The organism is Bifidobacterium mizhiense (assembly GCF_020884755.1).
Classification (GTDB): domain Bacteria; phylum Actinomycetota; class Actinomycetes; order Actinomycetales; family Bifidobacteriaceae; genus Bombiscardovia; species Bombiscardovia mizhiensis.
In genome coordinates, this window is record NZ_BPWE01000002.1 from 173,015 (window position 1) to 230,685 (window position 57,671).

Annotated in this window: 42 protein-coding genes and 2 tRNA genes (1 of these 44 cut by a window edge); 16 read left to right on the plus strand and 28 right to left on the minus strand. The window is 58.7% G+C overall.

Annotated features, from left to right (window positions below):
• From LPC22_RS04220 to LPC22_RS04280, 13 genes are all read right to left on the minus strand, one after another.
• On the minus strand, window positions 1-589 hold the 5' portion of the coding sequence (locus LPC22_RS04220; RefSeq protein ID WP_229132588.1) for an aldo/keto reductase. It extends 260 nt beyond the left edge of the window; the window shows 589 of its 849 coding nt (coding positions 1-589); its start codon is at window positions 587-589; its stop codon lies off the left edge, out of view.
• Between the two features lie 129 nt (window positions 590-718).
• Complete coding sequence (locus LPC22_RS04225; protein ID WP_198189604.1) at window positions 719-1,798, minus strand: class C sortase; 1,080 nt, start codon at window positions 1,796-1,798, stop codon at window positions 719-721.
• A 581-nt stretch (window positions 1,799-2,379) separates the two neighbouring features.
• Window positions 2,380-3,207, minus strand: coding sequence for a hypothetical protein (locus LPC22_RS04230; protein WP_198189605.1), 828 nt, complete (start codon window positions 3,205-3,207; stop codon window positions 2,380-2,382).
• 193 nt (window positions 3,208-3,400) lie between these two features.
• The gene (locus LPC22_RS04235; protein ID WP_144085350.1) at window positions 3,401-5,392 is read right to left on the minus strand and encodes an LPXTG cell wall anchor domain-containing protein; all 1,992 of its coding nucleotides are present in this window, start codon (window positions 5,390-5,392) and stop codon (window positions 3,401-3,403) included.
• Window positions 5,393-5,635: 243 nt separating this feature from the next.
• On the minus strand, window positions 5,636-7,150 hold the full coding sequence (araA, locus tag LPC22_RS04240) for an L-arabinose isomerase (RefSeq protein WP_198189606.1): 1,515 nt from the start codon (window positions 7,148-7,150) through the stop codon (window positions 5,636-5,638).
• A gap of 31 nt (window positions 7,151-7,181) precedes the next feature.
• The gene (locus tag LPC22_RS04245) at window positions 7,182-7,874 is read right to left on the minus strand and encodes an L-ribulose-5-phosphate 4-epimerase (protein ID WP_198189607.1); all 693 of its coding nucleotides are present in this window, start codon (window positions 7,872-7,874) and stop codon (window positions 7,182-7,184) included.
• A gap of 64 nt (window positions 7,875-7,938) precedes the next feature.
• Complete coding sequence (locus LPC22_RS04250) at window positions 7,939-9,552, minus strand: xylulokinase (RefSeq protein ID WP_198189608.1); 1,614 nt, start codon at window positions 9,550-9,552, stop codon at window positions 7,939-7,941.
• 102 nt (window positions 9,553-9,654) lie between these two features.
• On the minus strand, window positions 9,655-10,776 hold the full coding sequence (locus tag LPC22_RS04255; RefSeq protein WP_229132590.1) for a LacI family DNA-binding transcriptional regulator: 1,122 nt from the start codon (window positions 10,774-10,776) through the stop codon (window positions 9,655-9,657).
• 49 nt (window positions 10,777-10,825) lie between these two features.
• Entirely contained in the window at window positions 10,826-11,533 is a 708-nt protein-coding gene (gene rnhB / locus LPC22_RS04260; RefSeq protein ID WP_229132592.1) for a ribonuclease HII, read from the minus strand.
• Between the two features lie 7 nt (window positions 11,534-11,540).
• Complete coding sequence (gene lepB, locus LPC22_RS04265; RefSeq protein ID WP_144085344.1) at window positions 11,541-12,305, minus strand: signal peptidase I; 765 nt, start codon at window positions 12,303-12,305, stop codon at window positions 11,541-11,543.
• 145 nt (window positions 12,306-12,450) lie between these two features.
• Window positions 12,451-12,822 (minus strand): 50S ribosomal protein L19, encoded by a 372-nt coding sequence (gene rplS, locus LPC22_RS04270; protein WP_024627419.1) that lies wholly within the window; start codon window positions 12,820-12,822, stop codon window positions 12,451-12,453.
• Window positions 12,823-13,043: 221 nt separating this feature from the next.
• Window positions 13,044-14,741, minus strand: coding sequence for a glucose-6-phosphate isomerase (pgi, locus tag LPC22_RS04275; protein ID WP_024627418.1), 1,698 nt, complete (start codon window positions 14,739-14,741; stop codon window positions 13,044-13,046).
• A gap of 129 nt (window positions 14,742-14,870) precedes the next feature.
• Window positions 14,871-15,995, minus strand: a complete 1,125-nt coding sequence (locus tag LPC22_RS04280) for a mannose-1-phosphate guanylyltransferase (RefSeq protein WP_229132594.1) — start codon at window positions 15,993-15,995, stop codon at window positions 14,871-14,873.
• A gap of 122 nt (window positions 15,996-16,117) precedes the next feature.
• Between LPC22_RS04280 and LPC22_RS04285 the strand changes: the two genes are divergently transcribed.
• Both LPC22_RS04285 and LPC22_RS04290 read left to right on the plus strand, forming a co-directional pair.
• Window positions 16,118-16,190: transfer RNA gene (locus LPC22_RS04285), tRNA-Thr, on the plus strand.
• Between the two features lie 40 nt (window positions 16,191-16,230).
• Window positions 16,231-16,311: transfer RNA gene (locus tag LPC22_RS04290), tRNA-Leu, on the plus strand.
• A gap of 53 nt (window positions 16,312-16,364) precedes the next feature.
• On the opposite strand, the gene LPC22_RS04295 is transcribed toward LPC22_RS04290, so the two are convergent.
• On the minus strand, window positions 16,365-18,341 hold the full coding sequence (locus tag LPC22_RS04295; protein ID WP_229132596.1) for a hypothetical protein: 1,977 nt from the start codon (window positions 18,339-18,341) through the stop codon (window positions 16,365-16,367).
• Between the two features lie 654 nt (window positions 18,342-18,995).
• Between LPC22_RS04295 and LPC22_RS04300 the strand changes: the two genes are divergently transcribed.
• Window positions 18,996-19,289, plus strand: coding sequence for a hypothetical protein (locus LPC22_RS04300; RefSeq protein WP_229132598.1), 294 nt, complete (start codon window positions 18,996-18,998; stop codon window positions 19,287-19,289).
• A gap of 436 nt (window positions 19,290-19,725) precedes the next feature.
• Here LPC22_RS04300 and LPC22_RS04305 read toward each other — a convergent pair whose 3' ends face one another.
• The 8 genes from LPC22_RS04305 to LPC22_RS04340 all read right to left on the minus strand — a co-directional run bounded on the left by LPC22_RS04305 (window position 19,726) and on the right by LPC22_RS04340 (window position 38,171).
• Window positions 19,726-22,545 carry a hypothetical protein gene (locus LPC22_RS04305; protein ID WP_229132600.1) on the minus strand — a complete coding sequence of 940 codons (2,820 nt, stop codon included), beginning with the start codon at window positions 22,543-22,545 and terminating at the stop codon, window positions 19,726-19,728.
• Window positions 22,546-22,944: 399 nt separating this feature from the next.
• Entirely contained in the window at window positions 22,945-25,806 is a 2,862-nt protein-coding gene (locus LPC22_RS04310; RefSeq protein ID WP_229132602.1) for a hypothetical protein, read from the minus strand.
• Window positions 25,807-26,225: 419 nt separating this feature from the next.
• Complete coding sequence (locus tag LPC22_RS04315; protein WP_229132604.1) at window positions 26,226-29,087, minus strand: hypothetical protein; 2,862 nt, start codon at window positions 29,085-29,087, stop codon at window positions 26,226-26,228.
• Window positions 29,088-29,503: 416 nt separating this feature from the next.
• Window positions 29,504-32,368, minus strand: coding sequence for a hypothetical protein (locus LPC22_RS04320; protein WP_229132606.1), 2,865 nt, complete (start codon window positions 32,366-32,368; stop codon window positions 29,504-29,506).
• Between the two features lie 480 nt (window positions 32,369-32,848).
• The gene (locus LPC22_RS08480; protein ID WP_373312892.1) at window positions 32,849-35,803 is read right to left on the minus strand and encodes a hypothetical protein; all 2,955 of its coding nucleotides are present in this window, start codon (window positions 35,801-35,803) and stop codon (window positions 32,849-32,851) included.
• A gap of 176 nt (window positions 35,804-35,979) precedes the next feature.
• Window positions 35,980-36,666, minus strand: coding sequence for an RdgB/HAM1 family non-canonical purine NTP pyrophosphatase (gene rdgB, locus LPC22_RS04330; protein ID WP_229132609.1), 687 nt, complete (start codon window positions 36,664-36,666; stop codon window positions 35,980-35,982).
• A gap of 35 nt (window positions 36,667-36,701) precedes the next feature.
• Window positions 36,702-37,466 (minus strand): ribonuclease PH, encoded by a 765-nt coding sequence (gene rph / locus LPC22_RS04335; RefSeq protein ID WP_198176833.1) that lies wholly within the window; start codon window positions 37,464-37,466, stop codon window positions 36,702-36,704.
• 66 nt (window positions 37,467-37,532) lie between these two features.
• Complete coding sequence (locus tag LPC22_RS04340) at window positions 37,533-38,171, minus strand: Pr6Pr family membrane protein (RefSeq protein WP_229132611.1); 639 nt, start codon at window positions 38,169-38,171, stop codon at window positions 37,533-37,535.
• A 106-nt stretch (window positions 38,172-38,277) separates the two neighbouring features.
• Between LPC22_RS04340 and LPC22_RS04345 the strand changes: the two genes are divergently transcribed.
• Together LPC22_RS04345 and LPC22_RS04350 are read left to right on the plus strand one after the other, a co-directional pair.
• Entirely contained in the window at window positions 38,278-39,624 is a 1,347-nt protein-coding gene (locus LPC22_RS04345) for a nicotinate phosphoribosyltransferase (protein ID WP_229132613.1), read from the plus strand.
• Complete coding sequence (locus tag LPC22_RS04350; protein ID WP_229132624.1) at window positions 39,624-40,643, plus strand: aldo/keto reductase; 1,020 nt, start codon at window positions 39,624-39,626, stop codon at window positions 40,641-40,643. Before LPC22_RS04345 ends, LPC22_RS04350 begins: the two co-directional genes overlap by 1 nt.
• Before the next feature lie 25 nt (window positions 40,644-40,668).
• Here LPC22_RS04350 and LPC22_RS04355 read toward each other — a convergent pair whose 3' ends face one another.
• Window positions 40,669-40,980 (minus strand): DUF3039 domain-containing protein, encoded by a 312-nt coding sequence (locus tag LPC22_RS04355; protein ID WP_024627652.1) that lies wholly within the window; start codon window positions 40,978-40,980, stop codon window positions 40,669-40,671.
• A gap of 62 nt (window positions 40,981-41,042) precedes the next feature.
• Between LPC22_RS04355 and coaD the strand changes: the two genes are divergently transcribed.
• The 9 genes from coaD to LPC22_RS04400 all read left to right on the plus strand — a co-directional run bounded on the left by coaD (window position 41,043) and on the right by LPC22_RS04400 (window position 49,466).
• Window positions 41,043-41,552 carry a pantetheine-phosphate adenylyltransferase gene (gene coaD, locus LPC22_RS04360; RefSeq protein ID WP_045923959.1) on the plus strand — a complete coding sequence of 170 codons (510 nt, stop codon included), beginning with the start codon at window positions 41,043-41,045 and terminating at the stop codon, window positions 41,550-41,552.
• Entirely contained in the window at window positions 41,549-42,241 is a 693-nt protein-coding gene (locus LPC22_RS04365) for an SPFH domain-containing protein (RefSeq protein ID WP_024627650.1), read from the plus strand. The genes coaD and LPC22_RS04365 overlap by 4 nt, the downstream gene beginning before the upstream one ends.
• Complete coding sequence (locus tag LPC22_RS04370) at window positions 42,238-42,858, plus strand: YceD family protein (RefSeq protein ID WP_229132625.1); 621 nt, start codon at window positions 42,238-42,240, stop codon at window positions 42,856-42,858. Before LPC22_RS04365 ends, LPC22_RS04370 begins: the two co-directional genes overlap by 4 nt.
• Window positions 42,859-42,922: 64 nt before the next feature.
• Window positions 42,923-43,117, plus strand: coding sequence for a 50S ribosomal protein L32 (gene rpmF, locus LPC22_RS04375; protein WP_015021378.1), 195 nt, complete (start codon window positions 42,923-42,925; stop codon window positions 43,115-43,117).
• A gap of 142 nt (window positions 43,118-43,259) precedes the next feature.
• Complete coding sequence (gene rnc, locus LPC22_RS04380; protein ID WP_229132645.1) at window positions 43,260-44,021, plus strand: ribonuclease III; 762 nt, start codon at window positions 43,260-43,262, stop codon at window positions 44,019-44,021.
• A gap of 217 nt (window positions 44,022-44,238) precedes the next feature.
• On the plus strand, window positions 44,239-46,179 hold the full coding sequence (locus tag LPC22_RS04385; protein ID WP_229132653.1) for an acetolactate synthase large subunit: 1,941 nt from the start codon (window positions 44,239-44,241) through the stop codon (window positions 46,177-46,179).
• Window positions 46,180-46,193: 14 nt separating this feature from the next.
• A complete protein-coding gene (gene ilvN, locus LPC22_RS04390; RefSeq protein ID WP_015021375.1) occupies window positions 46,194-46,748 on the plus strand; it encodes an acetolactate synthase small subunit in 555 nt (184 codons plus the stop codon).
• Window positions 46,749-46,778: 30 nt separating this feature from the next.
• Window positions 46,779-47,438, plus strand: a complete 660-nt coding sequence (locus LPC22_RS04395; RefSeq protein ID WP_229132655.1) for a sugar O-acetyltransferase — start codon at window positions 46,779-46,781, stop codon at window positions 47,436-47,438.
• A 63-nt stretch (window positions 47,439-47,501) separates the two neighbouring features.
• Window positions 47,502-49,466, plus strand: a complete 1,965-nt coding sequence (locus LPC22_RS04400) for an ABC-F family ATP-binding cassette domain-containing protein (protein ID WP_229132657.1) — start codon at window positions 47,502-47,504, stop codon at window positions 49,464-49,466.
• 2 nt (window positions 49,467-49,468) lie between these two features.
• On the opposite strand, the gene LPC22_RS04405 is transcribed toward LPC22_RS04400, so the two are convergent.
• The gene (locus tag LPC22_RS04405; RefSeq protein ID WP_024627644.1) at window positions 49,469-50,194 is read right to left on the minus strand and encodes a type 1 glutamine amidotransferase; all 726 of its coding nucleotides are present in this window, start codon (window positions 50,192-50,194) and stop codon (window positions 49,469-49,471) included.
• Window positions 50,195-50,285: 91 nt separating this feature from the next.
• Between LPC22_RS04405 and cysS the strand changes: the two genes are divergently transcribed.
• Together cysS and LPC22_RS04415 are read left to right on the plus strand one after the other, a co-directional pair.
• On the plus strand, window positions 50,286-51,863 hold the full coding sequence (gene cysS / locus LPC22_RS04410) for a cysteine--tRNA ligase (protein WP_229132658.1): 1,578 nt from the start codon (window positions 50,286-50,288) through the stop codon (window positions 51,861-51,863).
• A 4-nt stretch (window positions 51,864-51,867) separates the two neighbouring features.
• Window positions 51,868-52,878, plus strand: coding sequence for a LacI family DNA-binding transcriptional regulator (locus LPC22_RS04415; RefSeq protein WP_229132660.1), 1,011 nt, complete (start codon window positions 51,868-51,870; stop codon window positions 52,876-52,878).
• 23 nt (window positions 52,879-52,901) lie between these two features.
• Here LPC22_RS04415 and LPC22_RS04420 read toward each other — a convergent pair whose 3' ends face one another.
• From LPC22_RS04420 to LPC22_RS04435, 4 genes are all read right to left on the minus strand, one after another.
• A complete protein-coding gene (locus LPC22_RS04420; RefSeq protein ID WP_373312893.1) occupies window positions 52,902-54,026 on the minus strand; it encodes a glycoside hydrolase family 172 protein in 1,125 nt (374 codons plus the stop codon).
• Between the two features lie 99 nt (window positions 54,027-54,125).
• Window positions 54,126-55,007, minus strand: coding sequence for a carbohydrate ABC transporter permease (locus LPC22_RS04425; protein WP_024627640.1), 882 nt, complete (start codon window positions 55,005-55,007; stop codon window positions 54,126-54,128).
• 20 nt (window positions 55,008-55,027) lie between these two features.
• On the minus strand, window positions 55,028-55,963 hold the full coding sequence (locus tag LPC22_RS04430) for a carbohydrate ABC transporter permease (RefSeq protein ID WP_024627639.1): 936 nt from the start codon (window positions 55,961-55,963) through the stop codon (window positions 55,028-55,030).
• Between the two features lie 31 nt (window positions 55,964-55,994).
• The gene (locus LPC22_RS04435; RefSeq protein WP_229132663.1) at window positions 55,995-57,305 is read right to left on the minus strand and encodes an ABC transporter substrate-binding protein; all 1,311 of its coding nucleotides are present in this window, start codon (window positions 57,303-57,305) and stop codon (window positions 55,995-55,997) included.
• Between the last annotated feature and the right edge of the window lie 366 nt (window positions 57,306-57,671).

Genomic DNA, 57,671 nt, shown 5'->3' on the forward strand with positions numbered 1-57,671 from the left:
GCGCCAATGGCGAGTATGCCTGGACGGCTATGCCATGCTCCTTGCAGAAGGCCGTTACCGTGCGCTGCTGCCAGCTGGGGTGCAGCTCGATCTGATCCACGGCAGGGTACTCCCCCATCTCCCGGTACAGCCGTTCCAGATGCTCGGGTAGGAAGTTGCAGACTCCTAGGGTCCGCACCCGCCCCTGGTCGCGCAACCGATGGAAAGCCCGCCAAACCTGGTCGGCCCGCCAATCAAACGGCGTGGGCCAATGGATCATATACATGTCGACATAGTCGGTGCCCAGCAGAGCCAGCTGGCGGTCGAAAGCCCGCAGAGCGCTGTCATAACCTTGTTCGGAATCACGCAGCTTAGTAGTCAGCCACAGGTTGTCACGCTCAGGTCCGCTCTGGCAACCGAAGGCTTTGAGGCCACGGCCCACGCCTCCTTCATTGCGGTAGCCCGCTGCCGTATCGATGTGGCGATAACCCAGTTCCAAGGCAGATTGCACTACTCCAGCGGTTTGATCATCGTCGATCCTGAGCACGCCCAGACCCACCTGCGGAATGCGATTGCCGTCAGACAATAGAATGTCAGGAACTGCTGTCATGGTCCACACCTTCCCAGGATGTAGCCCAGCCGTCTGCCGGGCCATGCTCGCTCCATTCTAGAGCCAGGCAAAAGCCCGGTTGAAACAGAACAGTCCTATGTGGTCAAACCTGCCCGCTCATGCACCGGCTTAGATTTTGCTGATGCTGAAGAAGTACAGCACGTGGGTATCGAACCAATGGTAGCCAAGGTCGAATACGGGCAGCAGGCTGATCTTCATCATCATGCCGACCGTGCCCCAGGCGAAGAAGAGGCCGAGCACAGCCAACAGCCACATGAAGGCGCTGCAGATTCGTCGGGTTTTGATCAACCGGCGACGGCGTGTGGCTTCTGAACGGGTCTCCTGCTCATGGCTGACCATGATCGTGGCCAGCGGCTCCCCCATGGTCCCCGGTCCCGTCGCTCGAGATTCCAGATGCTCCATTTGCTCCAGCTCGTGACGGCAGTTGCGCCGGCGACGTGAAAGCAGGTACCAACCCACCAGGCAGGCCAGGAACAGGGCCAGAAGTACCCAGACCATGTAAATGGGCGCCCCCTCAGGCTGGGTAGGAGGCACGTCGTCGCCGATATAGTGACCACGCACTATCAGTCGGTGGGAGTTGACGCCATAGGGATAGCAGGTCAGCAGGGTCACATAGTTGGAATTCTGGACTGGCTGCAGTGCACTGACATCGGTAGGCAAGATGATCTTAATCTGGTCCACCTTGTAGCTCATATGCCGTTTGAGGACACGTATCTGGAAGACATCACCCTTGCGCAGCTGGGTCAGGTTGTCGAACAGCATGTAGCCGACTTCGCCGGTGTGCCCCGTAATGACGGAGTGGATGGTTCTGTTGTCGGTAGGCACGTGGGTCGTGGCGATGTGCCCCGTGCCATCCTTGAGCACAACATCGCTGGTGCCGTGCCGCACGGGCAGCTTGACATTGATCTTGGGGATCTCCACATAGGCCATCATGCCTTTGCCGTCTACATTGAGGATTTTGTAGTAGCGACCCAGTGGTTCCTTGACTTCCTTGTACTTGAAGGGGTCCCTCAGCGTAGGCTTGCCTAATTCCTCGTCGTACTTCTTGGCATCACGCCACATGGCTCTGCGCTGTGCAGGTGAAAGTGCATCCACGATCTGGTCGTAGTTGTCGACTGCGGTGGAATCCTTGGAATAGTTTACATATGCCGCCAATAGCGGGTAGAGGAAGATTGCCAGACCAATCATGAAGGCCAAGGTCTCCAGGAGGCCGAACCCCCGCCCTGACTTGCGAGCCTTACCACCGTTCTTGGCCTGTTTGGAGGCTGCCGCAGCTGCCTGACCAGCGTTGCCTTGTTGACTTGTTTCCTGGGAATGATGTCCTGAAACTACAATTATGGGAGCCGACGTTGTAGCTTGGCCTGAAACAGACACTGGAGCTGCTATTGTATCTAAATCATCCGATGCTGAAGCTCCTCTATCCTCAGGTGTTGCCGAAGGCGGATAGGAGGGTGGTATATCGGAACTTGGAGCATAGGCAGGCGGCATATCTGCTTGCCCAGCAGGTATGTCTGACGAGGTTGATTCTGTCGGAATGGACTCGTATGCAACATCACCGTTGCCGGCGGTATGAACTGGGCTCATAGTAGCGGAGTCAGTGTTCTGGTCCATCTATAGCCTTCCTCGCACAGCACTTCAAATAGTCCCGTTACTACCTTTTGACATACAAAGACCGGCGGCACCTATATGATACCGCCGGTCCTTAGGCATCCTCACAAATGCCTACGATGCCATTTGCTAGCATCACACCGACATGGGCAGGAGAATACCTAGTGTTCATCCCTGTTCCAGGAATGTGCGACTACCGCCAAGTAGAGGCCCATCATGGCCAAGATCATAAGCAGAATGCCAGGCGCTACCATGGATACGCCGGTAGCGGCAAGCTTGCCTGGTCCTGGTCGCACTACTGGCACGACCTGAGGCACGTCCACAAGCTTGGGGCTTATTGTCACATCATAAAGCGGATGGACTTCACCCTGTTCGCGGTAAAGCGGCAACTGCACGACCACTGGGTCGGCTTTTACCTTTGCATTCTTGGGTGTGGCCACCAGAGTGACCAGCCAATACGAGGCATGGAAATAGTCACCGTCGAAAACAGCAGGACTTCCGCCTGTCAGACTGGGTACATCTGAATCGAGTTGAGCTCCTGTAAGCCAAACACCTTGAGATTTTGCTTCTGATGAGTTGGTTATGGTGCCTCCCTGATCAGAGACACCGTAGTATTCAGCGGGTTGCGCCTTGTCCTTGAAAGCATCTGGGTTGGCTGCCACCTCATTGCTGATGGCCGCTTGTGCCTTATCAGCGCCAGGATTATGGTCTAATGCCTCCACCCGGCTCTTCAGAGTACTGGCATCCAGCCTCAGGGCACGAAACACATACCCTGCTCCAGCCGATACAGGAGCACTCGGCAGGATGTCATTCTGACCTCCTTGACCTGAATGCCCTCTCTTGAGTTGCACCGTCAGGGTCGGGTTGACCGTCTCCGCCTCTGCCGCCGGCGTCATATCGAAAGCGGTAAGGCCTAAACAGGCCAAGGCCGCAATCAGACAGGGCAGAACCCGGTGGGTGAGGCATTTCGGCAAGGCAATTCCCTTCATAAACCTTCCCTTCCGGCCGCCTTTCGACGACGTAATTGCGTCAGATCCGCTGGTCCAAATGAATCAAAACCAACGTCCCAACATACTCGGACTGAAGAAGATCTCAACGGTCCGTATGAAAATGGCGGACGATTCACGGAGGAACCGTCCGCCATCGGGTCACCTCACATGATTCTTGATGTGACCGTGATCATCAGGCCCGGGCGGCGTTATTGCGCCGACTACGGGCGTAAAGGGCACCACCCATGATCAGGGCACCGACAACCAACAGCAGCAGGATGCCACGACCACCAGTCAGAGGCAGGGCCAATGGTGAATCACCATCAGTAGTCGCATAATGCATCAGATAAGTTTCGACTGGCACATTATTAAACTTTATCGCCGAACCGCCAGCATCGGTAATCTGTTGAGGAGTCCTTCCGAACTTGGCAAAATGCAACTCACTGTACGTGGGCTGAACCGTAGCATGGGGACCATACTGCTGTGCAATTTCCTGCTCAGTCTTACCCGCATCCCCAAATGTCACCTTCTGGAAGGGGACACCAGGACTACGCCAGCCATTGGGGGTCTTGGTTTCTACCAGCCACCAATTACCTTGCAGTACTTTCTTACTCCCATCAGCAGCTTTCGCTGTATCACCAAATATGGGCAAACCAGCGAATGCTACCACACCATTGTTGTTAGCCGTAGCCTTATAGAGTTCGACGTTTGTCGGCTTAGTCGCGTCATCGGCAGTATAGAAGTTGCCATCAGAACCGAGATACTTGTCGGGTTCCGTTTGATCCTTAACCAGACGGAACTCGGACCCTGGCAGAGCCGCATACTTTGATGCTTCATTCTTCACATTACCGAAGGCAACGACTCCGTTGATCACATTCGTATGTTCAGGAATAGGATCTAGACGGTTACCGCTTGTATCAAAGTTTTCGCTGAAATCTGAAGCTGCATCGTTGGCAACACCATCCGTGCCAGTAGAATCACCATCTCCAGTGACCTTGGCATTATAGGTGATGACAATCGAGAAGGATGGAGCATCGAAGCCCTTTACCTTGTCAAGACTAGTGAAGAACTTAAAAACATAGTAAGAGACATTGCTAGTAGGTGCATCGTTAGTAAACATCTTCTTACCAGAAACCAAGCTTTCAGGATTTTCTGTTGGAGTTGACTCCGTATAATCCGTATCCTTGACCAGTGGTACGTCTTTAGGAGAACCGGTATCGGAACGGAGCACAACAGTGAAATCACCGTCCAGTCGCAATGAGCTAGACATACGGTCGGCAATGATAACATCGTTTCCTTCGCCCTTTAACTCTGTCACGTCAAGTTTACCATCGTTAGATTTCGCGTCGCCCTTGTAGAGCTTCTGTGAAAGCTTGTAATTGATGGTATCGCCGGCAACGGCAGTCCGCTGAGTCTTTACGTCGCCATTTGAACCCGTAATAGACTGCACAGTCTTGGAGAACTGAGTGGAGTTTAAGTTCTTCGGATACAGATGCAGATTATAAATGTATCCTTGAACCTTGTTTGCAGTATTCGTGTCGTCCGTGAGCGAAGTGGCTGCATAAGGCAGGCCAAAGAAAGATGGCGCCGCATCTTGGTACTTCAACGCATCAAGCTTGTTCGGATTGTCCGGGTTGAAAGCCCATGACTTAGCGCGATTTTCCTGCAGAATGTACCAATGGTTGGCACCTCCTGGGAAGGCGGCTTCTGCCGTGCCTTTAGCCGGCATACCGCCGTCCTCAGCAGCCGGATACCACTTATTGATTACACCTTGGCCGTCGGTCACACCGACATAGTTTTTCTGAACAGTGTACGTAGTATTATTCATTGGATCAATGTCAGCCAAATTATCTGTGGCAGACTTGACCTCCATGACATTAAACGTAACGTCCTTTGCAGGAACCATGTCAGCGTTCGCATTTATTTTTGCAGCATCCACAGAGGAACCCGTGGGGTTATACCCCGGGATAAGCGACAGGTACTTGGTAACTGTCAGCTTAGGACTCACTGTTGATTGCAGCGGACCCGGCCTGAAGTCATCTTCGGCATTATATCCATAGTCAGTAGCGGCCGAAGCCTGGGTGGCTGGCAAAACGACCATGCCCGCCAGGAGCGTCGCTCCGGCAACCGCCAAGCCTAAAAGCTTAGGGAGCCTTATCCCTTCATTATCTCGTTGCATGTGCATGCACGCATTCCCTTCTTTGTTAATAGGCACAGGATGGCCAGGCACATCTTCGCCTCCCCAACCGATCACTTCCCCGACTCAGGGGGGTGGGCAATATGTCAACTTTGGGACATGCCACTGTTCCCATTGCCTAATCATCACTGTACCGACAAAGTAGGGACAACGCAAACCGACAAGCCGAATGTCAAAGGCCCCGCCACATGTGCAGTGGCAGGGCCTTGCAACCTTTTCTGAAACAGGCGATCAGTGCCGGTTGTCCAGCCGATGGTAGAGCTCGGCGGCTCGCAGATCGGCCTCAAAACGGCGCGGTTCGGTGTTCTCGTCGATGACAGCGAGCTCCACGCCGGCCATCCGGGCGAAGTCCTCCCAGGCTTCGCGACCCACGGTGGTGGTCATGCAGGTATGGTGGGCCGCGCCGGCGCGCAGCCAGCACTCAGCCGAGACCTTGAGCGAGGGCCGGGGCTTCCAGAGGGCACGTGCCACAGGCAGCTGGGCCAGGGACCCGCCGGGCTCGACCACATCCACCACGTTCATGACCAGGCGGAAGCGTTCGCGTACATCCGCCAGGGAGACCACCACAGCATCGGTGCAGGGGGTGGCCGTGAAGACCAGACGCACCGGATCCTCCCTGTCGCCGATGGACAGGGGGTGGATCTCCAGGCGGGGCCGCCCCTCGGTCAGCAGCGTGGGCGAGACCTCCAGCATGTGGGCGCCCATGATCTCCTCATGGCCAGGCACGAAGTTGTAGGAGTAGTCCTCCATGAGCGAGCAGCCGCCCTTGAGCCCGTAGCCCATGACGTTGCCGATCCGGATCAGAACGGAGGTCTTCCAGTCACCCTCTGCCGAGAATCCGTACCCATCAGCCATCAGCCGCTGGGCTCCCACGCCGGGTAGCTGACGCAGGCCACCCAGATCCTGGAAGTTGTCAACAGCGGCAGTGGCGCCCACCTCTTCCATCATGGCCCGCATGCCGAGTTCCTCACGAGCGGCCACCACCAGGGAGTCGTACCGGGAGTCCAGAAGTTCGGGAGCCACCTCATAGCTGCGCTTGTAGTCCTCGATCAGATCCTTGACCTGAACGTCGGTGACGGCATTCACATGCTCGACCAGCTCGTTGACCGGCCAGGTGTTGACAGAGACGCCGAAGACCCGCTCAGCCTCGGTCTTGTCGCCCTCGGTGACGGCAACGTCGCGCATGTTGTCGCCCCAGCGGCAGACCTTCATGTTGTTGGCGGCATCCCAGCCGGCGCAGGCGCGTGCCCAGACGCCGATCTTGTCGGCAACCTCGGGGTCGGTGTAATGGCCGACCACGATCTTGCGCGGAATTCCCAGCCTGGTCAGGATGTAGCCGAACTCACGGTCGCCGTGAGCCGACTGGTTCAGGTTCATGAAGTCCATGTCGATGGTGTCCCAGGGGATCTCCACATGGTGCTGAGTGTTCAGCTGCAGGAGCGGCTTGCGCAGCTTCTCCAGACCCCTGATCCACATCTTGGCCGGGCTGAAGGTGTGCATCCAGGCCACCACGCCGATGCAGGCCGGGTTCGACGAGGCATCGACCATGAAGTTCAGGATGGAATCCGAATCCTTCAGCGTGGGCTTCAAGACCAGCTTGACCGGGATCCGACCCGAGTCATTGAGGGACTTGGCGATGTCCGCCGCTTGGACGCCCACCTGGCGCAGGGTCTCCTCGCCGTAGAGGTCCTGCGAACCAACGGCGAACCAAAGCTCCTTGCCCTCGAAGGGATTTTTCATGCTCATACTTCTTGCTCCTTTGCTTATGCTTTCCAGCTCAGTGCTGGCCGTAGACGTGCTGGTACCGGTCGTTGAGCTTGGCTATGTCGGCCGGATCAATGGGTTTGGGCGTGCCGATCTGTTCAGCTGCCCAGACCGTGTGGGCCACCTCCTCGGTCATGGCCGCCGCCTTGACCGCTGCCTCGGCATCGGCTCCCACAGTGAAGGGCCCATGGTTGCGCATGAGCACAGCTGGGCAGCCCGGGTGATCCTTGAGGGTGTCAACCACGCCCTTGCCGATGGCCTCGGAGCCAATCAGCTCGAAGGGGCCCACCGGCACGGGGCCGCCGAACTCGTCGCCCATCATGGTCAGCACGCAGGGAATGTCCCTGCCGGTGGCCGCCCAGGCGGTGGCATAGGTGGAATGGGTGTGAACCACGCCGTAGACCTCGGGCATGTGCCGGTAGATATAGGCGTGGGATAGCGTGTCCGAAGAGGGAGCCTCGGTACCGTCAACCACATTGCCATCCAGATCGGTGACCACCATGGAGCCAGGGGTCAGATGCTCATAACGCACCCCCGAGGGCTTGATGACCATCAGATCGGCAGAGTGCAGGCGCTGCGAGACGTTGCCTGCCGTCCAGACCACCAGATTCCACCTGGTCAGCTGCGCATGCAAGGTGGCCACCTGCTCACGCACCAGTTTCACCTCGTCGCGCACCTCGGGCGAATAATCAGCCAAGGACACCATCTGCAACTCCTTTTCCCGGCCTGATCCTGCTGATCCGGCCGCTTGACGTTTTCAGCTCCGGGCCTCATCCCTGTAGGGGGATGGTCTTCACGGCCGCCTGCTCGATGGGCAGGCCCTTGGTGAAGCGGTCGAAGAAGGTTCTGAAGCCCTTCACATCAGCCGGATCCGGCTGCTCTGTTGTGGACTGGACACCCGCAAAGACATTGGCATCCAGGTAGTCGGCCAGGGTCTGGTCGGCATGGCCCAGATAGTCGGCCAGGACGGCCATGCCCCAGGCGCCCCCTTCCACAGCTGTGGACATGACCTTGATGGGGGCATTGAAGGCGGCGGCCAGGATCCGCTGGGCTACCTTGGGCGTGGCGAAAATGCCGCCATGCCCGACCATGGTGTCCACCTGGACATGCTCCTGGCGGGTCATCACATCCATGCCGATGGTGACCGGCGAGAAGGCCGAAAAGAGCTGGGCACGCATGAAGTTGGCCAGGGTCATTCGTCCCTCGGGGCCGCGGGCAAAGACGGGCCGGCCCTCCTCCAGTCCAGCCAGGAATTCCCCGGAATAGAAGCAGTAGTTGATCAACCCGCCGGCGTCCTTATCTCCCTGGAGCGCCTGGTTGAACAGGGTGGCGTAAAGCGCATTCCCCTTCAGGTCCAGACCGGCGGCCTTGGCGAAGTCGCCGAACAGTCCCACCCAGGCGTTCAGGTCCGAGGTGAAGTTGTTGGCATGGCTCATGCCGGCCGGATCCCCAGCCGGTGTGGTGACCGGATCCACCTCGGGGTGGAAGTCACGCAGGGGATGCTCCAGAACCACCATGGCGAAGATGGATGTGCCCGCAGACACATTGCCGGTGCGGGGGCGAACTGCGTTGGTCGCCACCATGCCGGTTCCCGCGTCGCCCTCGGGCGGAGCCATGGGCACGCCGGGCTGCAGCTGACCACTGGGATCGAGCAAGGCGGCCCCTTCTGCGGTCAGTGCCCCCGCATCGCTGCCGGCGGTCAATGGCTCGGGCAGTAGGTCGTGAATGTCCCAGGGCTGGGCCTGGACTCGGGGTAGTCGGGAGAAGATGCCCAGCAGGCCCTGGTCGAACTCCTTGCGGGAGGAGTCAATGGGGAACATGCCCGAGGCATCGCCGATGCCGATGACCTTGCGACCGGAGAGCCTCCAGTGCATGTAGCCAGCCAGGGTGGTGATGTAAGCCACCTTGGGCACATGCTCTTCGCCGTTCAGAATGGCCTGGTAGAGGTGGGCGATGGACCAGCGCTCGGGAATATTGATCCTGAAGGCCTGCGACAACTCCTCATGGGCCTGGCGGGTGTTGGTGTTGCGCCAGGTGCGGAAAGGCACCAGCAGCTGGCCATCCTTGTCGAAGGCCAGGTAGCCGTGCATCATGGCCGAGATCCCCATGGCGCCGATCTTGGTCAGCGTCACCCCGTACTGGCGACGGACATCCTCGGCCATGGCCGCATAGGCCGCCTGCAGACCCTGGTGGATCTGGTCCATGGAGTAGGTCCAGAGGCCGTCCTCCAACCGGTTCTCCCACTCAACATCCCCGGTGGCCAGTGTCCGGTAGTCATGGTCGATCAGCACAGCCTTAATGCGGGTGGAGCCGAATTCGATGCCCAGACTGGTCGCGCCCTCCTTTAATTCGCTCACGATGACGCCTTGTTCGCCAACAACCATGTCTGCTCCTTTGCCTGATATGTTAACGCTCACATAGTCTGGTTCCGATTGTAACTGAGTCCAGAGCATCAGGCAAGCCCGCGGGATGCGGGCCGACAGTGGTCAGAGGCGCTTGATTGCGTAGCCCAGGGACCGACGCTGGATCACATCCGCCTGGATCAGTCCAACACCGTGGTGGGTGACCGGGAAGTCCACCGGCTGCCCCTGGTGAAGCAGGGCCAGGACCTGCCGCATGGTGGCCACCCCCAGATCCTCAAAGCGGGGACGGACCGTGGCCAGCGGCGGAAACATGTTGTCTACCGTAGGTACGTCGTCGAAGCCCACCAGACTGATGTCACTGGGAATGCGGATGCCATGCTCCTGCAGTGACCGAGCCACGCCCACGGCCTGGTTGTCGTTGGCGGTGACCACGGCCGAGGGCAGGGAGGTGCCGCTCATGCCCCGCTGATCGATCAGGTGGTTCATCAGTGTGTAGGACTCCCCTGCCTCCCAGCTGCGGGCGTGGACCACGGCTGTTCGTATGCGGCAGCGAGCGCAGGCCACCTTCCAGGAGGCCAGCCGGGTGGCTGCATCCCGCCACTGTGCAGGTCCGGCCATGTAGAGCACCCGCCTATGGCCCCGGGAGGCCAGCAGCCGGGCCAGGCGCTGCACGGCACCCCACTGGTCGATTCCGGTCAGGGCTATCTGACCGTCGCCCCGCCGGCGGCTCAGGGCCTCTTCGACACTGGTGATGCCATGAGTGGAAGTGACGATGACCCGGGGCTGGCTCACCTCAACCTGGCAGGCGGCCTGGAACATGGTGTCGGTGGGGGTCAGAAAGATGAAGGCGTCCACATTCTGCTCCAGGAAGGTGCCGCAGAGCTCCTGGAATCCGGCAAGGGTGCAGGCTGATTCGTCCACCATCATGACCGACATGAACAGTCCATGGGAACGGGCCACGGTCTCGATGGCCGTAATTGACGAAACAGGCCCGAAGAGACTGACTCCGCCGGCCACCAGTCCGATGGTCCGGCTGCGGCTGGATGCCAGGGCCCGCGCAGAGTTGCTGGGACGGTAGCCCAGCTTCCTGATGGCCTGCTGAACCTTGATCCGCGTGGCCGGCGAGACGTCCTTGGAGTTGTTGATGACCCTGGACACAGTCTGGTGGGAGACCCCGGCCAGCCGGGCAACCTCGAACATGGAGGGGCGCTTGGACCGTGACCTGCCCCCGCTGCCTGCGGGCATGTGACCTTCTTCCGATAGCCGTACGATAGCCGTGTCGACCGTTCCGATATTAGCCCCTGCCGGGACCGGACGAGGGCAAATGCCAGCTGACCCGGTGCAGACGGCTGGGTCCCAGACGGCGAATGGCCTCCAGGTGCGCAGGCGACCCATAGCCCTTGTTGTGCTCCCACTGGTATGGGGCCAGGGCAGGGTCAGAGGCGGCCAACCGGACCATAAGCTGGTCACGGGTGACCTTGGCGATGACCGCCGCGCAGGCCACACTGGCACAGTGGGCATCACCCTTGACCTGGGTGGAAACCTTGGGCAGAACCGGGAGGTCGGGGGCGTCAAAGCTGTCGGCGGCCGGGGTGATGTAGTCATTGGGGCCGTCAAGGATGGCAGCCAGACGGCGGCCGGGCCCTAGGTCCATCCCATGCTCCAATTCGGCCAGCGCGCGCAGGGCGGCGATGCCCAGGGCGTGAACGATGCCCCACTGGTCGATCTCATGATTGGAGCAGGCCCCCACCGCCCAGCCGGCAGCCCAGTCCTCCAGGTCACGGTACATGGCCAGTCGACGCGCAGGGGTCAGCATCTTGGAATCAGCCACCCCGTCAGGGACCTTCAAATGGTGCAGGTCAGCGGAACGGACCGCCACCACGCCGACCATGGCCGGACCCGCCAGGGCTCCACGGCCGACCTCATCCAGGCCCAGCACATACTCAGCCCCCTGGTCAGCCAAGGCAGCCTCGGTGGCCAGGGTCGGCAGGATCCGCCTCACAGCCGGTTCAGTCCTGGGTAGGCTCGGGCACAGCGTCGAAGACCTTGTGCTGGTTGTTGAGCAGCTTCCAGCTGCCCACCGGGTAGTAGGTCAGCAGTGCAGTGCCCTTGATGTTGTCCATGGGGACCAGGCCATTGTGGCCGTCGTCCTTGTGCAGACGGGAATCGGCGGAGTTGGAACGGTTGTCGCCCATGACGAAGACGTACCCAGGGTCCACCTTGACCTTGAAGGCAAAGGAGCTGGGCTCCACTCCTGGGCGCAGGTAGGAACTCTCATCCAAGGCGACGCCGTTGACGGTGACTGGGGCGCCATGACCCTTGCAGGCCACCGTGTCGCCGGGCATGCCGATCAGGCGCTTTACCAGGTGACTGCCGCGGAAGCTCGGAGTGGACTCTTCGCCTAGCCAGTTAGCAGGGTCAGTAAAGACCACCACATCCCCTCGACGGGGGGCCATCATGGACCTGGTCAGCCGGTGAGTGGTCAGGATTCTGTCTCCGACACCAAGGGTGTTCTCCATGGAGCCAGAGGGGATGACGTAGATGCTGAACAAAAATATGCGCAGGACGGCGACGACAGCCAAGAGAGCAACCAGCTCGAACAGAAACTCGGGCAGGAAACCGCGTTCGCCCAGACGCGGGTGGCTGCCCTTGGTGGAGCCGCGTCCGCCAGGGCGGTCAAAGGCATGGCGGGGCGGCACCGGGGCTGAGGTGGCCTGTCTGCCGTCCGGATACCAAAGTCCCGACGAGGTCGCTTCCTCATCCCGAAAGGCCATATCCACTCCTTGTCATCCGCCGGAACCCACACGCAAAAAGGTTCCGCATGCCTCATAGCGTACACACCCAAGCATGGAAAAACCCGGGAGCATTACATCCCGGGTGTTAGCGGCCAGGCCTGGGCTGGGTCGCCCTGGCTGAATCCTACTTGTTGGACTCGGCCTTGTTGTCGCGACGCTCGACAATGCGGGCGGCCTTGCCGTGCAGACCACGCAGGTAGTAGAGCTTGGCGCGGCGGACACGGCCGTGGCGCAGCACCTTGATGGAATCAATCTGCGGGGAGTGCAGAGGGAAGCGACGCTCGACGCCCACGCCGAAGCTGACCTTGCGCACCAGGATGGTCTCGCGCACGCCGGAGCCCTGACGAGCGATCACCACGCCCGTGAAAGCCTGGATACGAGAGTTGTTGCCCTCAGTGATGTTGACGTTGACCTCGACGGTATCGCCGGGGCGGAAGTCTGGGATCTGCTCCGCAGGCTTCATGTGGCTGGCGTCAAATTCCTGAATCGCGTTCATGCTGTTCCTCCATGGCCGCCGCACATCGACCCATGACATGGACCGCAACCACCAAAGGAGGCGATCCTGACGGAACCCGACGGTCTGCCGTCGGGGGTGCCGATCCGCCGGAGCATCCGGCTGGACCTGAAAGGAAGGGAGCCCATGCGGCAGCTGCCCTTCCGGCAAACAACTGTCCAATAATATACCACCAACCGGACCCGCTGGGGCCCGGCATGACATCAGCGGCGGTGGGCCCTGTAGAAGGCGATCAGGGACTTGGTGGACTGGTCCTGCTCGGCCAGCGCCTGGTCATCCCGGGAGATGGCCGGGGTGATCTCGCGGGCCAGCTTCTTGCCCAGCTCAACACCCCACTGGTCGAAGGAATCAATGCCCCAGACCGTGCCCTCGGTCAGCGTGATGTGCTCGTAGAGGGCGATCAGCTCGCCCAGGGCGGCCGGAGTCAGCGCATCGCCGAAGATGGAGGTGGTGGGCCGGTTGCCGGTGAAGACCCGGGCCGGAACGATGGCCTCCGGAGTGCCCTCGGCGCGGACCTCGTCGGCGGTCTTGCCGAAGGCCAATGCCTTGGTCTGGGCCAGGAAGTTGGCCAGGAAGAGCTCATGGACGTCCTGGTCCCCGTCCTTGGCTGGATTGGGGGTGTTGGCGAAGGCGATGAAGTCGGCGGGGATCAGACGGGTGCCCTGGTGGATGAGCTGGTAGAAGGCGTGCTGGCCGTTGGTGCCGGGCTCCCCCCAGAAGATTTCGCCGGTCAGGCTGGTCACCGGCGTGCCGTCCCAGCGCACGGACTTGCCGTTGGACTCCATGGTCAGCTGCTGCAGATAGGCCGGGAAGCGGTGCAGATACTGGTCATAAGGCAGCACGGCGTGCGAGTGGGCGCCGAAGAAGTTGACATACCAGACGTTGAGCAGGCCCATCAAGGCCACCACGTTCCGATCCAGAGGAGTGGCGCGGAAGTAACGATCGACGGTGTTGAAGCCCTTGAGGAACTCCTCGAAACGCTCGGGGCCGATGGTGATGGCCAGGGAGGTGCCCACGGCGGAATCCACCGAGTACCGGCCGCCGACCCAGTTCCAGAAGCCGAAGACGTTGTCCGGATCGATGCCGAAGTCGCGCACCTTGTCCAGGGCGGTCGAAACGGCGATGAAGTGCCGACGGATGGCCTCGGCCGAGAGGTCCTCGCCGTCCTTGGACAGCAGGCCGCGCTCCCCCAGGCTCTTCAGGAGCCAGGCGCGGGCCTGGCGGGCGTTGGTCAGGGTCTCCAGGGTGGTGAAGGTCTTGGAGACGATGATGAAGAGCGTGGTCTCCGGATCCAGATCGCGCGTCTTCTCGGCCAGGTCGTTGGGATCGATGTTGGAGATGTAGCGGGCGCTGATGCCGGCATCCGCGTAGGGCTTCAGGGCCTCGTAAGCCATGACCGGGCCAAGGTCGGAGCCGCCGATGCCGATGTTGACCACGGTGGTGATCCGCTTGCCGGTCAGACCGGTCCAGCTGCCCGAGCGGACCTGGTCGGCAAAGGCATAGATGCGCTTGAGGGTGTCGCGGACGTCGCCGACAACATCCTGGCCGTCCACGATCAGCCGGCCGCGATCCTCCTCGGGACGGCGCAGGGCTGTGTGCAGGACGGCCCTGTCCTCGGTGTTGTTGATGTGCTCGCCGTTGAACATGGCCTCGATCCGCTCCTCAAGGCCGACCTCGCGACCCAGCTGGGCCAGCAGTGACAGGGTCTCGGGCTGAATCAGGTTCTTGGACAGATCGATATAGAGATCACCCAGCTCGAAGCTGAGCTTTTCGGTGCGCTGCGGATCCTTGGCGAACCATGCGCGCAGATCGATCCCCTGGCGCTGCATGTCGTCGAAGTGCTGGTGCAAGGCCGCCCAGGCCTTGGTGCTGGTAGCGTCCACTGGAGGATTGATGGCCATGGTTGTTCGGGTCCTTTCATGAGGTGATGCCCGGTCTACCGAGCACCCGGTTCTGTAACCCAAACTACTCACAAAAGCAGACAGAAGACAACAAAATCAGTCAATCTGCTTGACCGAGCCGAATCGCTGTCAAAGTATGTCGTCACAGCCGTACTGGGCCAACTTGGCCACCATGTCCTTGACTTCCTGACTGCGGGCCCGGGGGGCCACCAGGAGAGCATCGGGAGTGTCGACGACGATCATGTCATCCACACCCAGAAGGGCGACCGTGCGTTCCGAGCCTGGCACGACCATGTCTCCTGCTGAATCCAGATACATGACCCGGTCGGCATCCCCAAGAATCTTGATGTTGCGCCTGTTGGAGGACGGCAGCAGGCCGGCCACCGAATTGAAGTCGCCGATGTCATCCCAATCGAAGCCCCCTGGAACAACCGCCACGCCGCCGGCCGCCGATAGGGGCTCGGCTACGGCATAGTCGAAGGCGATCTTCTCGATGCCCGGCCAGTACTCCTCCATAGCCTGGCTGCGGGCCTGCCCGCCCTGATCCCAGACCTGGGCGATGGCCATGACCGCGGCGTGGAGCTCCGGCTTGTAACGACGCAGGCAGTCCAGGAGCACCTGCGCTTGCATGACGAACATGCCGGCGTTCCATCGGTACTCCCCTGTAGACAGGTAGGCCTGGGCCGTAGAGGCATCCGGCTTCTCGACGAATTCGCTGACCAAGCGGGCATCAGGGGCCCCGGGAATGCGATCGGCCAGGGAGGGTCCTTGGTGGATGTAGCCGAAGGCGGTGGAGGGACGGGAGGCGGCGATGCCGATGGTAGTCACAAAACCGGCCCGGGCCGCCGCCACCGCCTGCTCCACTGAGGCCGCGAATGCTTTGTCGTCTCGGATGACGTGGTCGGCGGCAAAGGAGCCCACGATGATTTCCCCGCCGTGCCGCTGGGCCAGTACAGCAGTCGCCAAGGCTATGGCCGCCGTGGAATCGCGAGGAACCGGCTCGGCGAAGAGCGCGTCCTCAGCCAGATCCGGAAGCTGCTGACGCACCTGGTCCACATGCCGCTGGCCAGTGGAGACGACCACATGGTCAGCCCCGCAGATGCCGGCCAGCCGGTCAAAGGTGCCCTGGATCATTGTTCTGCCTGATCCCAACAGATCATAGAGGAACTTGGGCCGGTCCTGGCGGCTCAATGGCCAGAGCCGGGTGCCCACACCACCGGCCGGAATGACGGCATAGAAATCATTGAGATCCATGCCTTCCATTGTGTCAAGAAGCTTGTACACCCTCGGCCCGAAGTGCAAGGCGTTTTTATCGCGCGCATCCAGTATGATGTGACATGTTGTCTTCTTCCGGCAGGTCCGGACGGGAGGCGAAGGCCACTTTAGCTCAGTTGGCAGAGCGTCTCACTCGTAATGAGAAGGTCGACAGTTCGATTCTGTCAAGTGGCTCTTTCACCAGCTGCCCTTTCAACGGCAGGGCATGTCGTACGCGCGAGTGGCGTAATGGTAGCCGCGCAGGATTTAGGTTCCTGTGTCTTCGGACGTGTGGGTTCGAGTCCCATCTCGCGCACAGGTATTAAGAACAGGGCCCGCAAGAACAGGCCCTGTCTGATCCTGCCGGGATCAGTGGCGGCTTTCCTGCTTGTTCCTCAGGCAGGCCACGAAGCCCACCAGACCAAGGGCTATCAGCAGCATGATCTTGAGCATCGAAAGCGGCCAGCCGCCGGTAAGAGGCAGAGAGGACGTCGAGGGGCGGAATTCCAGCTCATGCGACACTGACGCCGACTGGTTCCCGCCCTGGAACCTGCCTTGGGCATCAGGGCCCTCGGCATCGTCGGAAAGCACCTGAGCAGTAAACTCACCCTGGTTGACACCCTCAGGCGGAGTCGCCTGCCATGAACCCTGGTCCCCCACAATGACATCGGTGCTGTTGTTGCCATTTCCAGGCCAGGTTATCCGGACAGCGGTCCCCTTGGTCTCGGGAATCTTCCTGTCCCCGTCCACATACTTGTAGGCTTTGCCAGCCACTTGGAAGACGTCGTACCGCTCCAAGACCAGTGTGGTGGGTGTCATGTCGACCTTGCGCTCGATGGATGCCGGGTTCGAGCGTAGGTTCATCGGGTTGATCATCTCAACCTGGAAGGTATAGGTCTGCGTCTCGTCACTGCCGTTATAGCCAGCGAACTTGTCAGCAGGAATATCCAGCGACCAGGACCAGGTGGAATCCGCAGTCTTGGTCAAGCCCAGCGTAAGACCTGTCGCGGAATCCGCGACGGAAGACACCGTGCTGACCACCGCATCCCTCTGGAAGGTGTTGGCCGAGGTGGTCAGCAGACTGGTCCAATCAGAGACAGCATTCTGCTTCATGGAAATGGCCATCCTGGAATCCGTCATCCCCAGCCCTCCCGAGGACCATGCCGTATACACAGGCGACACCTCACCCTTGAATGTCACCACCGAATCCGCCGGCAGACTCCCGTTTACCGTATGGGGCACCGTGACCGCGAGCTTGCTCGCATCCGGGACGTTTTCACCCGAGACGAAATAAGCCGTGCCGATATTCGAGAAGAAGGAGGTCAGGCCGAACCCGGAGATAGACTCAGTTACCCAGGCATGATAACGTCTGTAGCCGCTGTACTTGTTGCCCGGATCCGGGGACGGATACAGCTTGTTCGTGTCATGTATCCGCCAGGAGCCCCCCTGCTTGCTGCCGGTGTCGACCTCGCATACGGTTTCACCCAACCTGAATCCCCATGTGTCCGAGCTTTTCACCAGGTCATCACCATTCGCGCCCTGGCCCTCCACAATGGGATTGTTGGGATCCTCGCCGTAGAGAGTGACCTTGTTAGGGCGCGCAGCATCCTTTGAGGGCGTGCACTCACCACTGATTACCGGATCAAGCTTGGTCGTATACACGCTCCCAGAAGCATCCAAATCGGCATCCGCATCATTCTCGATCTTGGTGATGGTCGGATCATCGGGACGAGGCACATCATACTTATAAAAGGCACTATTGATCGTCCAGCCCGCAGAGATATTCGTATCCTTCTCAACGGTGGACATACCATCGTTTATCCCTACAAGACCAGCACTCTTGGGGTTGTACACTTCAGGACTGACGGTACAAGCGCTGCCGTCCCGATTCGTAGTAACAGGCCAAGTGACCATCTTGAAGTAACCGTCAAGATCCTGCTTCTCCTTGGCCTCCTTGAAATCAATCCCGCCATCATCCTTCTGAGCAGGCATGAGATTGCCATCCTTATCAGTGGCAAAAAGCACGTTGGGGTTGTCGAGATACCTCGGATCCTTTGGGCTCACGTTGAAAGCGGAATACTTACTGACTTGGGCTGCCTTGCTGGTCGTAGTAGTCGCCGTATTAGGAGACGGCTGCTGCCCTGTCACCAGGACCGGCTCAGGGGTCAGCTCATTGACAGGCACCCACTCGCTGTCCTTGAGAGCCACCCACTGGTAATAGTACGAATTGGTCTCAGAACAGATGCCATCAGGATTATCACTTGTACTGCCACGCGGATTCAGCCAGTACACGAAGAAGGAGCGTGCCGGAGCTGTGCCCGGAGCAGTGGCATTTATATCTCCCATTGTATTATCGCTATAAGCCGGAAAACCATAGTCGGTCACCATACCCCAATTAGCCTGATGGTTTTGATAAAGATTTGGGTTGCTGTCCCATCCAACCCAAGAATACGGGCCACTGCACTTCATATCTGCTTTGCTGTCCAAGCAGTAACCCATATACACTTTCATCTGTTTGTCCTGGGACATGCTCGCCGTGATATTTGAATATCTATCCTGAGCCTGTAAATCACTCATGGAAGCCGGATCAAAACTTGTGCAGTTATTTGTAGTCCAAGACCAGGAAGAAGTGCCGCAAGACAGGATGTCATTCTGGTCACCAACGATGGCAAAGACATTCAAGGGTTCGGGGTGACCGCCAACCGCAAATTTCGCGGGATCTGTAGACTTATCCGCGATGTTCATATCGCCCTCGATGGATATGGTCAGGTAGTCGTACAAACCAGAATTGATTATCTTATGAACGGTGAAGAACTCTTTGTGGTTCTGGGCCCAGGCTAAGGCTCCATCATAAGCGTTGGCATTTTTGTTGCTGTCTACGTAATCATCTGGAGTAATAGTGTTCATATACCGCACGCGTCGGTAATAGCTAGGATTGTCAGAACCAACAAACTGATATATGAAAGATAGATTGCATTGTGACGGATTACTGGTGTCAGTTTGACCAACACCGACACAATCCGGCTTGAATTCATTGTGTTTCACACGCAGGATGAAGTCCATGCGCAGCTCATCCTGGTAGGCATCGATCCTGTCGTTGAAGGCCATCATCCTATAGAGCTTCGGTGTTCTGCTGGCCGTTTCGTCCTGTCCATCAACGGCATTGGCCCGATTGGCCGAAAGGGCGCTCAGCCCCAGCGGAACAACCATGGCCAGCGTCGCCAGAAGGGTTACCAGAACGGCGATGATCTGACGGCTGACATGCTGCGGACCCTCGGCGCTCCGTTCTTGTAATCGCTTCAATACCATACCCCCAAACCAAGATATAATTATCCCTTAGAGCGGCTCTACTTTGCTTTTAAATTGTCCCCAATGGTTTCGACCATATCATAGAGATAATAAAATAGCATCATCGCTTTTTCTTTACACGCTTTACGAACACTGAAATTGCAAGCACGATCTGGGATACATATAGGGCGTTTCGCAACCGGTATTGCGGCGACCGTTTACGGTCCGTTTACAATCTTCATCTGACTGGTCTGGGTCGGAGTGGAGGCCACTTTGGCATGGCAAGATCGACAGTTCGATGCCGTCAAGCGACTCTTACTCCAGCTGCCTTCAGACGTGCGGGTTCGAGCCCCATCTCGCGCACAGAAAATGCCAGCAAGGCCTGCCCCCATCCTCCTCATTCCATAGAGGTGAGCGCAGGCCCTACCTTATGCCACCGAAATCAGTATCGGCTTTCCTGCCTGTTCCTCAGGCAGGCCACAAAGCCAGCCAGACCCAATATCAACATCAACAGGATTTTGAGCACGGAAAGCGGCCATCCTCCGGCGAAGGGCAGGGATGAGGTGGAGGGCCGGAATTCCAGCGCATGCGACACCGCAGCCGACTCGTTTCCTCCCTGGAAGTTGCCGCTTTGAGGATCACTGCTTTCAGCATCATCGGAGGCAACCTGAGCGGTGAATCGTTCCTGGTTTATCCCCTCAGGCGGAGTCGCCTGCCATGAACCTTGGTCTCCCACGGCGACATCGGTGCTGCTATTGCCGGGCCAAGTTATATGAACCATGGTGCCTTTGGTCTCAGGAACCCTGGTGTTGCCGTTGACATACTTATAGGCCTTGCCCGCCACTTGGAAGACGTCGTACCGCTGCAAGGTCAGAGTAGTTGGCGTCATGTCGACCGTCCGGTTGATGGAAGCCGGATCCGAAGGGACATTCAGAGGGTTGATCATCTTGACCTGGAAGGTATACTTCTCTGTCTCGTCGTCACCGTTGTAGCCGGTGAACTTGTCAGCTGGTATGTTCAAGGTCCAGGACCAGGTGGAAGCCGTCGTCTTGACAATATTGAGCACAGAGCCCGATGTCGGATTCGTGGCGGAAGACTTGGTGCCGGCTGCTGCATCCCGCTGGAAGGTGTTGGCCGGAGTGGTCAGCAAGGGCGTCCAATCCGAAGCAGTGTTCTGCTTCATGGAAACGGCCATCCTGGAATCAGTCATCCCCAGCCCTCCCGAGGACCAGGCTGTATATATAGGTGAAACAGTCCCCTTGACGGTGACGACCGAATTCGCCGGTAGAATCCCGTTTTTCGTATGGGGGACTGTGACAGAGAGCTTGCCATCCGGAGCATTCTCGTTGGAGACGAAATAGGCTGTGCCTATGTTAGAGAAGAAGGAGGTCAAGCCGAACCCGGAGGCGGACTCGGTCACCCAGGCATGATAGCGCCTGTAACCGTTGTACTTGTTGCCCGGATCCGGCGACGGGTACTGTTTATTGGTGTCCTGTATCTGCCAGGACCCTCCCTGCTTGCTCTTGGGATCGACCCTGCATACGGTCTCTCCCAGCTTGAACCCCCAGGAGTCCGAGCTTTTCACCAGATCGTCACTGCTCTTGCTCTGCCCCTCCTTGAAAGGATTGCCAGGATCCTCCCCGAACAAGGTAACCGTGTTGGGATGTGTGTCATCTTTGGAGGGAGTGCACTCACCGCTGACCACAGGATCAAGATTGCCGGTATAGACGCTTCCTGAGGCATTCAAGGAACCGTCAGTATCATTCTGGATGTTGGTGATCGTCGGATCATCAGGACGAGGCACATCGTACTTATAGAATGCAGTATCGATAGCCCATCCCGCGTCCAAATTCGTGTTTTTCTGAGCTGCAGGCATGTCGTCTGTTATCCCAACAAGACCATCCTGTTGCGGGTCATATATCTTAGTGGTGACTTCAGGAGTGCTTGCCGTCGGCTTGCACTGGGTGCCATCGTCATTAGTAGTGACAGGCCAAGTAACTAATTTGAAATAACCATCGAGCTGCTGATACTCTTGAGCTTTCTTGAAGTCGATTGAACCGTCAGGCAACTGGGCGGGCATGGGGTTCCCATTCTTATCAGTTGCATACAATTCGTTCGAATTGCCCGAACTTGTTGGCAGATTGTACGCAGTGTTGTCATTGACCTGATATTGAAGACCCCAGGAACTGGTCAAGCCATTCACGGCTGGCTTCTGACCTGTTACTAGCACCGGTTTAGGCGTCAACGCATCGACAGGAACCCATTGGCTATCCTTCTGTCCTACCCATTGGTAGTAATAAGAGTTGGTCGTGGAGCATATTCCACCTGCGCTGTTATTTCCACGCAAATTGAACCAATACACAAAGAAGGATTTGGGGGGCGCCACTCCTGGAACCGGCTTATCTCCTATAGGAAATCCATAATCCGTTACCATGCCCCAATTGGCCTGGTGACCGCCATAGAGAAGGGGATTGTTGTTCCAGCCAACCCAGGAACCAGGCCCGCTGCACTTCGGATGCGGACTATCACCTAGGCAGGTGCCCATATACAACTTGATGCCCTTACCCTGGTCTGCAGTGATATTGGCAACTCTGTCTTGCACATTACTACTGATAGTGCTGGGATCGAAGGTGCAGTCATTCGTAGTGTAGTCCCATGGAGAAGTCCATGGGGAACTTCCGCACAACAACGTATTGTTTTGCTGACCAACGATTGCGTAGACGTTCAAAGGTTCCGGATAACCGCCAGTGACGTAATATTTCGGATCATTGGAGGTATCCATATAGGACAAATCACCTTCTATGGATACAGCAAGAAAATCATATAAACCAGAGTTGATTACTTTATGAACCGTAAAGAACTCGTCCTCGTTTTCCGCCCATTGCTGAGCACCGCCAGTAGGGTCGTTAGGGTTTGTCGAAATAGTATTCAGATACCGTATCCTGCGATAGTGGGACGGATTTTGTGCTCCTTCAAACTGATATGCGAAAGACAAATTGCAGTTTACTGAATCATAAGGAGAAGTATCACGCATCGGCACGCATTGCGGATCGAAATCGTTGTGTCTCACGCGCAGAATGAAGTCCATACGCAGCTCATCCTGGTAGGAATCAATCTTGTCGTTGTAGGCCAACATCTTATAGAGTAGCGGCTTCCGGCTTGCCGTCTCATCTTGCCCATTAATGGCATTGGCCTGACTGGCCGACAAAGCGCTCAGCCCTAGCGGAACAACCATGGCCAGGGTCGCCAGAAGAGTAATCAAAACAGCGACTATAGGGCGATCCACATGCCGTGGACCCTTATTGCCCCTTTCATGCAATCGGTTCAACACGCTACCCCCCACACCACTATGCGACCATCTTCAGGGTCAGATGGACTGCACGCTAGATTTGTCGCCAGTGCAGACCACGAAACCCTAGAGCACAAGTACTGCATCTTCACTTATGACATCTTCTTTTTCCCTTTTACATGCTTTAAGAGTACCGAGACTGAAAGCGTGATCTGGGATTCAAACAAGGGTGTTTCGTGACCGTCCAGAGTCTTGACTAAACACAGTCTGCATTGGTGGGATGGGGGTCGGTTGAACAACGGCAGAACCCCCTCCCCACCCAGCCTTTCAACTTCATGAGGTGGGGGCGGGCCCTGGCTTATACTTTCGGGATCAGTGGCGGCTCTCCTGCCTGTTTCTCAGGCAGGCCACGAAGCCGGCCAGGCCAAGGGCTATCAGCAGCATGATCTTGAGCACCGAAAGCGGCCATCCGCCGGTCAAAGGCAAAGCCGAGTTGGAAGGCCGGAACTCCAGCGCGTGAGATACCGAAGCTGACTGGTTTCCGCCCTGGAACCTGCCCTGGGCGTCAGCACCTTCGGCATCGTCGGAATGCACCTGGGCAGAGAACTTACCCTGGTTGATCCCCTCGGGAGGAACCGCCTGCCATGAACCATGATCCCCCACAACCGCATTTGTGCCGCTGCCGCCGGGCCAGGTCACATGCACCACGGTGCCCTTGGTCTCGGGAACCTTTGTATCACCGTCCACGTACTTGTAGGCTTTGCCCGCCACCTGGAAGACGTCATACCGCTCCAGGACCAGAGTAGTCGGCGTCATGTCGACCTTCCGCTCAATGGACGCCGGCTCTGACCGGCTGCTCGTCGGGTTAACCATTTCAACGCGGAAATCATACATTTGCTTCTCGTCGCTGCCGTCGTAGCCGCTGAACCTGTCAGCGGGTATATTCAGCGTCCAGGACCATGTGGATGCCGTTGTCTTGTTCAGGCCCAGCGTGAGGCCCGTCGCAGAATCTTCCACGGAAGACGTGGTGCCGGCTGCTGCATCCCTTTGGAAGGTGTTGGCCGGAGTGGTCAGCAAGGGCGTCCAGTCCGAGGCGGTCTTCTGCTTCATGGAAACAGCCATACTGGAATCCGTCATCCCCAGCTCTCCTGAGGTCCAGGCCGTATATACAGGAGACGCCTCGCCATTGAACACAACAACTGAATCCGCCGGCAGGCTCCCGTTGACGGTATGAGGCACAGTGACCGCGAGTTTGCTCGCATCCGGTGTGTTCTCCTCGGAGACGAAATAGGCCGTCCCAACGTTCGAGAAGAAGGAGGTCAGACCGAACCCGGAGATAGACTCGATCACCCAGGCATGGTACCGCCTGTAGCCGCTGTACTTGTTGCCTGGGTCCGGTGAAGGATACTGCTTATTGGTGTCCTGTATCTGCCAGGACCCTCCCTGCTTGCTCTTGGGATCGACCTTGCAGACAGTCTCGCCCAGCCTGAACCCCCACGTGTCCGCGGCTTTCACCAGGTCCCCGCCATTCGAACGCTGCCCACCCGCAATCGGATTGGCAGGATCCTCGCCATAGAGAACAACCTTGTTGGGACGCGCAGCATCCTTGGAGGGCGTGCACTCACCACTGACCACCGGATCAAGCTTCGACGTATACACGCTCCCCGAAGAATCGAGAGCACTGTCGGCATCGTTCTCAATCTTCGTGATCGTCGGATCATCAGGACGAGGCACATCATACTGATAGAAGGCACTATTGATCGTCCAGCCCGCAGAAATATTTCGTTCTATATCCGAGCTGTCCATGCCGTCACGTATCCCGACGAGACCTTTTTGATCAGGGTTGTATACCTCAGGGCTGACGGTACAAGCGCTGCCGTCCCGATTCGTGGTGACTGGCCAGGTGACCATCTTGAAATAGCCATCAAGATCCTGCTTGGCCTTGGCCTCCTTGAAATCAATCCCGCCGTCAGCTTTCTGGGCAGGCATAGGATTGCCGTTCTTGTCAGTGGCAAACATCTCATTGGGATTATCCGCTTGTTGAGGCAAGTTGAAAGCCGAATACCTACTGACTTGGGCTGCCTTGCTAACCGTGGTGGTGACCGAATTGGGAGACGGCTGCTGGCCTGTTACCAGGACCGGCTCAGGAGTCAACTCATCAACAGGCACCCACTCGCTATCCTTCAAAGCCACCCATTGATAGTAATAGGAATTAGTTTCAGAACATATGCCATCAGGATTATCACTTGTACTGCCACGCACATTCAACCAATACACGAAGAAGGACCGTGCCGGGGCTGTTCCTGGAGCAGTGCCGGCGATTGCCCCAGTAGCAGTGCTCTTATAGTCAGGAAAACCATAGTCGGTTACCATGCCCCAATTAGCCTGATTGCCACCATAGAGATTTGGGTTGCTGTTCCAGCCTACCCAAGAATACGGGCCGCTGCACTGAAGATCAGCGCCCTTGCCCAGGCATGTCTGCATATACAAGGTGAAATCCTTGCCATCTGCCGTTAAGGCTGAGGTAATGTTGGATACCCTGTCCGGCGCATTAATCATGGTGTCAGGGTTAAAATTGCGACAATTATCGATTCCAGAGCTCCAACTCCATGAACTACCTGGACGAAGACAAGATAGTGCGTCGCCCTGTTTGCCAACAACTGCGTATATATTCACCGGCTCGCTGGCACCACCAGGCTGATAGTATGACGCATCAGCAGAATTCTTAAGGGCCAGATCACCCTCGATGGAAACGGTCAGATAATCATATAGACCGGAATTGATTATCGTGTGCACGGTGAAATACTCATCTTGATTTTGTGCCCACTTATATGCTCCGGACCAGGGCTGATCCGAGGATGATGCTGAAGCTATGGTGTTCAGATACTTTATTCTGCGATAAAAGGAAGTGTCATCTGACCCCTTGTACTGATAGACAAAGGCCAGATTACAACTGCCCTTGGTGTCGGCACCGTTGGTAGCATCGGCGCAAGAGGGGTCGAACTCGTTGTGCTTCACGCGCAGGATAAAGTCCATGCGCAGCTCATCCTGATAGGAATCAAGCTTGTTGTTGTAGCCCAACATCCTATAGAGCAGAGGCTTCCTGCTGGCCGTCTCATCCTGCTCATCGATGGCATTGGCCTGACCAGCCGAAAGCGCGCTCAGCCCTAGCGGAACAACCATGGCCAGGGTCGCCAGAAGGGTTACCAGAACGGCAATTATCGGACGGCTCACACCTTGTGAACCCTTAGCGCCCCGTTCTTGCAAACGCTTCAATACAATACCCCCCAAATCACAATAAAATCATGCTCTAGAACAGATCAACTCTGCTTTTGACTTACCCCCAATTAAGGCAACTGCGCATAGAGCACAACAATGCATCTAAATTTTTCTTTGCCTTTTCAAGGCTACAGAAATTAAGGGCAATATCTGGGATTCAAATCGGGTGTTTTGCAGCCATTCAAGTTCTTGACCCTGACAGGCCCGGCAACCAGCCGACGAGAAGCAATATGCTGTCTTCCCTCAGTCCGGTCCAAATTGGTTGCGAATACTGCTCCGGCAATGGCAGCAGTACAGGAATTTAAAAAACAGGGCCCGTGCTCACCTTCATGGAATGAAAAGATGAGTGCGGGTCCTGGCTTATACTTTCGGGATCAGTGGCGGCTCTCCTGCCTGTTCCTCAGGCAGGCCACAAAGCCGACCAGGCCAAGGGCTATCAGCAGCAGGATCCTGAGCACGGACAGCGGCCAGCCGCCGGTCAGCGGCAGGGAGGATGTCGAAGGCCGGAACTCCAGCGCATGCGACACCGGGGCCGACTGGTTCCCTCCCTGGAACCTGCCCTGCGCGTCAGCACCCTCAGCATCATCGGAAAGCACCTGGGCAGAGAACTTACCCTGGTTGATCCCCTCGGGAGGAACCGCCTGCCATGAACCCTGGTCCCCCACAACGACATCCGTGCCGCTGCCGCCGGGCCAGGTCACATGCACCACAGTCCCTTTGGTCTCAGGAACCTTCCTATTCCCGTCCACGTACTTGTAGGCCTTGCCCGCCACTTGGAAAACGTCATACCGCTCCAAGGTCAACGCCGTGGGTGTCATGTCGACCTTCCGCTCGATGGACGCAGGCCTTGAACGAACGTTCATCGGGTTGATCATCTCAACTTGGAAAGTATAGGTCTGCGTCTCGTCGCTGCCGTCGTAGCCAGCGAACTTACCGGCAGGGATGTTCAGCGACCAGGACCAGGTGGAATCCGCCGCCTTTGTAAGATTCAGCGTGAGGCCCGTCGTGGAATCCTCGACGGAAGACGTGGTGCCGGCTGCTGCATCCCTCTGGAAAGTATTGGCCGGAGTAGTTACCAAGCTGGTCCAATCGGAGGCAACATTCTGCTTCATGGAAATGGCCATCTTCGAATCAGTCATCCCCAATTTCCCCGACGACCAGGCCGTGTACACAGGAGATGCCACACCCTTGAACGTGACCATCGAACCCGTCGGCAGGCTCCCGTTGACCGTATGGGGCACCGTGACCGAGAACTTGCTCGCATCCGGGACGTTTTCGCCTGAGACGAAATAGGCCGTCCCGACATTCGAGAAGAACGAGGTCAGACCGAACCCGGATGTGGACTCGATCACCCAGGCATGATACCGTCGGTACCCGTCGTACTTGTTGCCTGGATCCGGCGACGGATACTGCTTATTGGTGTCCTGTATCTGCCAGGATCCTCCCTGTTTGCTCTTGGGATCGACCTTGCACTCAACTTCACCAAGCCTGAACCCCCACGTGTCTACGGTCTTCACTAAGTCTCCGCCGTTCTGGCTCTGCGCGTCACTGATGGGATTGGCGGGATCCTCGCCGTAAAGAACAACTTTGTTTGGATGCGCAGCATCCTTGGAGGGCGTGCACTCACCACTGATTACTGGATCAAGCTTCGACGTATACACGCTGCCCGAAGCATCCAAGCTGCCATCTGCATCATTCTGGATGTTGGTGATCGTCGGATCCTTGGGGCGAGGCACATCATACTTATAGAAGGCACTGTTGATCGTCCAACCCGCAGAAATATTCCGTTCTACATCCGAGCTGTTCATGCCGTCGTGTATCCCGACGAGACCCTTCTTATCAGGGTTGTATACTTCAGGGCTGACGGTACAAGTGCTGCCGTCCCGATTGGTCGTAACAGGCCAGGTGACCATCTTGAAATAGCCATCAAGACCCTGCTTGGCCTTAGCCTCCTTGAAATTGATGGAGCCATCCGAATTCTGGGCAGGCATAGGCTGACCGTTCTTGTCAGTGGCAAACATCTCATTGGGATTTGTCGGTTGTTTGGGCAAGTTGAAAGCCGAATACCTACTAGCTTGGACTTCCGCGCCTACCGTGGTAGTCAACGAATTAGGAGACGGCTGCTGGCCTGTCACCAGGACCGGCTCAGGGGTCAGCTCATCAACAGGCACCCACTGGCCATCCTTCAGAGCCACCCACTGATAATAGTACGAATTGGTCTCAGAACATATGCCATCAGGGTTATAGATAGTGCTGCCACGCACATTCAGCCAGTACGCAAAGAAAGAGCGGGGCGGAGCTACGCCAGCATCAGAGCCCGGCATTTTCCCAAGAGTAAGGCTATTGTAATCAGGAAAACCATAGTCGGTTACCATGCCCCAGTTGGACTGACTGCCTCCATAGAGTAAAGGATTGCCATCCCAGCCTACCCAAGAATACGGGCCGCTGCACTGAAGATCAGCGCCTTTGCCTTGGCATGTCTGCATATACAGGGTGAAGTTCTTGCCATTTGCCGTTAAGGCTGAAGTAATGTTGGATACCCTGTCCGGCGCATTAATCATGGTGTCAGGGTTAAAAATGCCACAGTCATCGATTCCGGCGACCCAATTCCATGGAGTACCAGGAGCAAGGCAGGATAGTGCCCCTTTCTGCTGTCCAACAACTGCGTAGATATTCACCGGCTCGTTGGCCCCACCAGGCTGATAATATGACGCATCAGCAGAATTCTTAAGCGCCAAATCACCCTCGATGGAAATGGTCAAATAGTCATATAAACCTGAGTTTATTATGGTGTGCACGGTGAAGTACTCATCCCTGTTCTGCGCCCACTTGTAGGCTCCGGACCAGGGCTGATCCGAGGATGACGCTGAAGCTATGGTGTTCAGATACTTTATTCTGCGATAATATGCTGGGGTTTCTGAACCCCTGTACTGATAGACGAAAGCCAGATTACAACTGCCCGTGGTGTCGGCGCCACGGGTACCATTGGCGCAAGAGGGGTCGAACTCGTTGTGTTTCACGCGCAGAATGAAGTCCATGCGCAGCTCATCCTGATAGGCATCAATCTTATTGTTGTAGCCCAACATCCGATAAAGCAGAGGCTTCCTGCTGGCCGTCTCATCCTGTCCATCAACGGCACTGGCCTGACTGGCCGAAAGCGCACTCAGCCCCAGAGGAACAACCATGGCCAGCGCCGCCAGCAGGGTTACCAGAACGACGATGATCGAACGGCGCACGTGCAGTGATCCCTCAGCGTCCCGTTCCTGCAAACGCTTCAATACAATACCCCCCAAACCACAATGAAATCATGCTCCAGCGCAGATCGACTCTGCTTTTGACTCATCCCCAATTAAGCCAATTGAATGTGGAGCACAACAATGCATCTTCATTTTCATTACGACTTCAAAGCGTACTGAGATAGAAAGCGTGATCCGGGATTCAGGTAGGGTGTTTCGCGGCTGTTCAAGTCTTGCCCCTGGTAGGCCCGGCACCCGACTGACAAGAAGTAAATATTGTCTTCTTCCGACCGGTCTGGATTAGGAGCAAATGTTGCTTTGACAACGGCAGCGGCAGGGGGATTAAAAAACAGGGCCCGCGCTCATCTCCATGGAATTGGAAGGATGAGAACGGGCCCCGGCTTATGCTTCCGAGGTCAGTGCCCGCTTTCCTGCCTGTTCCTCAGACATGCCACGAAGCCGACCAGCCCCAATGACATCAGCAGTAGGATCCTGAGCACCGAAAGCGGCCATCCGCCGGTCAAAGGCAAAGCCGAGTTGGAAGGCCGGAACTCCAGCTCGTGAGACACCGCAGCCGACTGGTTCCCTCCCTGGAACCTGCCCTGGGCGTCAGCACCCTCAGCATCATCGGAAAGCACCTGGGCAGTGAACTCACCCTGGTTGATCCCTTCAGGAGGAACCGCCTGCCATAGGCCTTGGTCCCCCACAGTAGCATCCGTGCCGCCACCGCCAGGCCAGGTCACATGCACCACGGTCCCCTTGGTCTCGGGAACCTTCGCATCCCCGTTCACATACTTGTAGGCCCTGCCCGCCACCTGGAAGACGTCATACCGCTCCAGGGCCAACGTGGTGGGCGTCATGTCGACCTTCCGCTCGACAGAGGCCGGACCCGATCGGATGTTCATCGGATTAACCATTTCAACGCGGAAATCATACGTCTGCGTGTCGTCGCCCCCGTTATAGCCGGTGAATCTGCCGGCGGGTATGTTCAGCGTCCAGGACCATGTGGACGCCGCCGTCTTGGACAGGCTAAGCGTGAGGCCCGTCGTGGGATCCGTGACAGAAGACGCGGTGTTGACCGCCGCACCCCTCTGGAAAGTGTTGGCCGGAGTGGTCACCAAGGGCGTCCAGTCTGAGGCAGTCTTCTGCTTCATCGAAACAGCCATCCTGGAATCCGTCATCCCCAGACCCCCCGAGGACCAGGCGAGATAAGTAGGTGATACTTCACCCTTGAATGTGACTGCTGAACCTGCGGGCAGGCTCCCGTTTACCGTATGAGGCACGCTGACCGAGAACTTGCTCGCATCCGGAACGTTCTCGCCCGAGACGAAATACGCCGTCCCGATATTCGAGAAGAAGGAGGTCAAACCGAACCCGGAGATAGACTCGACCACCCAGGCATGGTACCGCCTATACCCGCTGTACCTGTTACCCGGGTCCGGAGACTGGTATTGCTTGTTCGTGTCCTGTATCTGCCAGGACCCTCCCTGCTTGCTTTTGGGATCGACCTCGCACGCAGCCTCACCAAGTCTGAACCCCCACGTGTCCGAACTTTTCACCAGGTCCCCGCCATTCGAACCTTGCCCACCCACAATCGGATTGGCTGGATCCTCGCCGTAGAGAACAACCTTGTTGGGACGCGCAGCATCCTTGGAAGGCATGCACTCACCACTGACCACCGGATCAAGCTTGGTCGTATACACGCTCCCCGAAGCATCCAAACCCGCATCCCCATCATTCTCGATCTTGGTGATAGTCGGATCGTTAGGACGGGGCACATCATACTTGTAAAACGCCGTATTAATCGTCCAACCCGCAGACAGATTTCGGTCTATATCCGAACTGTTCATGCCGTCACGTATACCGACGAGACCCTTTTTATCAGGGTTGTACACTTCAGAACTGACCGTACAAGTGTTGCCATCCCGATTCGTGGTAACAGGCCAGGTAACAAATTTGAAGTAGCCATCAAGATCTTGCTTCTCCTTGGCCTCTTTGAAATTGATGGAACCGTCCGAATTCTGGGCAGGCATCGGATTGCCGTTCTTATCGGTCGCAAAAAGCACATTGGGATTATTGAGATACCTTGGGTCCTTTGGACTTACGTTGAAAGCCGAATACCTGCTGACTTGATATTGCTTACCTACCGTGGTGGTGACCGAATTAGGAGACGGCTGCTGACCTGTCACCAGGACCGGCTCAGGTGTCAACTCATCAACAGGCACCCACTCGCTATCCTTCAAAGCAACCCACTGGTAATAATAGGAATTGGTCTCGGAACATATTCCATCAGGGTTATAGATGGTACTGCCACGCGGATTCAGCCAGTACGTGAAGAAAGACCGCGATGGGGCTGTGCCCGGATTGGTGCCATTGATACTTCCAACACTGGTGTCAGAATAGGCAGGAAAACCATAATCGGTCACCATGCCCCAATTAGCCTGATTCCCGCCATAGAGATCTGGCTGGTCATTCCACCCAATCCAAGAGTACGGTCCGCTGCACTGAAGATCAGCGCCCTTGCCCATGCAGTCGCCCATATATAGCTTGAAGTTCTTGCCGCTCGCCGTTAAGGATGAAGTAATATTCGATGTCCTATCCGGCGCGTTGATCATCGTGTCAGGCTTAAAAGTGCCACAATCGGCAATACCCCAGCCCCAGGAAATACCGCCACAAGACAGTGCCCCCTGCTGTTGGCCAACGACCGCAAAGACGTTCAAGGGCTCATCAGTACCACCAGCTTTATAATCTGACACATTGCTGGAAGTATCCCTGAGATTCAAATCGCCCTCGATGGAAATGGTCAAATAGTCGTATAAACCAGAGTTGATTATCGTGTGTACGGTGAAGTACTCATCTTGATTTTGTGCCCACTTGTAGGCTCCGGACCAGGGCTGACCCGAGGATGATGCTGAAGCTATAGTGTTCAGATACTTAACCCTGCGATAGTATGACTGATTTGTCGAACCAAGATACGGATAAACAAAGGACAAATTACAAGCACCCCTGGTATCGACACCACCGGAGGCATTGGCGCAAGAAGGGTCGAAATCGTTATGTTTCACACGCAGGATGAAGTCCATGCGCAGCTCGTCCTGATAGGAATCGATCTTGTCGTTGTAGGCCAACATCCGATAGAGCAGGGGTTTCCTGCTGGCTGTTTCATCCTGTCCGTTGACGGCATTGGCCTGACTGGCTGACAGAGCGCTCAGCCCAAGCGGAATCACTATGGCCAACGTCGCCAGAAGGGTTACCAGAACGGCGATGATCTGACGTTTCATATGTTGTGGACGCTTGGTGCCCCGTTCCTGCAAACGCTTCAATACAATACCCCCCAAAATCACAATGAAATCAAGCTCTAGACCAGATCGACTTTGCTTTTGACTTATCCCCAATTAAGCCAACTGTATATAGAGCACAAAAATGCAGCTTCATTTTTTACTACGCAGCTAAGAGTACAGAAATTAGAAGCATTATCTTGGATTCAGATAAAATATTCTATAATCGGCGTTTCGCGACCGTCTATGGTCTTGATTCCAGCTGGTCTGGATTGGAGGGCTGGGCCGTTTTGGCTCAATTGACAGAGCACCTGATTGGTAATGCTGTCAAGCAGCTCTTTCACCAAGCACCTTTGGCAACGACAGGACACACTGTAGGCACGAATAGTGTATTGGCACCCCCATGAAAGTTAAAAAAACAGGGCCTGCCCTCACCTCCTAATTCCTCGGGGTGAGAACGGGCCCTGGCTTATACTTTCGGGATCAGTGGCGGTTTTCCTGCTTGTTCCTCAGGCAGGCCACGAAGCCCACCAGGCCAAGGGCCATCAGCAGCAGGATCCTGAGCACGGAAAGCGGCCAGCCACCAGTAAGAGGCAGGGAGGATGTCGAAGGCCGGAACTCCAGCTCCTGCGACACCGAAGCTGACTGGTTCCCGCCCTGGAACCTGCCCTGCGCGTCAGGGCCCTCGGCATCATCCGAAAGCACCTGGACGGCGACATCCCCCTGCTTCATCCCCTCAGGAGGAACCGCCTGCCAAATGCCCTGGTCCCCCACAGCCACATCCGTGCCGGTATTGTCAGGCCAGGTCACATGCACCATGGTCCCCTTGGTCTCAGGAACCTTCGTATCACCGCCCGCATACTTGTAGGCCCTGCCGGCCACCTGGAAGACATCATGACGATCAAAGGTCAGCGTGGTAGGCGTCATGTCGACCTTGCGCTCGACAGAGGCTGGGCCCGAACGAAGGTTCATCGGGTTGATCATCTCAACCTGGAAGGTATAGGTCTGCGTCTCGTCGCTGCCATCGTAGCCAGTGAACCTGTCAGCGGGTATGTTCAGCAACCAAGACCAAGTAGAAGCCGCCGTCTTGGTCAGGCTAAGCGTGAGGCCGGTCGTAGAATCTGAAATGGAAGATGCGGTGCCGACTGCTGCATCCCTCTGGAAAGTGTTGGCCGGAGTAGTTACCAAGCTGGTCCAGTCCGAGGCAGTGTTCTGCTTCATGGAAATGGCCATCTTGGAATCAGTCATCCCCAGCTTCCCCGAGGACCAGGCCGTATACACAGGCGACACCTCACCCTTGAACGTGACCACCGAACCTGCCGGCAGGCTCCCGTTGACCGTATGGGGCACCGCCACCGAGAACTTGGCCGCATCCGGCACGTTCTCGCCCGAGACGAAATAAGCCGTGCCAACATTCGAGAAGTAGGAAGTCAGGCCGAACCCTGACGTGGACTCAACCACCCAGGCGTGATAGCGCCTGTAGGTGTTGTACTTATTGCCGGGATCCGGCGACGGATACTGCTTATTGGTGTCCTGTATCCACCAGGACCCTCCCTGCTTGCTGCCAGTGTCGGTCTCGCAAACAGCTTCCCCCAGCCTGAACCCCCACGTGTCCGAGCTTTTCACCAGGTCATCGCCATTTGTGCCCTGACCATCCGCAATCGGATTGGTGGGATCCTCTCCATACAGGACAACCGTATTAGGATGCTTGTCATCCTTGGAAGGCGTGCACTCACCGCTGATTACCGGGTCAAGCTTGGTCGTATACACGCTTCCAGAAGCATCCAAGCCGGCATCAGCATCGTTTTCGATCTTGGTGATCGTAGGATCATCAGGACGCGGCACATTATACTTATAAAAAGCAGTATCAATCGTCCAACCCGCAGAGAGATTCGTATCCTTTTGCGCGGCGGACATGTTATCGTCAATCCCCACAAGACCAGCGCTCTTGGGGCTGTACACCTCAGGGCTGACGGCTGTACATTCCGTGGCATCAGAATTCCTGGTGTCAGGCCAGGTCACCAGCTTGAAATAGCCGTCAAGATCCTGCTTCTCCTTGGCCTCCTTGAAATCAATCCCGCCATCAGCCTTCTGAGCAGGCATAGGATTGCCATCCTTATCAGTCGCAAAAAGCACGTTGGTGGTATTCGCATACTTTGGGTCGGTCGGATTAACGTTATAAGCGCCATTGGTATTGACCATGCCCTGCAGTCCGTAGGTGGTAGTCAAAGTGTTGGGACTCGGCTGCTGGCCTGTCACCAGGACCGGCTCAGGAGTCAGTTCCTTAACAGGCACCCACTGGCTGTCCTTAAGAGCCACCCACTGATAGTAATAGGAACTGGTCTCAGAACATATGCCATTGGTTTTGTTGCCTGGACCACGCAAGTTCATCCAATACACGAAGAAAGACCGTGCCGGGGCCGTGCCCGGGGCTGTGGCATTTATATTTCCAACCGTACCATCGCTATAAGCCGGAAAACCATAATCGGTCACCATACCCCAATTAGCCTGATGGTTTCGATAGAGATATGGGTTGCTGTCCCACCCAACCCAGGAATATGGGCCGCTGCATTGCAGGTCGTCTCCTCCGCTACCCAAGCAGTCACCCATATACACTTTCATCTGTTTATCCTTCGATAAACTCGCGGTGATATTTGAATATCTATCCTGCAAGTTGCTCATGGAGGCTGGATCGAAAGTTGAGCAGGTTTCGGTACCCCATGCCCACGAAGAACTACCGCAAGACAGGATGGTATTCTGATCACCAACGATAGCAAAGACATTCAAGGGTTCAGGGTGACCACCAGCCACGAACTTTGCGGGATCTTTAGACTTATCCGCAATGTTCATGTCGCCTTCGATGGATATAGTCAAGTAGTCGTATAAACCCGAATTGATTACCTTATGAACAGTAAAGCGCTGCAGATGATTATCAGCCCACGCTGTAGCTCCATCATATGCATACCCAGTTTTGTTATTTTCAAGATAATCATCTGGAGTTATAGTGTTTATATACTTTACACGATGATAATCTGCAGGGTTATCAGAACCAACATACTGATATACAAAAGATAAATTGCAATTTGACTTACCACCGGTGTCTGCCTTACCAAGGTCGATACAATCCGGCTTGAACTCGTTGTGTTTCACGCGCAGGATGAAGTCCATGCGCAGCTCATCCTGATAGGTATCGATCCTGTCGTTGAAGGCCATCATTCTATAGAGCAGAGGCTTCCTGCTCGCCGTCTCGTCCTGTCCATCAACGGCATTGGCCTGACTGGCCGACAGAGCACTCAGCCCAAGCGGAACGACCATGGCCAGTGTCGCCAGAAGGGTTACCAAAACGGCGATGATCGAACGGTTCACGTGCAGCGATCCCTTATTGTTCCGTTCTTGCAATCGCTTCAATACGAAACCCCCAAATCCCGATGGAATCATCTGCTAGAACAGATAAGCTCTGTTTTTAAGTTGTCCCCAATACCGCCGACTGTATCACAGAGATAAAAAAATCGCACCTTCGCGTTTTCTTTACATAAATCAAGCATAACCGGGCGCTCAGAGCATAATTGTCGACGCTTCACGACCGTTCGCCGTACGGAATCTATAAGGATTTATCAGCCTCTAATATGGCCGTCGCCCAGCACCCAGCTGACAAGAATCGGCATGATGGCCGCCAGGGCCTTGCCCCTGTGCGAAATAGCATTCTTTTCATCCGAGGTCATTTCCGCCGAGGTCAGCGGCTGCTGGCCGCTGGCGCGCCCAGGCTGATCACGGGGCACGAAGATCGGGTCATAGCCGAACCCGTTGTCCCCTCGTGCCTGACGGATGATGCTTCCGGGCATCTCGCCGATCCTGGTCACCTGATGCCCCCGGACGGCGTACCCCGGCACATCCGGAACGACCAGGGCGGCAGCACAGACAAACCGTCCTCCTCTGTGGTCGTCGGGAATGTCGTTCAGCTGGTTCAGCAAGAGCTCCAAGTTGGCCTGGTCGTCGCCGTGGCGGCCGCTCCACCGTGCCGAAAGGATCCCCGGGGCGGCGCCCATCACATCAACGACCAGCCCCGAGTCGTCCGCCAGCGCGGGCAGGCCTGACTCCCGAGCGGCCTGCCCAGCCTTGAGAAGGGCGTTCTCCTGAAAAGTGGTGCCCGTCTCTACCGGATCGGGCAGGCCCAACTGGCCGGCCGAAACCAGCTCGATCGTCTGACCCTCATCGGCCAGGAAACCGCCGAGGATGCGACGAAACTCAACGAGTTTGCCCTCGTTGTGCGTGGCCACAACCACTTTTCTGGCCTGCCCCATACCGATCCTCCTCGCTGAAATACCTGTTCCGGACGTCAGTCGGATGCCAGAGCCTTGCGCTGAGCAGCCTGCAGCTCCTTGTTCCCCTTGGTCGCCAGGTCCAGCAAGAGGCCGAGCTCCTGACGGGTGAGTGGGCGATGCTCCGCTGTTCCCTGTACCTCTATGAAGTCGCCGGAGCCGGTCATCGACACGTTCATATCGGTCATGGCCCTGCTGTCCTCCAGATAGGGAAGATCCAGCATGGGCTTGCCATCGATGATGCCCACCGAGACGGCCGAGACGCAATCCTTGGTCACCTTGTCGGCACTGCGGATGTGATGGTGGTCCTGGGCCCATCTGAGGGCGTCGACCATGGCCACATAGGCACCGGTGACCGAAGCTGTACGGGTGCCGCCATCGGCCTGAAGGACATCGCAGTCAAGCTGGATCTGATTCTCGCCCAAGGCCTTCATATCCACCACACCGCGCAGGCAACGGCCTATCAGCCGGCTGATCTCCTGGGTGCGGCCGCCGACCTTTCCCCGGACCGACTCGCGTGCAGTCCGGTCGCTGGTGGCCCTGGGAAGCATGGCGTACTCAGCCGTGACCCAGCCCAGGCCGGAGTCCTTGCGCCAACGGGGCAGCGTCGGTGTGAAGGAGGCCGTGCACATGACCCGGGTCTTGCCGCACTCGATCAGCACCGATCCCTCGGGGGCCTCCGTCCAATGCCTGGTGATGACGACCGGCCGCAACTCATCAGCCGCCCTGCCGTCAGGCCGCAGCACGGCACCCTCCTGGAGCATGTCCTTGATAGCAACCATCAGTGATGATCCTTTCCCGTTCCGCCCAGGCTCCCCTGGTCTGGTCCCTATTATTCCGTCAGCCGTCTACCGATCAATAGTCAGCGGTGTCTTGGCCGGCAGGATGCGATCAATCAGGAAGATGACCAGCGACAGGGCGAAGAAGACGACCAGATACTCAGCCATGTTGACCGTCAACTGGGCCCATCCCAAGTGCCCGAGATCCAAGAAGGCATAGGGATAAGGGTTACCGCCCGCCTCCGGTCCCGAATGGGGCCAGATGGCGGCCCTGATCAGCACAAAGGCTACATAGAAGGGGAAGTAGATCAGCCAGGTCAGCACATTGTGCCAGTGGAAACGACGATGAGGGTCGAACAAGAGGAAATCCACCGTTGCCATGATTGGGCTGATGACGTGAATCATCCATGTGGTCCTGATGCCCAGGACCAGCTGGTAGTCCGTGCTGTTCAGCCCCAGAACCAGGATGGCCACCAGCCCAGTAATAACAATGTAAAGCGTCAGGCAGCCCTTGAGCCAGGCTGGAGGCTGGATGCCCTTGAGCAGGGTGGCCGCCCCGGCCCAGAGCATGACCAGACCCAGGGCGATATTGGTCTGGAAGGTAAAATAGACCCACTTGTTGCCGATCCCCAGCAGCCAGGCCTCGTAGGTGCCACCCAGGCAGAAAAAGGCGATCAGCAACCGGTAGATACCCACGACGAATCTCATGCGGATCAGCTTAGCCCGACCATAGGAGGGCAGGGCAAGCCTGTAGGTCGGCAGAGGATTAGACTGGGGGCCAACCAAGGGCTTTTCCACCCACAAAGGGGAAGATATGAACGCAGAAAACAATAGTAAGGACACCGGAACCTCGACGGCTCTGATGACCGACATGTATGAATACACCATGCTGGATGCCGCCCTGCAGGATGGTACGGCCGGGCGACGATCCGTCTTCGAGGTCTACACCAGACACCTGCCGGCAGGGCGCCGCTACGGAGTGGTAGCAGGCACCGGACGGATTCTGGATGCGCTGGCGGATTTCCACCCCAGCGAGGACGAGCTGCGCTTCCTGTCCGACCGTCACATCGTTAGCCAGACCACCATCGACTGGCTGGAACACTTCCGATTCACCGGAACCATCCGCGGCTACCGGGAGGGCGAGATATTCTTCCCCGACTCCCCCATTCTGCAGATCGAAGGCAGTTTCGGCGAGTGCACCCTGCTGGAGACCCTGATCCTTTCCATACTCAACTACGACTCGGCTGTGGCCTCGGCCGCCTCCCGCATGGTCACCGCGGCCAAGGGCCGGCCCTGCATGGACATGGGCGCACGCCGGGCCAACGAATATGCGGCCGTGGCAGCGGCCAGAGCGGCCATAGTCGGTGGATTCCAGGGGACTTCAAACCTGCTGGCGGCCAAGCGATACGGCTTCAAGGCCATCGGCACCGCAGCCCACTCATTTACCCTCCTGCATGACAATGAACGCGAGGCCTTCCAAGGACAGATCCAGGCCCTGGGCAAGGGAACCACCCTGCTGACCGACACCTACTCCATCGAGGAGGCCGTCAGGACAGCCGTCGAGGTGGCAGGACCTGAGCTGGGTGGTGTCCGCATCGACTCCGGAGACTTGGGCTCGCTGGCCCAGCAGGTCCGCGCCCAGCTGGACTCCTTGGGAGCCACCAAGGCCACTATCACCGTCACCAACGATCTGGACGAGTACGCCATCGCCTCCCTGCAGGACGCCCCGGTGGACTCCTACGGGGTCGGCACCATGCTGGTCACCGGTTCGGGGGCCCCCACCTGCGCCATGGTCTACAAGCTGACCGAGCGAGAGAATTCCGACGGAGTTATGCAGGCCGTCGCCAAGAAGTCGGTGGGCAAGGCCTCAGTGCCGGGACGCAAGCTGGCCTACCGCTCCTACCACAACGGAGTGGCCGATGCTGAGCACGTCATCTCGGGCGCTGAGGATGCGCTGGCAGCCTATACGCCCGAGCAGGACTGGCGGGATCTGCTGGTCACCTACGTGGATCATGGCCAGGGCAAGCCAGAGTTCCAGGGTGAGCAGGCCGTACTGGACGCCCGAGAGCACCGGGCCAAGGCCCTTAAGGAGCTGCCCATCAACGCCCTGAGCCTGATGAAGGGGGAGCCGGTCCTGCCCACCCTAGTGAGGACTATCTAATGAGCACACAATCCGAAACCTACCAGCCCGACCCGAGTCGATACGATTCCACCACCTACCGGCCGTGTGGCGACAGCGGTCTGAAACTGCCACCCATCTGCCTGGGCTGCTGGCACAACTTCGGCGACACCACGCCCCTGGATCGTATGCAGGAGCTGTGCACGACGGCCTTCGACCACGGCATCACCCATTTCGACCTGGCCGACAACTACGGGCCTGAACCGGGCGCCGCCGAACGCAACATGGGGATCATCCTGCGGCGATGCTTCAGTCATCACCGCCAGGAGCTGATCATCTCCACCAAGGCTGGTTATGAAATGTGGCCCGGCCCTTACGGGAACCTTGGCTCACGCAAGCATCTGCTGTCTGGACTGGACCAGAGCCTGAAACGGCTGGGGCTTGACTATGTGGACATCTTCTACCACCACCGCCCCGATCCGGACACACCCCTAGAAGAGACCATGGGCGCCCTGGCCCAGGCGGTCACCAGCGGCAAGGCCCTCTACCTGGGACTGTCCAACTACGACGGGCCGACCATGGCACGGGCTGCGGCCATCCTGACCGAGATGCACGTCCCCTTCGTCATCAACCAGAACCGCTACTCCATCTTCGACAGAACCATCGAGGACAACGGGCTCAAAGAGGCCGTGATGAAAGAGAAGAAGGGACTGATCACCTTCAGCCCGCTGGCCCAAGGGCTGCTGACCGACCGCTACCTGCACGGGATTCCCGAGGACAGCCGCATTCGGTCCGACGGTCGCTTCCTCAAGGAGTCTGCGCTGACCCCTCAGCGGCTGAAGCAGATTCAGGACCTGAACGACCTGGCCCGTCAACGCGGCCAGAGTCTGGCAGAGATGGCCCTGGCCTGGTTGCTCAGGGACCCGGCTGTCACCTCGGTGCTCATCGGCGCCTCCAAGCCCGAGCAGATCCTGGACAATCTCAAGGCTGTCCAGTCGGCCGACTTCAGCCGGGAGGAACTGGAGATGATCGACCGGATCGCCTTGGACAAGCAGTCCTGAAGCAACCCGGACCGCTCAATAGCGCTCAGTGGCTGCCACCGGTCATCTGCTCGTAGATGCGCTTGCAGTCCGGGCAGACCGGGTACTGGGAGGGGTCATGCTTGGGCACCCAGACCTTGCCGCAGAGGGCCACGACCGGTCGGCCGGTCAGCTTGGATTCGGCGATGCGCTCACGGGAGACGTAGTGGGCGAACCGGTCCGCATCGCCCTGGTCGTTCAGCCGGGTTTTCTCGGCGGTCTCGGTGTCCGGACGGTCCAGCACAGCCGTGCCAGTGCCCTGGTCGGGGTTCTGCTCCCGCTCCGGATCCTCCATGCGAATGCTCTTGCTTGCAGTCATGATATCCATGGTACGGCGGCGAGCTACACGTTCGCTCCCTATGACGCGCTACGCTGAGAATCATGACTATCGCTGTATGCCCTGGCTCATATGATCCGGTCACTTCCGGCCACATGGATGTGATCGAACGTTGTGCCTGCTTCTTTGAGACGGTCCACGTGGTTGTGGCCGTCAATGCCGCCAAGACCCCCATGTTCAGCGAACAGGAGCGGGTGGCCATGATCCGCCGTGCCCTGGACGAGGACGGATACCCGAACATCACCGTAGCCTCTACCGATGGCCTGATCACCGACTACTGCCGTAAGGTGGGCGCCTCGGTCATCGTCAAGGGACTGAGGCAGAACGGGGACTATGAAGCCGAGCTGGGCATGGCCCTGGTCAATCGCAAGCTGTCCGGGGTGGAAACGCTCTTCCTGCCAGCCGATCCGGTGAGGGAACACATCTCCAGCACCATCGTCAAGGATGTGGCCAGGCATGGAGGGGACATCACCGGCATGGTCCCCGACAGCGTCGTGGATGCACTGATAGACACCTTGCACAGGGACACACCGCACACGGAAAAGAGCCAATGATGAACGAGCAGACCCAGGAAAGGGACGATGACGAGCCTATCGACGACTCGACCCGAGCGAGCGCTCCCAGGTCCGCAGTCGACATGAAGGACCTGCCCGACCTGCAGGAGGATCGAAGCGAGAGCGGGAACCCCCGATCGGAATTCACCACCGTCTATGACATCATCGACAGGATCCAGGCCATGCTGGACGAGGCCAAGGCCCCCATTTTCAGCCCGGGACTGGTCAAGGTGGACCGGGACGAGCTGGCCGACGACCTCAACGAACTCAAAAAAATGCTGCCAGTGCAGTTGGAGCGGGCCTCGGCGCTCATGAGGGAGGCGGAACGCCGGCTGAATACGGCGCAGACCCAGGCCAACGCCACCATATCCGACGCTCAGAGCCGAGCTGCAGACATCGTCAAGGAGGCTGGCGAGCAGGCCCGCTTCCTGGCCGGTCAGGAGAACGTGGTGGCCATAGCCCGGCAGAATGCCCAGACCATCATTGACACGGCCCAGGCCCAAGCAGACCGTCTGGTCCAAGGGGCCGATGGGTATGCCGCCCAGGTCATGGGCGAGCTTGACACCCAGCTGGGCAAGATGAGTCAGGATGTGCGTGCCGGTCTGGAGGTTCTCCACCAGCGTGAGCAGGAGGCAGCGCGTAGCATGAACGCGTCAGTCTCGGATCAGGGAAAGGAGACGCAGGGATGAGCAGACCAGAGGATTCCCCCTGGGCGGTTTCAGTGGCCCAGGTGTCGACGCGGGCAGGGCAGAGCACCCAGGTGGACCGCGATTTTCCAGCCCCTGAGGGCATTGGCGACCAGGTAGTGGGCATCCCGGCAGGAACACCCGTGCACGTGAAGGGCGACATCGACTCCCTTGTGGACGGACTCTTATTGCAGGCCCATATCAGCGTGCCCCTGAAGACCGAATGCACCCGCTGCTTGAGACCCGTGGATACCAGCCTCCAGGACGATCCGGTGGTTTTCTTCCCCTACAAGGATCCAGAACCGGAGCCGACCCATGGCAAGGAGGAGATCCTGGCCGAACAGGAGGAGGCCAGCGGTCAGACCTATCCTCTGGCCAGCGGGGGCGCCTTCATGGATCTGGAGGCCCTGCTGCGCGACACCCTGGTGGAGGCCCTCCCCCTGCAGCCCCTGTGCCGACCAGACTGCCGGGGTCTGTGCCCCCAGTGCGGCATGGATCTGAACGACCATCCCGATCACCACCACGAGATAATGGACGACCGCTGGGCAGCCCTGGCAGGACTCAAACAGCGCTTGGAGCAGGAGGAGAACCCCGGCAACGACGGCCAGGCTGGCGAATGACCGGAGGTTGCGGTAGACTGCTCTACGCTTAAGCTCGAAGTATTCGATCGAAACAGAGGACAATATGGCACTGCCAAAGTACAAGACCTCGCGCGCCAACACCCATTCCCGGCGCGCCAACTGGAAGACCCAGGCCGCCGCTACGGTGACTTGCCCCAACTGCGGAGCCCCTGCGCTGCCGCACATGGCATGCCCCAGCTGCGGCATGTACCGCGGGCGCGTCTACCGCGACGCCATTCGCTCGCAGTTCAGCAAGTGAGCCAATCAGCGAACGATACGCAATGAGAGAACCCCGGCCATCGACGGGTGGCAGGGGTTTTTCCATATCATCAGAGGGCAAGGCCGAGAAAGCGAGAAAGGCCATGCAGACAGAGCAGTCCGGAAAGGATCAGGAAAACCATATGCAACAGGAGGAACAGGAGCAAGTGGATTCCGGCAACCAGGCGGCTGAGGAGCTCTTCCAGGCCCTGGGTGGCAGGATCAGCCCGGAACTGCTGGTGCATGCCCTGACCCATCGCTCCTTCGCCCATGAGCACCCCGGCATGCCCAACAATGAACGGCTGGAGTTCCTGGGCGACGCGGTTCTGGAACTGGTGGCCACCGAGACCCTATACAAGGTTCATCCAGACATGACCGAGGGCCAGCTGGCCAAAATGCGGGCCAAGGCTGTCTCCGAAGAGGCACTGTCGGCCATCGCCCGGAAGAAACTGCACCTGGGGCAGTATATTCTTCTGGGCCATGGCGAGAGCGAAAACGGTGGGGCCGACAAGGACTCCATACTCTGCGATACCGTCGAATCGTTGATCGGATCGGTCTTTGTGGAACACGGCATCGAGGGGGCCAGGACCACCGTCCATACCCTTCTTGACGACACCCTGGCCGAGGTAGCCACCGAGGGGCCGGCACTGGATTGGAAGACCTCGATCACCGTCAAGGCCCACAAGCTGGGCTTGGGCGAGCCCCGGTACGCCATGGCGGTCTCCGGACCGGAATACGCCCAGGTCTTTACCGCCGAACTGCGTCTGGAGGACGGCGGGACCGTGATCGGCAAGGGCCGGGCCAGTAGCAAGCGGAAGGCCCAGCTGGCTGCTGCCGCCCAGGGGTGGAAGCGGCTGGACGACCAGGATCTGCTTGCGACTCTGCGCGCCGAGCAATCCTCCTGAGGTTCCAACCGAAATTCCGGCATGCGGTACTGCGCCAACGCCCCGACCAGACCCCTGTTTAGACTATGGGCATAACCCGGAAGCACGCCGTCACGAACGGCACAGGTGCCTCCTCCTGATCGGGATTCGTCCGCCTACCCCGCCGACGCTCCGACAGGTTCGTATTTCGACATGCACGGCCGCAGGTCGGCGCGCAGTCTGGAGGTCGAGAGGAAACATGAGTCTGCCGACACCTCTGCAAGCATTCAGCTCGGTACCCAAGAACTGGGACCATGACGACAAGGATGTCCCCGCCCAAGGCGAGCCCATGACGGGAGCCCAGGCGCTGATTCGGTCCCTGGAGGATCTGGGGGTCACCCAGGTCTTCGGCGTTCCTGGAGGCGCTATTCTGCCCGCCTACGACGCCATTGACGAGCAGGTGCGCTTCAACTTCACACTAACCCGCCACGAGCAGGCAGCCGGCCACGCAGCTGAGGGCTACGCCGTCTCCACAGGCAAGGTGGGGGTCTGCCTGGTGACCTCCGGACCCGGAGCCACCAACATGGTCACCCCCATAGCCGATGCCATGATGGACTCGGTTCCCTTGGTAGTGGTGACCGGCCAGGTGGGTGTGGACTCCATCGGCACCGACGCCTTCCAGGAGGCCGACATCGTGGGCATCACCTACCCGGTGGCCAAACACTCCTATCTGGTGACCAAGGCCCAGGACATCCCCCGGGTCATGACCGAGGCCTACCACATCGCCCGCTCAGGAAGACCCGGGCCGGTAGTGGTGGACCTGAGCAAGACGGCCCAGAACGGCAAAATGCTCTACTCCTGGCCCCAGGAGATGATTCTGCCTGGCTATAACCCGGTGACACGGGCCCACGGGCACGTCCTGGATGATGCCGCCCGGCTCCTGGTCCAGTCGCACAGGCCTGTCCTCTATGTGGGCGGCGGCGCAGTCCGGTCGGACGCCCGTCGGCAGGTCCAGGAACTCGTGCGAGCTACCGGTGCCCCCATGGTCACCACCCTGCCTGCGCGAGGCATCGTACCTGACTCCGATCCTGCAGTACTGGGAATGCCCGGCATGCACGGCACGGTGGCCGCCAACGGGGCCATCCAGCACTCCGACCTGCTGGTGGCTGTGGGCACTCGCTTCGACGACCGGGTGACCGGCAGCCTGGAAGATTTCGCCCCGGTGGCCAGGGTCATCCACATCGACATCGACCCGGCCGAAATCGGTAAGAACCGGCAGGCAGACGTACCCATCGTCGGGGACGTGGGCCAGGTGCTGGACGACCTGATCCCGGCACTCAAGGCGGCCCAACGCACCTGGGGCAAGCCCGACCTCAAGCCCTGGTGGCGACTGATCGACGGCTGGCGGCACGACTACCCCACCACCTTTGAGCCCAGCCCGGACGGCACCCTGGCCCCCCAGTGGGTGGTCCAAACCCTGAGCAACAAGGCCGATCCCAACACCATCTGGGTATCCGGCGTGGGTCAGCACCAGATGTGGGCCAGCCAGTTCATCGACTTTGAACGCACCCGCTCCTGGGTCTCCTCCTGCGGACTGGGAACTATGGGCTACGGCCTGCCCGCCGCCATCGGCACGGCCATCGGTACCAGGGAACAGGAGGATCCGCGACCCGTCTGGCTGATCGACGGGGATGGCTCCTTCCAGATGACCTCCGAGGAGCTGGCCACAGCCGGGCAGGCGGGACTGCCCATCCGCATAGCCATACTCAACAACTCGGTCTATGGCATGGTGCGTCAGTGGCAGACCCTCTTCTACGGCAGCCACTATTCCCAGACCAACCTGGAGGACGGCGGCGCCAAGCCCACAGACGGCAACGGCATCCCCGACTTCGTCAAACTGGCCGAGGCCTATGGCTGCCTGGGACTGCGTGCCTTTACCCAGGAGCAGGCCCTGGAGGCCATCGATAAGGCCAACGCAGTGACTAACCGGCCGGTCCTGATCGACTTCCGCGTCTGGAAGGATGCCATGGTGTGGCCCATGGTCCCGGCAGGCGCCTCCAATGACACCATCATCTACAAGCCGGGCGTGCAGCCCCTGGCCGGCATCCGTCCGGAGCAGGAGCAGACCGAGCCGCATGAGCAGACCGGAGCCGACCGGGCAGCCATGGCCAGCGACGCCGCCGGTCGCATGAACAAGTAGGAAAGGGGCACCACATGGCCAATTATCCAGCATCCAAGCCCGGTTCCGAACGGCACACCCTTTCCGTCCTGGTCGAGAACCGCCCCGGCGTCCTGGCCAGGGTGGCTGGCCTATTCGCCCGGCGCGCCTTCAACATCAACTCCCTGTCCGTCTCGTCCACCGAGCGAGACGACATCTCCCGGATCACGGTCACGGCAGACGTGGAGGCCGTCCCCCTGGAGCAGATCATCAAGCAGCTCAACAAGCTGCTGCATGTGCTCAAGATCGTCGAACTCAAGGGCGACGAGGCCGTGGAGCGCGAGCTGGTCATGATCAAGGTCAAGGCCAATGAACGCAACCGCTCCGACGTGCTGGAGATTGTCAAACTCTTCCGCGTACGTGTGGTTGATGTCCATCCCGAGTCCCTGACCATTGAGGCTACGGGGGCAGAGGGCAAACTGGAGGCCCTGCTGCGGCTGCTGCGGCCCTTCGGCATCATCGAGCTGGTCCGGTCGGGCGCCGTGGCTGTTACCCGGGGTCCCCGGGCCCTGAGCGAGAAGGTGCTGGGCTCCCAGATCACCGGCCGCTGATTCCTCCTGTAATCCTGGAAGGTGGTGCGCATGGCTGACGATGTGACGGCGGGAATGAGTAGGACCGGCCGAATCGAATGGGAGCGGATGGTATCCGGTCAGGTCTATCAAGACACCCATCCCGACATCGATCGCCAAAGGGAACGTGCAGAGAACCTCTTCCTGGAGTACAACAGGACCGGCCCTGGGCAGAAGCAGGAACGGCGACGGATTCTGGAAGACCTGCTGGGCCAGATGGGACAGGATGTCGTCATCAATCCGGACTTCAGATGCGAAGTTGGTTGCAACATACGGATCGGCAGCCAGACGCTGATCAATTACGGCGCCGTCATGCTGGATAACGCTCCGATCACCATAGGCAGGAACGTGTGGATAGGCCCCGGTGTAGGGCTCTTCTGCACCAACCATGCCCTGGACTATGAGGAGCGGAAGGCTGGCGCCTGCCTGGCCCGACCCATCGAAATCTGCCGGGGAGCCTGGCTGGGTGGCCACGTAGTCGTCCTGGGAGGAGTGCGGATCGGCCGTGGAGCCGTCATCGGAGCGGGATCTGTCGTCACCCATGACATACCGGATCAGGTAGTTGCGGTCGGCAACCCCTGCGCTGTCCTGCGATCTATCACCGATGCGGACAAAACCGGTTACCTGGACAGAATTCATCAGCGTAACCAGGAGAACGACCAGGACCAATAATCCCTCTCCCCTTGAAAAGCCCACAGCTCATTCCATCCAAGGCTGGCGGTAGATTGGGGAATCATGCCCATCTATGATCTCGGTCTGGAACACGTCGCTCTATCTTTCGCCACCAAAACCATCTTTACGGATGTGACGCAGGGCATTTTCGAGGGCGATCGGATCGGCATCGTGGGCCGAAACGGTGACGGCAAATCCACACTGCTGCATCTGCTGAAAGGCACCAAGGAACCCGATCAGGGCCGGGTGACTATGCGCAATGGACTCACCTTCGGCATGCTGGACCAACGTGATCCCCTGAAGGACGAGGACACGGTCCGCAAGGCTGCCTTGGAGAATCGGCAAGACTACGAGTGGGCTGCCGACCCCCGATCCCGTGAAATCGTCGAGTCCCTTCTGGGCGGCATGGAGCTGGAAGCCAAGGTGGGCACCCTGTCAGGCGGTCAGCGCCGCAGGGTGGATCTGGCCCGGCTGCTGCTCCGGGATTGGGACATCCTGGCCCTGGATGAGCCGACCAATCATCTGGACCTGCTCACCATCCACTGGCTGGCCGAACACCTGAAGAACCGCTGGGCCAAGAACTCCGGAGCCCTCCTGCTGGTCACTCACGACCGCTGGTTCCTGGACGAGGTCTGCACCTCCATGTGGGAGGTGCATGACGGAACCATCGACCCCTTCGAGGGTGGCTACAGCGCTTACATGCTCCAGCGGGTGGAGCGCGAGCGCCAGGCGGATCTGGCCGAGACCAAGCGCCGCAACCTGGCCCGCAAGGAACTGGCCTGGCTGACCCGAGGCGCCCGGGCCCGATCGACCAAGCAGAAGTTCCATGTCAAGGCGGCGCAGGAACTGATCGCTGACGTGCCACCCATGCGCAACAGCCTGGAGCTTAAGCGGATGGCCACCTCCCGCCTGGGCAAGCAGGTGGTGGACCTGGTCGACGTGACCAAGATCTATCCAGGGGCCGACCCCGATACCGATGGAAACAAGAACGACCGGGTCCCCTCCCCCCATGCCGAGCGCCCTCTGATGGGTTCGGTGACCGTGGCTACCGATCCTGACAAGAATGTTGAAGACGGCCAGGACCGCCCGAGCACTGCAGCGGCCGACACCCTCACTATCAGCGGACATAAGGTCCTGGACGATGTGACCTGGTTGATCGGCCCTGGCGATCGATTCGGCATCGTAGGTGCCAACGGAGCAGGCAAGTCCACCCTGCTGGGTCTGATTGACGGCAGCGTGGCTCCCACAGCAGGACACGTCAAAGTAGGTAAGACGGTCCGCTTTGCGGTGCTGACCCAACGTCTGGACGAGCTGGAGAAACTGGGCCGCTATCGGATCAAGGAGGTCCTCAGCCGCTACAAGCCCACCTATCTGGTGGAGGGCAAGGAGGTATCCCCTAGCCAATTGATGGAGCGCCTGGGCTTTGAAAGCTCCCAGCTGATGACCAGGATCAGTGACCTGTCAGGCGGACAGAAGCGCCGCATGCAGCTCCTGCTCATCCTGCTGGACGAGCCCAACGCACTGATCATGGATGAGCCAGGCAACGACCTGGATACCGACATGCTGGCCGTCATGGAAGACATGCTGGACTCATGGCCGGGCACCCTGATCGTGGTCTCCCACGACCGCTACCTGCTGGAGCGGGTGACCGACCAGCAGTTCGCGCTGATCAACGGCAAGGTGGTTCATCTGCCCGGCGGTGTCCAGGACTACCTGGACATGGTCGAGTCGGCCGACCGTGAGGCTACGGATGCACCGGGCCAGGCATCAGCCAAGGAGACCGGGAATCACAATCAGGCCAAGGCCGAACGTGTTGCCAGGCGAAATCTGAGCAAGCAGGCCTCCGCCATTGAACGCAAGCTGGCCAAGCTGGCTGATCAACGCAAAGATCTTGAACGACAGATGGCTGAGCACGACCCTGGCGACTACCAAGGTCTCAACGAGCTCAACAGCAAGCTCAAGGATCTGACCGGACAGTCGGACCAGTTGGAAGAGGAGTGGCTGACCATCGGAGAGGAGCTGGAATAGCCTCAGTCGGCGGCCAGCTGAGCGGCCTGGGTCGAACACCTGGCCGCAAAGGCAGAAAAGATGGCATCGGCCAAGGGCTGCATCTGTGGCATCCCTTTGATAAAATCGTCGCGCATTTTAGCGATCTTGGACTTCTTCATCGTGCCGACCATGCTCGGCACCTGCATCCATTCCTCGAAGATGGGCGCCGTCACCTCCAGGTGGAACTGCAGGCCCAAGGCTGATCCAAGTCGAAAAGCCTGAACCTTGGTTGCCTGGGAGCGGGCCAGAAGCTTGGCCCCCGGAGGCAGAGTGACCTGGTCGGCATGCCAGTGCAGCACATCCGTGTTCTTGCTCCACATGGCCACATCGTCGTCCTGCCCCACCCAGCGGATGGGCCCCATGCCGTATTCGGGCTCCTGGTCCCGCATCAGGGTGCCTCCCAGGGCTCGCGCCAGAATCTGATGACCCAGGCAAATCCCCAGAATGGGCTTGTTGGCAGCCATCGCAGCCTTGGCCAGCTTGGTCTCCGCCTTGAGTCCGGGGTGATGCGCGTAGTCGTCAGCCGACATGGGCCCGCCCATCATGACCAGTCCCGCCAACTCCCGCGAGCGCGGCAGCTTGGGCTTCTTCTCGTCCACGATATTGGTGATCTCGGTATCCAGCCCGCACTCCTGGAGGTTGTCGAGAATGCGACCTGGCTTCTCCCAATCCACATGCTGGAGCACCAGCACCCTAGGTTTCGCCATGATTCCATTCTTGCACACATGCCGTCGGACCGGGTCTGCAGGCTCGGCATTTCCTCTTGGACGGTCAGCAAGCCTTGGTAGGCTCAAGGGTATGGATACGAGTTCGCAACCGCATGATTCCAAGGCTTCAGTCAGCCTGGCCGCAGCTGGTCTGCGTCTGTATGACACAGCTGATCACCAGGTGACCCCCTTCAGACCCATCGAACCGGGCAAGGTTGGCATCTACGTGTGCGGGGCCACGGTGCAGAGCTCGCCCCACTTGGGCCATATCAGGACCACCTTGGCCTTCGACGTGATCAGGCGCTGGCTGCTCAGACTGGGCTACCAGGTGACCCTGATCCGCAACGTGACCGACATTGACGACAAGATCCTGACCAAGGCGGCAGCCAACGGCCAGCGCTGGTGGGAGCGGGCCTACATCTACGAGCGCGAATTCACCCATGCCTATGAGACCATGGGAGTCCTGCCACCCACCTACGAGCCCCGAGCCACCGGGCATATCCCCGAGATGATCGACCTGATCCAGCGCATCATCGACCGCGGCCACGCCTATGTGGTGCCCGACGAACAGGGCCGCCCATCAGGCAATGTCTACTTCGACGTGGCCTCCTGGCCTGAGTATGGTGCCCTGACCCACCAGCAGACCGGCACCCAGCCCGCTGACGAGCAGGCCGCCGCCAACGACCGGCTAGGGCCCAGCATCGACACTGATGACCAGGCTGCCGATACCGATGAGGAGCCCGGCAAGCGAGACCCCCGCGACTTCGCACTTTGGAAGGCACCCAAGCCTACAGACCCGCCCACAGCTCGCTGGCAAACCCCCTTCGGCACAGGTCGGCCGGGCTGGCATCTGGAATGCTCAGCCATGAGTCACCGCTATCTGGGTGCGGATTTCGACATCCACGGAGGCGGCCTGGACCTGCGCTTCCCCCACCACGAGAATGAGATGGCCCAGTCGCACGCAGCTGGCTGGGGGTTCGCCCATCGATGGATGCACACGGCCTGGGTGACCCAGAAGGGCGAGAAGATGAGCAAGTCCCTGGGCAACGGACTGTCCGTGGAACAGGTATTGTCTCAGCATCCGGCCTGGGTGGTGCGCTACGCGCTGGTCTCGGTGCAGTACCGGTCCATGCTGGAGTGGTCCGACCAGTCCCTGCAGGAGGCCGAAGGCGCCTACGAGCGCGTCAGCAATTTCGTGGACCGTGCCGGGCGGATCCTGGGCGCGCAACCCGAGCGTGACCGTGTGGCGGGACTGAGTGCGGACGATCTGCCAGAGGACTTCGTACAGGCCATGAATGACGACATCAACGTCTCAGGCGGTCTGGCCGCCCTCTATGCGCTGATCCGTCAAGCCAACGCTGTCATGGATGCGGACCCGGAAGCTCGGGACCGGAAGTGGCTGGCCAATGCCCTGCTCCAGGTCAGAGCCATGCTGGATGTCTTCGGACTTGATCCTCTCGATCCCCACTGGGCAGGGGCCGCAGCCGACCGTGACGACCAAGCCATGAATACTCTGGATGCCTTGGTAGGCCAGCAGTTGAAGGAGCGCGACCAAGCACGAAAGGATCATGACTTCGCCCGGGCCGATGCCATCAGGGATAAGCTGGCGGCGGCCGGCGTGGCTGTTGCGGACACACCCGCTGGCAGCACCTGGGACCTGAGCCGCTGAACCCATGTCCGACATACGCGACGTCGCCAGAAGGGCCGGAGTCTCGGTCAGCACAGTCTCCTATGCCTTCTCCGGCAAGCGTCCCGTCTCTCCGGAAACCTACCAGCGGATCATGCAGGCCGCCGACGAACTGGACTACGCCGCGGATGCCGGAGCCCGGATGCTGCGGGCCAAGCGCAACCAGATCGTCGCTCTAAGCGCCCCGCTGCGCCCCGGGCAGAACCGGGCCTCCTACGCAGATTACTTCATCGAGATGGCCAGCTGCGAGCATGCTCGTGGCTACGACTCCCTGCTGCTGACCGCTGAGAACGGCGTCGAAGATATCCGGCGGGTCACCCGTAGCAATCTGGCAGACGGGGTGGTCCTGATGGATCTGGTGGACGATGATATCCGTGCCGCCCAGGCCGCATCATACAGGCGCCCCTGCGTGGCCCTGGGAGTGCCTCGGCAGCACGCGGCCTGCGCCTGTGTGGATTTGGACTTCGATCTGATGGGCCGCATGGCGGTGGAAGCCATGGCCCGAGCGGGACGCAAACGCCTGCTCTTTCTGGAGGATCTGGAGGGCGAATACCGGCGTGGGTCCGGTTTCCGCCTTATCCTGCTACGCAGTCTCAAGAACTGGGCCCGCCGCCTGGGCATGGATCTGCAGCTTCAGCCGGGACCTACCGGCAGCGATCTGGCCTACACCCAGCAGGTGCTGGATGTCATCCATCACGGCCACATCGATGGCCTGATTGGCCAGATCCGCCCCTCCCTGCTGGACACCGTGGTGATCCGCATGCGCTCGGACGGCGTGAGCATTCCCGACGACGTGGCCGTTCTGTCCTGCGCTGCAGGCAAGGTCAGCCCCACTCTTGAGCTTCAAGGAATCTCTGAGATTCCCCTTACACCCCGTTCACTGTGTGCCAAGGCTGCGGAGTTGCTGACCCAGGCTGTGGAGGAGGGAGCCTCCCTGGCCGGTCGAGTCCAACTGGAGCGACCAAGGCTGATCGACCGCTCTTCCATCAGCCGATAGAAGCTGGAGGCCCCCAGAGTCGCTCAGCGGGGCCGACGATCCCGCTCTCCTGTCTCCAGCACGTGTTGCGGGAAGGGCTGATGAGGCTCCTGCTGGTACCAGTAAGCCACGCTGGCCAGGTCGTCCTGACGCTCGAAGTAGCCCTGTTCGTCCACGCCTATCTGCTGCAGGGTCACTTTGATATCGCTGGCGAAAATAATGGGGTCAGGGATGTGCCAGCGGTAGAACCCCCTGGTCACCGGGGTGTCGGCATCCCAGTACTGGGATTCGCGGTTGTCCAACTGCCTGGAGTGGAAGGGAAATCCCATGTAGGCCCCGCTGTAGGTGACCTCGTGCATGCGATCATCCGCGTCCTGCCCAGCAAAGCTCCAGGCGCCGCCGAAGTAGTCCTCACTGCCTGTGGAGCACCAGGTGGGATAGTCCTTGTCTCCGTCAAGGTAGACCTTGACCTCGCCCTCGCCCCACCAGCGGCTCTCCAGGGCAGTCAGAGCCAGATAGGTGCCCACGTAGGAGCCCCGGCCATGCACCCCGTCCAGGATCACGTAGTCCTGACCCAGTTCGGTGACCCGCTGACGGCGCCACTGGGCGTGGAAGGTCATGACCTCCTTGGGCAGCTCATCCTTCTCCACATAGTCGATCTGGTAGAAGAAGGCCTCGATGGGCTCGTTGTGGCGGTTGCGCAGGACGATCCTGGCCCCGTCATGGAAGGGCATAGGCCAGTAGCAGTTGAAGCCGCGGCGTGGGTAGACGGCCACAGGCACGGACTCCACCCGGCAGGCCTGGGCGTGGCCACAGCAGAAGAAGTCGCCCAGGGGCACGCAGACGGAGGGCGTCTGTTCGCCGTCCCAGTAACACTCCAGGATCAGATTGCGCAGGACGTTAGGCCCGGTGGGCGAGGTGGCATCGGTCACGGTCATCCAGATATGACGGATCTCGCCTGCGCCTGACAGGTCGGCCAGGACCATGTCCTGCCCGGGAGGAATGTTCTTGAGGCAGGGGGTCCCTTTTCTGGATGGACCGAGATTGCTGGCTGTCATGGCCGCCCTGCCCTTGCCTCCCCGAGGGTTCTCGGCATTGATGCAACGGGTGCGGTCTGTGGATGGGCGGGTCAGCGCCTCAAGAGCGTTGGTGATGTTCGGCATGGTCATACCCATGGTTGTGGTTGCCTTTCATATTCGGGCCGTCCGCTCCCCTCCCCTGCCTTCTTGCAGCAGGCGGCCATGTTCAGTGTACTTGTCAACGGCGGTTTACTTGACAGCGCCAGCCACTATCCCCTGCGAAAGCTTCCGCTGGAAGAAGATGAAGAAGATGATGGTGGGAATAATGCTGAGCAGGGAGGCAGAAGCCAGGTCGGTAGCAGCCATGGTGTGCTGCCCCTGCATGGTCGCCAAGGCCAGCGGAATGGTCTGCGTCTTCTCGCTCATCAGGAAGGCCATGGGGATCATGTATTCGTTCCAGGTCCAGATGAAGAAGAAGACGAAGAGGACGCTGATGGTCGACCAGGACACCGGCAGCACGATCTTGCGCAGAATCTGCCAGCGCGAGGCCCCGTCGACAGTGGCCGCCTCCAGGATGGCCTGGGGGAAGGTCCCGTAGACCGAGGAAAGCAGATAAGTACCGTAGGCACTCTGGATGATGGTGAAGATGATGATGATGGACCACTGGGAGTTATAGAAGCCCATCCACTTGAACATGACGTAGAGCGGGTAGAGCAGGGCCTCCTGGGGGACCATGTTGGCCAGCATGATGAACAGGAGGATGACCGTGTTGCCCTTGACTCTGCCGATGCCCAAGGCGAAGGAGTTGAGGACCGAAAGCAGGACCCCGACCACGGCGACCACCAGGGAGATCAGCAGAGAGTTGCCCAGCTTGAGCGGGAAATTGCTCTTGTTCCAGAAGGAGATGATGCCGTCCATGCTGAAGTGGGCGGGCACGGAGAGGGGGCCTGTGGCGTTGTAGTCAGCCGTGGTCTTGAAGGCGTTCAGGACCAGAATCAGCAGGGGGAAGAGCATGATTACGGCTCCCGCGATCAGCAGGATCAGACCGGCCCAGTCCCCCCAGGTGCGGATTTTATGGGCGTGCCGGGAGGACACCCGGGCGTCGGCTTGCAGTGTGGCTTGATTATTCATGATGTGCTTCCTAGCCTTCCTCAGGCGATGCTCTTTTGCACGCGCTTTTGCACGATGGTGAAGACGATGGAGAAGATGACGATGACCACGGTCAGGGATGTCGAGATGGCGGCGCCGTAGCCCACCTGCTGCACCTGGAAGAATTGGTTGTAGGAGTAGTAGGAGGGAACCATGGTGGAGGTGCCGGGCCCGCCCTTGGTCAACAGATAGACCGGGGCGAAGGTCTTCAGGGCACCGATGGTGGAGGTGAGAATGACCACTAGCAGCTCCGGAATGATGGAGGGGAGGGTGATGACACGGAACTTCTGCCACCAGTTGGCCCCGTCCAGGCTGGCCGCCTCGTAGAGTTCAGGGTCTACCCGCTGCAGTCCGGACATGAAGATGACGATGGGATAGCCCAGCTGGATCCAGATCAGGATGACCATGAGAATGGGCAGGGCCGTGGTGGTCGAACCCAGCCAGTTATGGGCCAATCCGCCCAGGCCGATCTTGGTCAGCAGGTCGTTGACCGCACCGTCTTCAGGCCGGAAGATCCAGCCCATGATGATGGTGGCCACGGCCACAGGCAGAACCTGGGGAAGGTAGTAGAGGGCCCGCAGGGTCGAGGAGGTGTGGGGGCCGAACTTCTTCTGGATCACGTCGGTCAAGGCCGAGGAGATCAGCAGCCCCAGGACGGTGGGAATGATGACGATGGCCACAATGATCCAGAGGGTGTGCCCGAAGGAGACCCAGAAGGTCGAGTCGCCCATGAGCCGTCGCCAGTTACGCAGACCAACCCATTTGGTCGGTCCCACCCCCCTCCAACGGGTGAAGCTCAAGTAGATGTTCCAAAAGATGGGCACGATGACGATGGCCACGATGCCTATCAGACCGGGAATCAGATAAGGGACGAACCGCGAGGGCGCACTGCCCGGGATACGGGACTGCGCCTTCTTCCTGCTATGTGTGTCAGACATGCTTCTACTCTCCTTGGCGGATTGACGCAGCTCAGTCGTCATCCAGATCGAGCTGGGCGACACCGTCGTCGTAGTTCTTATGCAGAGTGTCCAGAACCTGGTCGGGGCTCTTGGTGCCGTTGACCAGCTCTTGGAAGGCAGCCGGCATGGCGTCGGTCAGGTTGGGCGCAGGGTAGTCGGGATAGTAGCTCATCCGGCTGGCGTCCGAGGCTTTGGTGTATTCATTGACCAGATCACGACTCTTGGGGTTGGTGATGGCATCCGTATCGGCCGCCACTGGCACGCCGCCCTTGTTGCCGATGTAGTTCTGAACCTCTTTGGACAGGACCACGTTGATATAGCGGGCTGCGGCATCCTTGTGCCGTGACTTCTGCGGAATGACCAGCAGGTTGCCCGCGCAGCCCTCGACCATCTTGGCCCCTGGGAAGATGGATGCCGTCCAGTCGAAGGCCTTCACCTGCTCCATGAAGCGGGTCTGGTTCCAGGTGCCGGTCTGGTAGATGGGATAGGTCCCCTTGATGAATGCCGTGGTCGTGTCCTCGGCCTTCATACCGGTGGCGTTTTTGGAGATGTATCCCTTGTCGATCCAGTCGCGGATGGTATTCGTGGCGAAGGTCAGCGGCTTGCTGCGCCAATTGACCGGATGCTTGTAGAGCTGCCAGTCGTCAACGAATTGGGCATCGGCCTTGGTCATGGCCAGCTGCCACCAGAGCCAAAGCACCCCGTACTCCTGGGCATCGGCCGCTATGGGCGTGACCCCGTGGCTCTTGAAGGCCTTGAGGGCAGCCACGAACTGGTCAAAGGTTTGCGGGATGGGGATCTTGTACTTGGCAAAGAGGTCCTTGTTGTAGTAGACCCGCTGCATCTCCGCGTAGGAGGAAACCCCGTACCAAGTGTTCCCGTCCATGACGCCACGCTTGTCGTACTTGCCCACTGCTGCTGCCTGGCCACGCACCTTCTTGTCCCAGCCGTACTTCTGCACATAGGGCTTCAGGTCGGTCAGCAGCTGCAGGGTGGACAGGACCCCGGCCGAACCGTTGCCGCGATTGGACTCCATGACATCCGGGGCGTCGTCCGAGTTGAGGAATTGGCTGCCATTCTGGGCGATCTGAGTGAAAGACTTAACCTCGAAATCCACCTTGATGCCAGTCTGTCGAGTAAATATATCAGCAGCCTTCAGCCAACCCCGGGCCTGACCGCTGCTGGGCTCCTCGTAGTACCAGATCTTGATGCTGGACGGGTGGGCTTCCTGGGGAGCATCACCCCCCGATCCGCAGGCCGCCAGCGGCAGGATCGACATGGCCAGGGCCAGGGCCGCCCCGATCCCTCTTCTGATCTTCATGATGGCTCCTAACTTCCTTGCATCCTTGCATCCATCTATAGCGATTCAATATGTCGAAAGGTTTCGACTTCGGGTGTATTGCAGGGCTCAAACCATCTCCGTCGATGCACTCAAGATGTCGAATCGTTTCGACTCAGTATAGAAGCCAGCCGGGGATCATGTCAAGAAGACACAAAGTGGACTCATGTCTTTCTTTTGTGTAGCTACTCAGATCCTCTAGCTCCCCTCGTCATGATCCATATACTGATGTTCAATCAATGTTCCCGAACTTCTCAAGGGTAAAAGCACTACAACTGTTAGCCCAGCAATATCGAATTCTTCTGAACTGCCTATGTTTGTTTGGTCGGCTCTGGGCACGGGCCTTAC

Bases quoted from the DNA above. Each gene is read 5' to 3' on its own strand.
- LPC22_RS04225 (WP_198189604.1), bottom strand. From the start codon at position 1,798: ATGATTGGTCTGGCAATCTTCCTCTACCCGCTATTGGCGGCATATGTA.
- LPC22_RS04230 (WP_198189605.1), bottom strand. From the start codon at position 3,207: ATGAAGGGAATTGCCTTGCCGAAATGCCTCACCCACCGGGTTCTGCCC.
- LPC22_RS04235 (WP_144085350.1), bottom strand. From the start codon at position 5,392: ATGCACATGCAACGAGATAATGAAGGGATAAGGCTCCCTAAGCTTTTA.
- araA (WP_198189606.1), bottom strand. From the start codon at position 7,150: ATGAGCATGAAAAATCCCTTCGAGGGCAAGGAGCTTTGGTTCGCCGTT.
- LPC22_RS04245 (WP_198189607.1), bottom strand. From the start codon at position 7,874: ATGGTGTCCTTGGCTGATTATTCGCCCGAGGTGCGCGACGAGGTGAAA.
- LPC22_RS04250 (WP_198189608.1), bottom strand. From the start codon at position 9,552: ATGGTTGTTGGCGAACAAGGCGTCATCGTGAGCGAATTAAAGGAGGGC.
- LPC22_RS04255 (WP_229132590.1), bottom strand. From the start codon at position 10,776: ATGCCCGCAGGCAGCGGGGGCAGGTCACGGTCCAAGCGCCCCTCCATG.
- lepB (WP_144085344.1), bottom strand. From the start codon at position 12,305: ATGGCCTTTCGGGATGAGGAAGCGACCTCGTCGGGACTTTGGTATCCG.
- rplS (WP_024627419.1), bottom strand. From the start codon at position 12,822: ATGAACGCGATTCAGGAATTTGACGCCAGCCACATGAAGCCTGCGGAG.
- pgi (WP_024627418.1), bottom strand. From the start codon at position 14,741: ATGGCCATCAATCCTCCAGTGGACGCTACCAGCACCAAGGCCTGGGCG.
- LPC22_RS04280 (WP_229132594.1), bottom strand. From the start codon at position 15,995: ATGGATCTCAATGATTTCTATGCCGTCATTCCGGCCGGTGGTGTGGGC.
- LPC22_RS04295 (WP_229132596.1), bottom strand. From the start codon at position 18,341: ATGGGAGATATAAATGCCACTGCTCCGGGCACAGCTCCGGCACGCTCC.
- LPC22_RS04320 (WP_229132606.1), bottom strand. From the start codon at position 32,368: ATGAAACGTCAGATCATCGCCGTTCTGGTAACCCTTCTGGCGACGTTG.
- LPC22_RS08480 (WP_373312892.1), bottom strand. From the start codon at position 35,803: ATGATTCCATCGGGATTTGGGGGTTTCGTATTGAAGCGATTGCAAGAA.
- rdgB (WP_229132609.1), bottom strand. From the start codon at position 36,666: ATGGGGCAGGCCAGAAAAGTGGTTGTGGCCACGCACAACGAGGGCAAA.
- rph (WP_198176833.1), bottom strand. From the start codon at position 37,466: ATGGTTGCTATCAAGGACATGCTCCAGGAGGGTGCCGTGCTGCGGCCT.
- LPC22_RS04340 (WP_229132611.1), bottom strand. From the start codon at position 38,171: ATGAGATTCGTCGTGGGTATCTACCGGTTGCTGATCGCCTTTTTCTGC.
- LPC22_RS04345 (WP_229132613.1), top strand. From the start codon at position 38,278: ATGAACGCAGAAAACAATAGTAAGGACACCGGAACCTCGACGGCTCTG.
- LPC22_RS04350 (WP_229132624.1), top strand. From the start codon at position 39,624: ATGAGCACACAATCCGAAACCTACCAGCCCGACCCGAGTCGATACGAT.
- LPC22_RS04355 (WP_024627652.1), bottom strand. From the start codon at position 40,980: ATGACTGCAAGCAAGAGCATTCGCATGGAGGATCCGGAGCGGGAGCAG.
- coaD (WP_045923959.1), top strand. From the start codon at position 41,043: ATGACTATCGCTGTATGCCCTGGCTCATATGATCCGGTCACTTCCGGC.
- LPC22_RS04365 (WP_024627650.1), top strand. From the start codon at position 41,549: ATGATGAACGAGCAGACCCAGGAAAGGGACGATGACGAGCCTATCGAC.
- LPC22_RS04370 (WP_229132625.1), top strand. From the start codon at position 42,238: ATGAGCAGACCAGAGGATTCCCCCTGGGCGGTTTCAGTGGCCCAGGTG.
- rpmF (WP_015021378.1), top strand. From the start codon at position 42,923: ATGGCACTGCCAAAGTACAAGACCTCGCGCGCCAACACCCATTCCCGG.
- rnc (WP_229132645.1), top strand. From the start codon at position 43,260: ATGCAACAGGAGGAACAGGAGCAAGTGGATTCCGGCAACCAGGCGGCT.
- LPC22_RS04385 (WP_229132653.1), top strand. From the start codon at position 44,239: ATGAGTCTGCCGACACCTCTGCAAGCATTCAGCTCGGTACCCAAGAAC.
- ilvN (WP_015021375.1), top strand. From the start codon at position 46,194: ATGGCCAATTATCCAGCATCCAAGCCCGGTTCCGAACGGCACACCCTT.
- LPC22_RS04395 (WP_229132655.1), top strand. From the start codon at position 46,779: ATGGCTGACGATGTGACGGCGGGAATGAGTAGGACCGGCCGAATCGAA.
- LPC22_RS04400 (WP_229132657.1), top strand. From the start codon at position 47,502: ATGCCCATCTATGATCTCGGTCTGGAACACGTCGCTCTATCTTTCGCC.
- LPC22_RS04405 (WP_024627644.1), bottom strand. From the start codon at position 50,194: ATGGCGAAACCTAGGGTGCTGGTGCTCCAGCATGTGGATTGGGAGAAG.
- cysS (WP_229132658.1), top strand. From the start codon at position 50,286: ATGGATACGAGTTCGCAACCGCATGATTCCAAGGCTTCAGTCAGCCTG.
- LPC22_RS04415 (WP_229132660.1), top strand. From the start codon at position 51,868: ATGTCCGACATACGCGACGTCGCCAGAAGGGCCGGAGTCTCGGTCAGC.
- LPC22_RS04420 (WP_373312893.1), bottom strand. From the start codon at position 54,026: ATGACCATGCCGAACATCACCAACGCTCTTGAGGCGCTGACCCGCCCA.
- LPC22_RS04425 (WP_024627640.1), bottom strand. From the start codon at position 55,007: ATGAATAATCAAGCCACACTGCAAGCCGACGCCCGGGTGTCCTCCCGG.
- LPC22_RS04430 (WP_024627639.1), bottom strand. From the start codon at position 55,963: ATGTCTGACACACATAGCAGGAAGAAGGCGCAGTCCCGTATCCCGGGC.
- LPC22_RS04435 (WP_229132663.1), bottom strand. From the start codon at position 57,305: ATGAAGATCAGAAGAGGGATCGGGGCGGCCCTGGCCCTGGCCATGTCG.